General features: G+C 53.0%; 57 protein-coding genes (1 of these 57 running past the window's edge). 30 read left to right on the top strand and 27 right to left on the bottom strand.

Annotated features, from left to right (window positions below; genetic code table 11):
* The 4 genes from FRIGORI9N_RS08640 to FRIGORI9N_RS08655 form a co-directional block, all read left to right on the top strand.
* The coding region (locus FRIGORI9N_RS08640; RefSeq protein WP_256366111.1) for a flagellin at nt 1-127 on the top strand (127 nt) is incomplete at its 5' end.
* Between the two features lie 181 nt (nt 128-308).
* On the top strand, nt 309-1,016 hold the full coding sequence (locus tag FRIGORI9N_RS08645; RefSeq protein ID WP_159569750.1) for an ABC transporter permease: 708 nt from the start codon (nt 309-311) through the stop codon (nt 1,014-1,016).
* Nucleotides 1,009-1,770 carry an ATP-binding cassette domain-containing protein gene (locus FRIGORI9N_RS08650; RefSeq protein ID WP_201301462.1) on the top strand — a complete coding sequence of 254 codons (762 nt, stop codon included), beginning with the start codon at nt 1,009-1,011 and terminating at the stop codon, nt 1,768-1,770. Before FRIGORI9N_RS08645 ends, FRIGORI9N_RS08650 begins: the two co-directional genes overlap by 8 nt.
* Nucleotides 1,771-1,784: 14 nt before the next feature.
* On the top strand, nt 1,785-2,603 hold the full coding sequence (locus FRIGORI9N_RS08655) for a substrate-binding domain-containing protein (RefSeq protein ID WP_159569752.1): 819 nt from the start codon (nt 1,785-1,787) through the stop codon (nt 2,601-2,603).
* A gap of 3 nt (nt 2,604-2,606) precedes the next feature.
* Here FRIGORI9N_RS08655 and FRIGORI9N_RS08660 read toward each other — a convergent pair whose 3' ends face one another.
* From FRIGORI9N_RS08660 to aroQ, 5 genes are all read right to left on the bottom strand, one after another.
* Nucleotides 2,607-3,497: a helix-turn-helix transcriptional regulator gene (locus FRIGORI9N_RS08660; protein WP_159569754.1), complete on the bottom strand. Its 891-nt coding sequence runs from the start codon at nt 3,495-3,497 to the stop codon at nt 2,607-2,609.
* Nucleotides 3,494-6,634 carry an efflux RND transporter permease subunit gene (locus tag FRIGORI9N_RS08665; RefSeq protein WP_159569756.1) on the bottom strand — a complete coding sequence of 1,047 codons (3,141 nt, stop codon included), beginning with the start codon at nt 6,632-6,634 and terminating at the stop codon, nt 3,494-3,496. The genes FRIGORI9N_RS08660 and FRIGORI9N_RS08665 overlap by 4 nt, the downstream gene beginning before the upstream one ends.
* Complete coding sequence (locus tag FRIGORI9N_RS08670; RefSeq protein WP_159569758.1) at nt 6,631-7,806, bottom strand: efflux RND transporter periplasmic adaptor subunit; 1,176 nt, start codon at nt 7,804-7,806, stop codon at nt 6,631-6,633. The genes FRIGORI9N_RS08665 and FRIGORI9N_RS08670 overlap by 4 nt, the downstream gene beginning before the upstream one ends.
* A gap of 2 nt (nt 7,807-7,808) precedes the next feature.
* Nucleotides 7,809-9,215: an efflux transporter outer membrane subunit gene (locus tag FRIGORI9N_RS08675; RefSeq protein ID WP_159569760.1), complete on the bottom strand. Its 1,407-nt coding sequence runs from the start codon at nt 9,213-9,215 to the stop codon at nt 7,809-7,811.
* A gap of 111 nt (nt 9,216-9,326) precedes the next feature.
* Nucleotides 9,327-9,758 carry a type II 3-dehydroquinate dehydratase gene (gene aroQ / locus FRIGORI9N_RS08680; protein WP_159569762.1) on the bottom strand — a complete coding sequence of 144 codons (432 nt, stop codon included), beginning with the start codon at nt 9,756-9,758 and terminating at the stop codon, nt 9,327-9,329.
* Nucleotides 9,759-9,896: 138 nt separating this feature from the next.
* Here aroQ and FRIGORI9N_RS08685 point away from each other — a divergent pair, with 138 nt between their 5' ends.
* Nucleotides 9,897-10,670, top strand: coding sequence for a glutathione S-transferase N-terminal domain-containing protein (locus FRIGORI9N_RS08685; protein ID WP_159569764.1), 774 nt, complete (start codon nt 9,897-9,899; stop codon nt 10,668-10,670).
* Nucleotides 10,671-11,164: 494 nt separating this feature from the next.
* Here FRIGORI9N_RS08685 and FRIGORI9N_RS08690 read toward each other — a convergent pair whose 3' ends face one another.
* From FRIGORI9N_RS08690 to FRIGORI9N_RS08720, 7 genes are all read right to left on the bottom strand, one after another.
* Nucleotides 11,165-12,289 (bottom strand): beta-ketoacyl-ACP synthase III, encoded by a 1,125-nt coding sequence (locus FRIGORI9N_RS08690; protein WP_159569766.1) that lies wholly within the window; start codon nt 12,287-12,289, stop codon nt 11,165-11,167.
* A 70-nt stretch (nt 12,290-12,359) separates the two neighbouring features.
* Nucleotides 12,360-13,778, bottom strand: a complete 1,419-nt coding sequence (locus tag FRIGORI9N_RS08695; RefSeq protein WP_159569768.1) for a UDP-glucose/GDP-mannose dehydrogenase family protein — start codon at nt 13,776-13,778, stop codon at nt 12,360-12,362.
* Between the two features lie 172 nt (nt 13,779-13,950).
* Nucleotides 13,951-14,175 (bottom strand): hypothetical protein, encoded by a 225-nt coding sequence (locus tag FRIGORI9N_RS08700; protein ID WP_159569770.1) that lies wholly within the window; start codon nt 14,173-14,175, stop codon nt 13,951-13,953.
* A gap of 167 nt (nt 14,176-14,342) precedes the next feature.
* Nucleotides 14,343-16,094: a CHASE domain-containing protein gene (locus FRIGORI9N_RS08705; RefSeq protein ID WP_159569772.1), complete on the bottom strand. Its 1,752-nt coding sequence runs from the start codon at nt 16,092-16,094 to the stop codon at nt 14,343-14,345.
* A 10-nt stretch (nt 16,095-16,104) separates the two neighbouring features.
* On the bottom strand, nt 16,105-18,537 hold the full coding sequence (locus FRIGORI9N_RS08710) for an ATP-binding protein (protein WP_159569774.1): 2,433 nt from the start codon (nt 18,535-18,537) through the stop codon (nt 16,105-16,107).
* A 113-nt stretch (nt 18,538-18,650) separates the two neighbouring features.
* The gene (locus FRIGORI9N_RS08715; protein ID WP_159569776.1) at nt 18,651-19,430 is read right to left on the bottom strand and encodes a hypothetical protein; all 780 of its coding nucleotides are present in this window, start codon (nt 19,428-19,430) and stop codon (nt 18,651-18,653) included.
* Nucleotides 19,431-19,433: 3 nt separating this feature from the next.
* The gene (locus FRIGORI9N_RS08720; RefSeq protein ID WP_159569778.1) at nt 19,434-19,646 is read right to left on the bottom strand and encodes a hypothetical protein; all 213 of its coding nucleotides are present in this window, start codon (nt 19,644-19,646) and stop codon (nt 19,434-19,436) included.
* Nucleotides 19,647-19,825: 179 nt separating this feature from the next.
* Here FRIGORI9N_RS08720 and FRIGORI9N_RS08725 point away from each other — a divergent pair, with 179 nt between their 5' ends.
* On the top strand, nt 19,826-20,746 hold the full coding sequence (locus tag FRIGORI9N_RS08725; RefSeq protein WP_201301463.1) for an alpha/beta fold hydrolase: 921 nt from the start codon (nt 19,826-19,828) through the stop codon (nt 20,744-20,746).
* 199 nt (nt 20,747-20,945) lie between these two features.
* The gene (locus FRIGORI9N_RS08730) at nt 20,946-21,320 is read left to right on the top strand and encodes a 5-carboxymethyl-2-hydroxymuconate Delta-isomerase (RefSeq protein WP_159569780.1); all 375 of its coding nucleotides are present in this window, start codon (nt 20,946-20,948) and stop codon (nt 21,318-21,320) included.
* Nucleotides 21,321-21,332: 12 nt separating this feature from the next.
* Here FRIGORI9N_RS08730 and FRIGORI9N_RS08735 read toward each other — a convergent pair whose 3' ends face one another.
* The 3 genes from FRIGORI9N_RS08735 to FRIGORI9N_RS08745 form a co-directional block, all read right to left on the bottom strand.
* Nucleotides 21,333-22,103, bottom strand: coding sequence for a serine aminopeptidase domain-containing protein (locus FRIGORI9N_RS08735; RefSeq protein ID WP_159569782.1), 771 nt, complete (start codon nt 22,101-22,103; stop codon nt 21,333-21,335).
* A 212-nt stretch (nt 22,104-22,315) separates the two neighbouring features.
* A complete protein-coding gene (locus FRIGORI9N_RS08740) occupies nt 22,316-23,590 on the bottom strand; it encodes an NAD(P)/FAD-dependent oxidoreductase (RefSeq protein WP_201301464.1) in 1,275 nt (424 codons plus the stop codon).
* A gap of 10 nt (nt 23,591-23,600) precedes the next feature.
* Nucleotides 23,601-23,948 (bottom strand): c-type cytochrome, encoded by a 348-nt coding sequence (locus tag FRIGORI9N_RS08745; RefSeq protein ID WP_236550851.1) that lies wholly within the window; start codon nt 23,946-23,948, stop codon nt 23,601-23,603.
* 182 nt (nt 23,949-24,130) lie between these two features.
* On the opposite strand from FRIGORI9N_RS08745, the gene FRIGORI9N_RS08750 reads away from it, so the two are divergent.
* The 16 genes from FRIGORI9N_RS08750 to FRIGORI9N_RS08825 all read left to right on the top strand — a co-directional run bounded on the left by FRIGORI9N_RS08750 (nt 24,131) and on the right by FRIGORI9N_RS08825 (nt 41,221).
* The gene (locus tag FRIGORI9N_RS08750) at nt 24,131-27,181 is read left to right on the top strand and encodes a parallel beta-helix domain-containing protein (RefSeq protein WP_201301465.1); all 3,051 of its coding nucleotides are present in this window, start codon (nt 24,131-24,133) and stop codon (nt 27,179-27,181) included.
* Nucleotides 27,182-27,186: 5 nt separating this feature from the next.
* Nucleotides 27,187-28,002 carry a mechanosensitive ion channel family protein gene (locus tag FRIGORI9N_RS08755; RefSeq protein ID WP_159569784.1) on the top strand — a complete coding sequence of 272 codons (816 nt, stop codon included), beginning with the start codon at nt 27,187-27,189 and terminating at the stop codon, nt 28,000-28,002.
* Nucleotides 28,003-28,079: 77 nt separating this feature from the next.
* Nucleotides 28,080-28,673: a DUF2796 domain-containing protein gene (locus tag FRIGORI9N_RS08760; RefSeq protein ID WP_159569786.1), complete on the top strand. Its 594-nt coding sequence runs from the start codon at nt 28,080-28,082 to the stop codon at nt 28,671-28,673.
* A complete protein-coding gene (locus tag FRIGORI9N_RS08765) occupies nt 28,670-29,353 on the top strand; it encodes an ABC transporter ATP-binding protein (RefSeq protein ID WP_159569788.1) in 684 nt (227 codons plus the stop codon). Before FRIGORI9N_RS08760 ends, FRIGORI9N_RS08765 begins: the two co-directional genes overlap by 4 nt.
* The gene (locus FRIGORI9N_RS08770; RefSeq protein ID WP_159569790.1) at nt 29,350-30,648 is read left to right on the top strand and encodes an ABC transporter permease; all 1,299 of its coding nucleotides are present in this window, start codon (nt 29,350-29,352) and stop codon (nt 30,646-30,648) included. The genes FRIGORI9N_RS08765 and FRIGORI9N_RS08770 overlap by 4 nt, the downstream gene beginning before the upstream one ends.
* A 34-nt stretch (nt 30,649-30,682) precedes the next feature.
* Nucleotides 30,683-31,369: a DUF3299 domain-containing protein gene (locus FRIGORI9N_RS08775; RefSeq protein WP_159569792.1), complete on the top strand. Its 687-nt coding sequence runs from the start codon at nt 30,683-30,685 to the stop codon at nt 31,367-31,369.
* A 135-nt stretch (nt 31,370-31,504) separates the two neighbouring features.
* Entirely contained in the window at nt 31,505-32,491 is a 987-nt protein-coding gene (locus FRIGORI9N_RS08780) for an alpha/beta fold hydrolase (RefSeq protein WP_159569794.1), read from the top strand.
* A 21-nt stretch (nt 32,492-32,512) separates the two neighbouring features.
* Nucleotides 32,513-32,806 (top strand): hypothetical protein, encoded by a 294-nt coding sequence (locus FRIGORI9N_RS08785; protein ID WP_159569796.1) that lies wholly within the window; start codon nt 32,513-32,515, stop codon nt 32,804-32,806.
* A 225-nt stretch (nt 32,807-33,031) separates the two neighbouring features.
* On the top strand, nt 33,032-33,220 hold the full coding sequence (locus tag FRIGORI9N_RS08790; RefSeq protein WP_159569798.1) for a hypothetical protein: 189 nt from the start codon (nt 33,032-33,034) through the stop codon (nt 33,218-33,220).
* Nucleotides 33,204-34,400, top strand: coding sequence for a methyl-accepting chemotaxis protein (locus FRIGORI9N_RS08795; protein ID WP_159569799.1), 1,197 nt, complete (start codon nt 33,204-33,206; stop codon nt 34,398-34,400). Before FRIGORI9N_RS08790 ends, FRIGORI9N_RS08795 begins: the two co-directional genes overlap by 17 nt.
* A gap of 21 nt (nt 34,401-34,421) precedes the next feature.
* On the top strand, nt 34,422-34,787 hold the full coding sequence (locus FRIGORI9N_RS08800) for a response regulator (protein WP_008252462.1): 366 nt from the start codon (nt 34,422-34,424) through the stop codon (nt 34,785-34,787).
* 19 nt (nt 34,788-34,806) lie between these two features.
* Nucleotides 34,807-35,151, top strand: a complete 345-nt coding sequence (locus FRIGORI9N_RS08805) for an STAS domain-containing protein (RefSeq protein ID WP_159569801.1) — start codon at nt 34,807-34,809, stop codon at nt 35,149-35,151.
* A gap of 3 nt (nt 35,152-35,154) precedes the next feature.
* Nucleotides 35,155-37,323, top strand: coding sequence for a chemotaxis protein CheA (locus tag FRIGORI9N_RS08810; RefSeq protein ID WP_159569804.1), 2,169 nt, complete (start codon nt 35,155-35,157; stop codon nt 37,321-37,323).
* Between the two features lie 20 nt (nt 37,324-37,343).
* Nucleotides 37,344-39,542 (top strand): methyl-accepting chemotaxis protein, encoded by a 2,199-nt coding sequence (locus tag FRIGORI9N_RS08815; protein WP_236550852.1) that lies wholly within the window; start codon nt 37,344-37,346, stop codon nt 39,540-39,542.
* A 14-nt stretch (nt 39,543-39,556) separates the two neighbouring features.
* Nucleotides 39,557-40,081, top strand: a complete 525-nt coding sequence (locus FRIGORI9N_RS08820; protein ID WP_159569806.1) for a chemotaxis protein CheW — start codon at nt 39,557-39,559, stop codon at nt 40,079-40,081.
* Nucleotides 40,082-40,171: 90 nt separating this feature from the next.
* Nucleotides 40,172-41,221 carry a diguanylate cyclase gene (locus tag FRIGORI9N_RS08825; RefSeq protein WP_159569808.1) on the top strand — a complete coding sequence of 350 codons (1,050 nt, stop codon included), beginning with the start codon at nt 40,172-40,174 and terminating at the stop codon, nt 41,219-41,221.
* Nucleotides 41,222-41,231: 10 nt separating this feature from the next.
* Here the strand turns inward: FRIGORI9N_RS08825 and FRIGORI9N_RS08830 are convergent, their stop codons facing one another.
* A complete protein-coding gene (locus tag FRIGORI9N_RS08830) occupies nt 41,232-41,393 on the bottom strand; it encodes a hypothetical protein (RefSeq protein ID WP_159569810.1) in 162 nt (53 codons plus the stop codon).
* A gap of 168 nt (nt 41,394-41,561) precedes the next feature.
* The gene (locus FRIGORI9N_RS08835) at nt 41,562-42,044 is read right to left on the bottom strand and encodes a MarR family winged helix-turn-helix transcriptional regulator (RefSeq protein WP_159569813.1); all 483 of its coding nucleotides are present in this window, start codon (nt 42,042-42,044) and stop codon (nt 41,562-41,564) included.
* A 294-nt stretch (nt 42,045-42,338) separates the two neighbouring features.
* Between FRIGORI9N_RS08835 and ectA the strand changes: the two genes are divergently transcribed.
* The 7 genes from ectA to FRIGORI9N_RS08870 all read left to right on the top strand — a co-directional run bounded on the left by ectA (nt 42,339) and on the right by FRIGORI9N_RS08870 (nt 49,559).
* Nucleotides 42,339-42,866 carry a diaminobutyrate acetyltransferase gene (gene ectA, locus FRIGORI9N_RS08840; RefSeq protein WP_159569815.1) on the top strand — a complete coding sequence of 176 codons (528 nt, stop codon included), beginning with the start codon at nt 42,339-42,341 and terminating at the stop codon, nt 42,864-42,866.
* The gene (ectB, locus tag FRIGORI9N_RS08845) at nt 42,863-44,197 is read left to right on the top strand and encodes a diaminobutyrate--2-oxoglutarate transaminase (RefSeq protein ID WP_159569817.1); all 1,335 of its coding nucleotides are present in this window, start codon (nt 42,863-42,865) and stop codon (nt 44,195-44,197) included. Before ectA ends, ectB begins: the two co-directional genes overlap by 4 nt.
* Nucleotides 44,194-44,583: an ectoine synthase gene (locus FRIGORI9N_RS08850; RefSeq protein ID WP_159569819.1), complete on the top strand. Its 390-nt coding sequence runs from the start codon at nt 44,194-44,196 to the stop codon at nt 44,581-44,583. Before ectB ends, FRIGORI9N_RS08850 begins: the two co-directional genes overlap by 4 nt.
* A gap of 22 nt (nt 44,584-44,605) precedes the next feature.
* A complete protein-coding gene (locus tag FRIGORI9N_RS08855) occupies nt 44,606-45,520 on the top strand; it encodes a phytanoyl-CoA dioxygenase family protein (RefSeq protein ID WP_159569821.1) in 915 nt (304 codons plus the stop codon).
* Between the two features lies 1 nt (nt 45,521).
* Nucleotides 45,522-46,931 carry a sodium/proline symporter gene (locus tag FRIGORI9N_RS08860; RefSeq protein WP_159569823.1) on the top strand — a complete coding sequence of 470 codons (1,410 nt, stop codon included), beginning with the start codon at nt 45,522-45,524 and terminating at the stop codon, nt 46,929-46,931.
* A 139-nt stretch (nt 46,932-47,070) separates the two neighbouring features.
* Nucleotides 47,071-49,122 carry a histidine kinase dimerization/phospho-acceptor domain-containing protein gene (locus FRIGORI9N_RS08865; RefSeq protein ID WP_159569825.1) on the top strand — a complete coding sequence of 684 codons (2,052 nt, stop codon included), beginning with the start codon at nt 47,071-47,073 and terminating at the stop codon, nt 49,120-49,122.
* The gene (locus FRIGORI9N_RS08870; RefSeq protein ID WP_159569827.1) at nt 49,107-49,559 is read left to right on the top strand and encodes a response regulator; all 453 of its coding nucleotides are present in this window, start codon (nt 49,107-49,109) and stop codon (nt 49,557-49,559) included. Before FRIGORI9N_RS08865 ends, FRIGORI9N_RS08870 begins: the two co-directional genes overlap by 16 nt.
* Here the strand turns inward: FRIGORI9N_RS08870 and fliR are convergent, their stop codons facing one another.
* The 10 genes from fliR to fliI form a co-directional block, all read right to left on the bottom strand.
* Entirely contained in the window at nt 49,560-50,324 is a 765-nt protein-coding gene (gene fliR / locus FRIGORI9N_RS08875) for a flagellar biosynthetic protein FliR (protein WP_159569829.1), read from the bottom strand.
* Nucleotides 50,325-50,326: 2 nt separating this feature from the next.
* Nucleotides 50,327-50,596, bottom strand: coding sequence for a flagellar biosynthesis protein FliQ (fliQ, locus tag FRIGORI9N_RS08880; protein ID WP_159569831.1), 270 nt, complete (start codon nt 50,594-50,596; stop codon nt 50,327-50,329).
* Nucleotides 50,597-50,616: 20 nt separating this feature from the next.
* Nucleotides 50,617-51,381, bottom strand: coding sequence for a flagellar type III secretion system pore protein FliP (fliP, locus tag FRIGORI9N_RS08885; RefSeq protein WP_305773822.1), 765 nt, complete (start codon nt 51,379-51,381; stop codon nt 50,617-50,619).
* Nucleotides 51,378-51,887: a flagellar biosynthetic protein FliO gene (gene fliO, locus FRIGORI9N_RS08890; protein WP_159569833.1), complete on the bottom strand. Its 510-nt coding sequence runs from the start codon at nt 51,885-51,887 to the stop codon at nt 51,378-51,380. Before fliO ends, fliP begins: the two co-directional genes overlap by 4 nt.
* Nucleotides 51,888-51,909: 22 nt before the next feature.
* Nucleotides 51,910-52,344, bottom strand: a complete 435-nt coding sequence (gene fliN, locus FRIGORI9N_RS08895) for a flagellar motor switch protein FliN (RefSeq protein ID WP_371717162.1) — start codon at nt 52,342-52,344, stop codon at nt 51,910-51,912.
* Nucleotides 52,345-52,390: 46 nt separating this feature from the next.
* Nucleotides 52,391-53,437, bottom strand: a complete 1,047-nt coding sequence (fliM, locus tag FRIGORI9N_RS08900) for a flagellar motor switch protein FliM (RefSeq protein WP_159569837.1) — start codon at nt 53,435-53,437, stop codon at nt 52,391-52,393.
* Nucleotides 53,438-53,453: 16 nt separating this feature from the next.
* Complete coding sequence (locus tag FRIGORI9N_RS08905) at nt 53,454-53,972, bottom strand: flagellar basal body-associated FliL family protein (protein ID WP_159569839.1); 519 nt, start codon at nt 53,970-53,972, stop codon at nt 53,454-53,456.
* A gap of 129 nt (nt 53,973-54,101) precedes the next feature.
* On the bottom strand, nt 54,102-55,646 hold the full coding sequence (locus tag FRIGORI9N_RS08910) for a flagellar hook-length control protein FliK (RefSeq protein ID WP_159569841.1): 1,545 nt from the start codon (nt 55,644-55,646) through the stop codon (nt 54,102-54,104).
* Nucleotides 55,643-56,092, bottom strand: coding sequence for a flagellar export protein FliJ (gene fliJ / locus FRIGORI9N_RS08915; protein WP_159569843.1), 450 nt, complete (start codon nt 56,090-56,092; stop codon nt 55,643-55,645). The genes FRIGORI9N_RS08910 and fliJ overlap by 4 nt, the downstream gene beginning before the upstream one ends.
* Nucleotides 56,093-56,107: 15 nt before the next feature.
* On the bottom strand, nt 56,108-56,162 hold the final stretch of the coding sequence (gene fliI, locus FRIGORI9N_RS08920) for a flagellar protein export ATPase FliI (protein ID WP_159569845.1). The gene runs 1,352 nt beyond the window's last position; the window shows 55 of its 1,407 coding nt (coding positions 1,353-1,407); its start codon lies off the right edge, out of view; its stop codon occupies nt 56,108-56,110.

Below are 56,162 nucleotides of genomic sequence, written 5' to 3' on the forward strand. Positions count from 1 at the left end.
CATGGATGCAGACTTTGCCAAGGAAACGGCAGCACTGACCCGCTCACAGATCTTGCAGCAGGCTGGCACCGCCATGCTCGCCCAGGCCAACCAGTTGCCCAACAACGTGCTGAGCCTGTTGCAGTAACCCTGAATTGACCAAGCACTGGCTGATCTGACTAGCATCGGATCAGCTGGTTTCGGCAGGGGACATTCCCGGATTCGGACCATTCGTCCTCTGCCTTTTTTCTCCCCGCTGGTGTTTGTACCAATGACATCACGCACCATTTGGCATTAAACTGCATTTATTCCGTAAAAAATGCATATAAATGCAAGATTTCTCTCAAGCCTTTGTACAAGCCTTTACCCTGATCGGGCAAGCTGACCCCACGTTGATCGACATTATTGCTTTGTCGCTTCAAGTCACGTTCACAGCCGTCTCCATTGCATGTTTGCTTGGTTTTCCAATCGGGGCTGCTTTGGCCATTGGCCGGTTTCCAGGGCGAATGGTGCTGGTGGTGTTTCTGAATTCCCTCATGGGTTTGCCACCGGTGGTGGTGGGTTTGGTCATTTACCTGTTTTTATCAGCGGCAGGGCCCTTGGGGTTTCTCCAATTGCTTTACACCCCCACAGCCATGGTGATTGCGCAGGTTGTGCTGGTAACCCCCATTGTGGCGGCGTTGGCCCGGCAAGTGATCGAAGACCTGTACGGCGAATACGACGAAATGTTGCGCGCCATGAATGCCAGTCGCATTCAGACCATTTGGACCCTGATTGTGGATGCACGCTATTCCTTGCTGACCAGTGCGTTGGCTGGCCTGGGCCGTGCGCTGGCCGAGGTGGGGGCCGTGATTATTGTGGGGGGCAACATTGCCAATGTAACCCGTGTCATGACCACCACCATTGCGCTTGAGACCTCGAAGGGTGAATTGGCCCTGGCGCTTGGTCTGGGCATTATTCTGATTGTGCTGTCCATTCTCATCAATGCAGGCCTGTTTCTTTTAAAGCAGGGCGCACAGAAGAGGGCCTATGCTTAAGATGAACAGCGACCTGGTGTTACTTGCCCCGCAGAAACCTTTCTCGGGTTTTTTACCGATCCAGTTCGAGGGGGTGCACCTTTCGTTTGGCAAACACCGCATTTTCAGTGATCTGAACCTGAAAATCGACGGGCCGGGCATCACAACCATCATGGGTCCCAACGGCGCAGGAAAAAGCCTGATTTTGCGACTGCTGGCAGGCCTGATTGAGCCCGGCAAAGGATGTGTTCACTTCAGCGGCTTGAATCAAACACCCCGTGATCAAATCGGTTTTGTATTTCAGCGCCCTGTGCTGTTGCGTCGTAGCGTGGAAGCCAACTTGTGGCATGCATTGGCCATTGCTGGTGGTGATCGAAGCCAGCGCCACCTGCGTGCAAATGCTTTGCTTGAGTTGGGGGGCATGCAGCACCTTGCAAAATCGCCAGCGCGAAAATTGTCTGGTGGTGAACAACAGCGGCTTACTTTGCTGCGTGCTCTGGCTGCCAAGCCCGGGTTGTTGATCCTGGACGAGCCCAGCGCCAGCCTGGATCCCCAAGCCACAGCCTTGATCGAAAACATTGTGCTGCGTGCCAGCCAGTGTGGTGTGAAGGTGATCGTGGTGACGCATGACCAAGGGCAGGCAGCTCGCCTGGCCGACGAAATTGTGTTTGTTCACAAAGGCGAAGTGCACGCCACTCAACAAGCGGATGAATTTTTGAAGAACCCCGCCAGCCGGGAGGCCAAGGCTTACCTTGCTGGCGAGTTACTGATTTAAACGAGGAGACCCACGTGCCAAAAAAACTCAGGCTGACCATTGCAGTGCTGATCAGTGGCCTGTTGGTTCAGGCACACGCCGCCGACAAGTTCATCCTTGTGCAGTCTACAACTTCGACCCAGAACTCGGGTTTGTTTGATCACCTGTTGCCAGTTTTCAAGGCAGAGACAGGCATTGCGGTGCGTGTGGTTGCCGTGGGCACAGGACAGGCTTTGAAAAATGCCCAGAACTGTGACGGTGATGTGGTGCTGGTTCATGCCAAGGCGGCTGAAGAAAAGTTTGTGGCCGACGGTTATGGTGTGAAGCGCACGGATGTGATGTACAACGACTTTGTCGTGGTGGGCCCTGGCAATGACCCGGCTGGTGTGGTGGGCTCCAAGGAGGCCGTGAAATCGTTCAAGGCAATAGCCGAAAAGAAGGCCTTGTTTGCTTCGCGGGGCGATGACAGCGGCACGTACAAAAAAGAAATTGAATTGTGGAAGGCGGCCAATGTGGATGTGAAAGCAGCCAGTGGCAGGTGGTACCGCGAGACCGGCTCGGGCATGGGCGCCACCTTGAATACAGGGGTCGGCATGGGAGCCTATGTATTGGCGGATCGTGCCAGCTGGATCGCGTTTGGCAACAAAAGCAATTTCAGAATCGCAGTAGAAGGAGACCCCACGCTGTTCAATCAATATGGCGTGATCGCGGTGAACCCTGCGAAATGCCCCAATGTGAAAAGCGATTTGGCCAATACCTTTGTGAACTGGATTGTGTCACCGAAAGGGCAGGCTGCAATTGCAGCTTACAAACAGAATGGGCAATCCCTGTTTTTTCCCAATGCACCCAAATAAAGCTTAGGCGTTCCACACCACGGTGCCCAGCGCCGCGGTGTTGTAGCCAGCAAATTCTTGCGCCTTTTTCTGGAACACATCGCTTGCCGTGAATTGCATCAGTGTTTGAAAGGGTGGTTCAAACCAGGCTTTCCGGCACACAATCAAATCAAAATTTTCTTGCTGCGTTGGAACAAAACCAAGGCCGAATTGCAGCGCCAAGGCTTGCAAGCCGGGTGCAGCATCGGCTTTGCCGCTGGCGACAGCTGCAATGGTGTCATTTTCGGTTCGGCAGGTTTCGGTGATATTCAGTTGCGCCATGCTCAAATTCTTGTCGCGCAGCAGGTGTTCAAACAGAATCATTCCGCCTGCGCCAGCCTGTCGTGTTGCTACATTCAGCGAAGGCAGACTGGCAACATTTGTAATTCGTTTCGGATTGCCTTTGGCCACGATCAAACCCTGTTGCCGTGTTGCCCAACGCAGTAACACCACATTGTTTTTCGCGAACCGGGCTTGAACGGCATGGGTGTTCCATGTCTCGTCATCTGGACTCAAAACATGCAGGCCGGTGGCCACGGCGCCATTGTTTTCGAATACATCGAGCCCGCCCAAGCTGCCATCAAACTGCGTGGCCAAACCGCATCCCGATTCGCGTATGGCCCATTCCAGAAGTGGGTCATGGCTGCCGGTCACCACGTTGGGGCGCAATGGTGTTGTTGCGTCGGCAGCCTGTAATTCTCCGGTGCGTATCCAGTGCATCAACGCCGCTTTTGGAAACAGCAATTTGCCAGTGGCTTTGACGCAGGGAATTTCTTGTGCGCTGACCAGGTCGTACAACTTGCGTTCCTTGATGCGCAACAGTTCAGCCACTTCCTTGGTGGTCAAAAACTCGGTGTTGTCCAGACCTGAATTCATGTGGTGCGGGTTTCTTCCAGTTTGGTCAAATCGATTTCATTGGGCTCAAGGCCCGGGCTGGTGCCCAGCAAACGGCGTATATCGTCGACCATCAAATACAGGCAGGGCACTAGCAACAGTGTAATGGCAGTGGCAAACAAAATTCCGTAGCCCAGTGAAATGGCCATTGGGATCATGAACTTTGCCTGGCGCGAGGTCTCAAAAATCATGGGGGCCAGGCCACCAAAGGTTGAAATGGTGGTCAGCATAATCGGTCTGAAGCGCCGCACGCCCGAGGTGCAAATGGCATCGTACGGTGTCATGCCCCCACGCACTTTTTCATTGGCGTGGTCTACCATGACCAGCGAGTCGTTCACGACCACGCCCGCCAAAGCAAGAATACCCATCATCGACACAATGCTGATGCTATAGCCCATCATCAAGTGACCCACAATGGCACCAAATATTCCGAATGGAATCGCGAGCATCACCACGAATGGTTGCAGGTAACTTTTAAATGGAATGGCCAGCAATACATAAATGATCAGAAGCGCCACCAAAAAGCCTTTACCCAAACCAGCCAAGGCCTCCGAGAAGTCTTGCTGGCGACCCGCGAAGCTGTAGCTCAAGCCCGGGTAATCGGCCATCAACTTGGGCATCAATTCTTGCACAGTGGCGTTTTGTACTTGCTGCGCCTGGTTGCGTGGATTCACGTTGGCGGTCACCGAGATGGTTCTGCGGCCATCTCGGCGGGTGATGTTGGCCACCGCGCGGGTGTCATCAAACACTACCAGCGAGTGAAGGGGAACCAGCGTGCCTTGTGGTGTGCGAACCAACAGGTCGCGGACATCGGTTTGTGCCGATCGCTCGGTTTCCGGGCGCATCACCAGCACCTTGACCTCGTTGCGGCCACGTTGCTGGCGCAATGCTTCTGAACCAAAAAACGCAGCGCGCACCTGTCGGCCAATTTCGTTGGAGCTTAGGCCCAAACGGCGCGCTTCTTCCTTCAAGGCGAAGCTGAATTGCTCTTTGCCATTCTGAAAACCATCGTCAATTTCAGACACAATGGGGTAGTTGGCCAGTTCACGCGCAAAAGCCTCGCTGGCTTGGCGCAAGGTGTCGACATTGCGGTGGCTTAACTGCACGGTAAAGGCTGGTCCGCTGCCGGGTCCTCCCGAGTCGGCGGCAAAGCGAATGGTTTCCACGCCGGGAATGTTGCCAACATCAAGCCGCCACTGTTCGGTGAATTCCGCTGTGGGCACGGGGCGTACACCTGGCGGTGTCAGGTAGGTTTTAATCGTAATACTGTTTTCATTAACACTGGCGTAAATGCCTGTGCTTTGTCGCTCACCGCCAGTGGCCTCGACGGTTTTCAGGGCGCTGGCCACAATTCGGTCCCGGACCAGATTGACCTGTTCATTGGTGCTGCCCAAGGGCAGTTGTACGCGCACTTCGGATTGATCGGACTCTACCTGGGGAAACAGCTCAAAGCCCATGCGACCGCTGACTGGCCAACTGATGACCAATACCATCAGTGCAATGCCCACGCCCATGGACAGGTATCGATATTCCACACATTTGTGAACAATCGGGGAGTAGCGCAGTTCAATGAACCGGCTGAACCCTTTGGAAAACTTTTGCTGCCAGTTGTGGAATTTGCCCGTACCTTCTTTGCTGTTGGCCAGGTGGGCCGGCAAAATGAAAATGGCTTCAATCAACGACACCACAAACACCGTGCACACCACCAGCGGAATAACACCCCATATTTTTCCCAAAAAACCAGGTACAAACAGCAAAGGTGCAAACGCAGCAACATTGGTCAAAATGCTGAAGGTGACCGGCACGGCCACATCACGTGCCCCTTGAATGGAGGCATCCAGCAGGGTCATGCCTTGTTGCCGGTACTCGTAGATGTTTTCGCCTGCAACAATGGCATCGTCCACCACAATGCCCAAGGCAACAATGAAGGCGAACATGGAAATCATGTTGAAGGTGACGCCGAACAGGGGCAGCAGCAACATGGCGCCCAGGAACGCGATCGGAATACCCATGGTGATCCAGAAGGCCAGTTTCCAGTCCAGGAAAATGGTGAGCAAGACCATGACCAATATCAATCCCATGATGGCATTTTTAGCCAACAGGTTTTGCCGTTGTTTGTAGGTGTCTGAACGATCGCTGACCACTGAAATTTCCACACCCTCGGGCATCAAGGGGCGAATTCGCTCCAGTGCCTCTTGCGTGGCTTCGGAAATTCCAATGGGGGTTTGTTCACCAATGCGTGACACTGAAATTTCAATGGATGGCTTGCCATTGAAGGTGGCGTATTTGTCCACATCCTGAAAGCCGTCGCGCACATTGGCAATGTCGCCAAGCTTCAAAGGCGTACCACTGACGGGCGACACAATTGGGAGCGCCGCAAACTCTTTGGCAAAATCGCGTCTTTCCGACACACGCAACAAAATCTCGCCGCTTTGAGTTGAAATACTGCCGCCAGAAACCTCAACCACATTGGCCCGAATGTTGTCGGCGATACCTTGCAGCGTCAAGCCATAGGCGTTGAGTCGGGCTTCGGGTACTTCAACATGAATTTCCTGTTCACGAATTTCGCTGAGGTCAACCTGAGTGATTCCCGGATTTTGCAACAATCCATCGCGCACCTCCTCGGCCAGGTTGCGCAGTGACAATTCATCGGTGTCGCCATGTACCACCAAGGTGACCACGCCACGCTTGCGCGCGGTCAGCGACACATTGGGTACTTCAGCATCGCCGGGGAAAGTGGTGATGCGATCCACCTCTTGCTTGATTCGATCGTACACAGCCTGTGCGTCTTCCGATTCGTCAATCTCGATGAGCACGTTTGCGGCGCCTTCATTGGCGGTGGAGTTGACTTCAACAATGCCCTCAATGGCCGATATGGCTTCTTCAACAGCGAGCACAATGCCTTGTTCTACATCTTCAGGGCTGGCGCCTGGGTAGGCCACTGAAACGGTGACCAGGTCGAGTTCAAATTCTGGAAATACTTCCTTGGTCATGTTCATGAAACCAAAGACACCGCCGATCAGGCACACCCACATCAAGATATTGGCGGCCACTGTGTTTTTGGTCATCCAGGCCAGTGGGCCTGAACGGTCTACCCGACGACGACTGGCGGCATTCATTTGGCGGCCTCATTGGTGCGTTCATTCGTTCGAATGGCCATGCGATTCACGGGTGCACCGAGGTTCGATGTGACGATCTCGTCGTCGTTTTTCAAACCTTGATCGATCAAGACATACTCGGCTGAACGGAAGGCAATGTTGACCGGTCGAATGTCGAGTTCGCCGCCGTCGTTTACCCACACCTTGTTGTCATGCACCGAGGACGGCTCAATTTTGAACACATTGTTCAGCTCAATGCCATCGAAGCGCACTTTGACATACTGGGACAGTAGCAAGGGCTGCAAGTTTTTTTCGCGCGTGCGTGGTACTTCCACCAGCACCTGCGCTTGTCGCCCGCTGTCTTGAACACTGGTTTGCAAGCTAAGCACCTTGCCTTTGTGGCAACCTTGCTCGCTGCTGCTTGCATCGCTGGCACACACGGTGGAGCCGGGCTGTTTGCCTTCAGGAAACTTGATCCATTTCAAATCCGACTGGGGTACTGCCACATTGATCCAGTAGGCCTCACTGCTGGCCAGCACACCAAGTGCGGTGGTGGCGCTGACTTGCGCGCCCACGCTTGCTTCACGACTTACCACAACACCGTCAAACGGGGCACGCAACACAGTGCGTTCCAGGTTGACTTTGGCGCGATCAACGCCAGCTTGAGCCGATTGAACTGTGGCCTTGGCGGCTTCCAGCTGCGGCTTGCGCAATATCAGTGCACGTTCACGTTCATCGACATTCATGCCAAGCAATTCGAAATCGGATTGCGCCACCACCTGGTTACCCTGTTCGGTTGTGAGAGTCGACTGTGCCTGGGCCAGTGCAGCCTGGGCTGTTTGTAATTCAATGCGGTAATCGGTGTCGTCCAGCTGCACCAGCACATCGCCTTTTTTAAATGAAGCGCCTGGAACAAACTTTGGGCCAATGCTTTGCACTGCGCCACTAACCCTGGCTTGCAAAGTAATTTGTTGCTCGGGTTCGACGATGCCGTATCCAAGCAAAGTCACGTTGTAGTCCCCGGCTTTGACAGGTGCGGTGGTCACCAGCCGTGCAGTTTTTTCCGGCGGCTTGCGACTGGCCGTGGGGGCTGTAGCCACCAACATTTCTGATCCAATAACACCCAGTGTCACCACACCGACTGCCAGGCCAATTTGCACCCATTTGCGTTTGAAAAAAGTTTGTTGGCTCATGACTACCCTGCTGCTTTAGTTTGTGGAATGCTGCCCGACAAAGCCCTGTACAAGGCAATGCGAAAGCCCACCAATTGTTGTTGTGCATTCACCAGATTCCGCCTTAGCTGACTGGTGCTTTGCTGCGCATCCAGAATGGCCAGGTAATCGACTGTGCCGTTGCGGTAGCCTGCAAACAAGCGGTTCAAGCTGAGTTCAGCCAACTCAAGCTGGCGTTGAAAACTTTCCATTGCGTCGCGTTGTCGGGTTTCCTGAATCAGTGCATTGTCCACGTCGGCCAGCGCATTGATGGCCGCTTCCTGATATTGGGCAACAGCTTGATCCAGCAAGGCCTTTTGGCGCGCTACCTCGGCCGAGCGTGCGCCCCCGTCGAACAGGGGGGCAACCAGGTTGACACTCAAGTTGCGCACCCAGTTGTCGAACAACAAATCGGAATCCCGGGTTTGGTCGCTAAAGCTGGCACGCAGGCTGAGTTGTGGAAACCGGTTTGCAATGGCGGCTGCCACGTTTCGATCGGTGGATAAAACGGCAGACCATGCCTGTTGAACATCCGGACGGCGGTTAAGCAATTCAGCTGGAAAGCCGGTTGCTGGCAATGGGGGCAGGGTGGGCAGATTCTCGCGGTTCAGGCTGATTTTGTTGGGCGGCTGCCCAAGCAACAGTGACAGGCTGTTAAGCAACACGTCGCGATTGGACTGGGCCTGAGCCAGGTTGCCTTGTGCTGACTCGACCAGTTGCCTTTGTTGCAACACATCGGAGGCAAGCGCGCTACCCTGGCGAAAACGCAATTCCACCAGTTTCAGGTTGGTCTTGAAACTGGTCAGTTCTTGCTCAAACAGGCGCACGGTTTGGTCTGCAGCAACCCATTGAGACCAGGTGGTGGCCAGTTGGCCTGCGATGGTTATTCTGGCGGCGTCGAGTTCGTATTGTGTGGCTTGCAGTTGCAATTGAGCAGCCTGGGCGGTGTTACGCACACGCGACCACAGATCAATTTCATAACTGGCTACAAAAGAGGCCGATGTAAACAGCCCGCGGTTGTTGGTGGCTTGCCCCTGAATGCTGGTGCCTTTCACTGTGTTTTCTTGCCGACCAGCATTCAGGGTGAGAGAAGGAAAGAAGCTGGCCTGTGCGGCATCCAGGCTGGCTTGCGCTGCGCGCAGCCTTGCGGCGGTGGCTTCAAGGCTCAGGTTGTCGGCTTGCGCCTGTTTCATCAGTGTGTTGAGTTGTTCGCTGGAAAAACCTGCCCACCAATCTGCCGGGGCTTGCACCGCATTTGGGTTGACCAAGGGTTTGAAAGTGGCGTTCTCAAATCGAGAGTCAATTTCTGGCTTCTTGGACTCAACGGTGGCACAAGCGCCTAGCAGCAGTGCCAATGCAAGGGGCAGCAGGGGTTTGAGGTGGTGCTTCATGGTGTCGTTTTTCTTGTTGAGTGCCCATCAGACCACAGTCTGGGGCTGTTTGTTCAGCTGTTAACTGATCTTTACAAAATTGAACCGGAAATCACCATGCCCCCGCTTTACTTACTTGGACGCGAGGTGCCGCAAGGCGTACACATACCCTTGCCAGCCCAGCCCGCAGATCACGCCTTCAGCCAAGTCTGAGAAATAACTGTTGTGGCGGAAACTCTCACGTTTGTAAATGTTCGACAGGTGCACTTCAATGAACGGAATGGCAACGCCTGCCAGGGCGTCGCGCAGGGCCACGCTGGTGTGTGTGTAACCGGCTGGGTTGATGACGATGCCTGAGATGTCTTCTGTTTTGGCTTTGTGAACGCGCTCAATCAGGGCGCCCTCGTGATTGCTTTGAAAGGTCATCAATTCGAAGCCATCGGTGAAAGCGATATTCTTCAGGGCCTTTTCAATGTCAGCCAAAGTCATGTGTCCATAAATACCGGGCTCGCGCGTGCCCAACAGGTTCAGGTTGGGACCGTTGATCAGCAGCAGTTTTTTCAAGTTTCTTCTCCGGTGCAGGTGTGTTTGAAAAAATAGTAACAAGCAATGCGGCGGGCTAGGGGGTTTCGTCTACACTGCGGACACGTTCGCGCACAAAATAACGACAAATTTCGAACAATTCCAAGACAGAGGCACTCTATGAACACCAATATCGACGCAATTTTTAACTTGTTGGCTGGCACAGCGCGTGGCTGGCGCGGCACGGGGATCACGGCCCGTGCCCGCAAAGCACCAGAAAAAACATTGAAACTGTATGACATCGAGATCAGCCCTTACTGCCGACTGGTGCGTGAGGCTTTGAGCGAGATGGATCTGGATGTGATGATTTTGCCATGCCCTGCAGGTGGCAAGCGGTTTCGCGGCGAGGCGCGCGAGACGCTGCCTGGTACCAAGTTTCCAATGCTGGTGGATGAGAACACGGGCGTGGTAATGAACGAGTCCGCCAATATCATTGATTACCTGGCCAAAACTTACCAGAGCAAGCTGAAAAGCCAGCAAGGCTTTGGGCGCAAAGTGGCAGTGGGTTCATCGATGCTGGCCAGTTCATTTCAGTACCGAATTGGTGGTTTTCAGGGCATGAAAGCCCGTCCTTCCAAAGCGCCAGTTGAGCCTTTGGTGCTTTACAGTTTTGAGTCCAGTCCCTATTCCAAGCCTGTTCGTGCCCGTTTGTGCGAACTGGAAATTCCGTATCTGTTGAAGAATGCGCCCAAGGGTGCAATGACCGATATGGGGCCTCCCGTATTCCGCGACAAGCTGTTCAAAGGCCCCAAAGGCACCACGCGCAACCGGACTTGGTTGGCAGAAAACACTGGCAAGGTGCAGGTGCCTTATTTGATCGATCCGAATACGGGTGTGGCGATGTACGAGTCCAACGACATTTTGCGGTACCTGGATAAGACATACGGCGCGTGAACAGTTTGTTACGCTGGCGAGGGTCTACTTGCAGTCGCTAAGCTAGCCCAAGCGCATGCCCTCTCTCGCCAGAAAACCTGTATTTCCCTTTTTGAGATTCACCCTGACTCACCTCGCTCGGCAAAAGGGCGAGCCGAGTCTCGGTGCCGGCCTTTGGCCGACCGTGGCGGTTGAATTCAAACGGGCAGGTTTTCTTGATCGGCGCTGCGAGGGCATTGCAACCTGAGCTAGCTTAGCAAATAGGCAGGTGACTTGCGGCGCGTACAAGGCTGGCGTAAAGCAAGGTTTGGGTGCTTCACCGCCTTGCCGGCTTTGCAAGGCTTCCCGGCGGCTTCGCAGCGAGGGGCGATCCGCAGGATCGATGCGAAGACGCTTAAGCGTTTCGCATGCCCCAAGCCAGAGGCATCAAGCCGGATCAGAAGCATTGCTGAGGCAGGGTGATGTGGCACCCACACCGAAGCTTGGTCACGCACGCGCATCACAGCATTCAGCGTTCAGGTCTTGCGAACCACCACGCTGCCAATTGAATAACCTGCCCCGAACGAGCAGATCACGCCGACGTCACCACCGGTCAAGTCATTTTTGTGGCGGTGGAATGCGATCACCGAACCTGCAGACGCGGTGTTGGCAAATTCGTCGAGAATCACTGGTGCCTTGTCGGCCGTGAATTCGCTGCTGCCCAACAGTTTCTTGGCGATCAACTGGTTCATGGCCAGGTTGGCCTGATGCAGCCAATAGCGGCGTACATCGGTGGCCGAGCTCAAGCCCAGGCTTTGCAAATGTGTGCCCATGTGTTCAGCGGCCATGGGGCACACTTCCTTGAACACCTTTCGGCCTTCTTGCATAAACAGCTTGTCGCGTGCGTTTGGATCCGCATCTTCCGAGCGGTTCAGGAAACCAAAGTTGTTGCGAATGTTGTTGGAATACTTGGTGGCCAGTTTGGTGCCCAGTACTTCCCAGCTGCCTGGCTTGGCGTCTTCAAGGCGTTGCACAATGACCGCTGTGCACACGTCACCAAAAATAAAGTGGCAATCGCGGTCCAGCCAAGCCTGGTGGCCCGATGTAATTTCAGGGTTCACCATCAACACAGCGCGCGCGGTGCCGCTGCGCACGGCGTTTACAGCCTGTTCAATACCAAAGGTGGCCGATGAACAGGCCACATTCATGTCGTATCCAAACCCTTCAATGCCCAAGGCTTCCTGAATTTCAATCGCCATGGCCGGGTAGGCGCGCTGCATATTGGATGCGGAACAAATCACCGCGTCAATGTCGGCAGCCGTAAGCCCTGCGTCATCCATCGCTTTGCGGCCAGCGTCCACTGCAATTTCAGCCATCATGGACAATTCAGAATTCGGGCGCTCCTTGAAATAGGGGTGAAGGCGGTCCGGGTTCAAAACCCCTTCCTTTTCCATCACATAGCGTTGTTTGATACCCGATGCGCTTTCAATGAAGGCCGAGTTGGAGGGCTGCAGGGGTTGAAGCTCGCCGCTGGCAATCTCAGAGGCGTGTTCTTCATTGAATTTCGCCACGTAGGCGTTGAACGACTCCACCAATTCATCGTTGGTGATGGTTTGGCTGGGTACGAAAAGCCCTGTGCCGCTGATGGCTACCTTGATCATTGCGCTCGTCCTGGGTGGATGATTGTTTGTTTTGTCTCTTGCGCAATGATAAAGGCAAAGGCGTTAAATTTTAAGACGCCAAGCGCATTTGCTCCACGGGCATACCCTGATCGGCAGGTTCGGCCCTGCGCCCAACACCCTCGTAAATCAGGCCGTAGTCGGCCAGCAGCGCGGGGTCGTACAGGTTTCGGCCATCGAATACGGCTTTCTGGCGCAGGGTGCGGCTCAACATCAAAAAGTCGGGGCTTTTGAACATGCGCCATTCGGTACACACAATCAAGGCGTCGGCATTGAACAGGGTTTCTTCCTGGGTTTTGGCGATTTCAAATTCGCCCAACAAGGGGCCGTCTTGCCTGAATATGGCCAGGTCTTCTTCCATGGCGCGGCGGGCGGTTTCATTGGCCACGGGGTCAAAGGCTTGCACTTTCGCACCGCGAAGCACCAGTTCGGCAGCAATGGTGCGGCTGCTGGCCTCGCGCATGTCGTCGGTTTCGGGTTTGAAAGCCAGCCCCCACATGGCAAAGGTCATGTTGCTAAGGTCTTCACCAAAGCGCTGGATGATTTTCTCGACCAGCACACGCTTTTGGCGCTGATTGCTGTGGTTCACCGCCCGCAAAATCGACAGGTTTTCGCCCGCTTCTTCGCCGGTCTGAATCAGGGCGCGAACGTCTTTGGGAAAGCAGGAGCCACCAAAGCCACAACCTGCGTACAAAAAAGAAAAGCCGATGCGGGGGTCTGAGCCAATGCCCGCACGCACCTGTTCAATGTCGGCGCCAATTTTTTCAGCCAGGTTGGCCAGTTCATTCATGAAGCTGATTCGGGTGGCCAGCATGGCGTTGGCGGCGTATTTGGTCAACTCGGCTGAACGCACATCCATGCACATCAAACGTTCATGGTGGCGCTGGAATGGCGCGTACAGCGACTTCATCATGCGCAGGGCGCGCTGGCCGGTGGGTGTGTTGTCGGTGCCCAGCACAATTCGGTCGGGGCGCAGAAAGTCGTCAATCGCTGCCCCTTCTTTCAGAAACTCGGGGTTGGACACCACTGTGAAAGCATGCAGGGCATTGCGCTGCACCAGCACGCGGCGCACTTCGTCGGTTACACGTTCACCCGTACCCACGGGCACTGTCGACTTGTTGATGACAACCTTGAAGCCATTCATGTGCATGGCAATTTGCTGTGCCACTTTGACCACGTGGCGCAGGTCGGCACTGCCGTCTTCGCGGGGTGGGGTGCCCACGCAGATGAAAATCAGTTCAGCGTGGTTAACGGCATCTGCAATCTGGGTGGTGAACTCCAGGCGTTGCTCACGAATATTGCGCTCGAGCAGTTCATCCAGGCCAGGTTCGTAAATCGGGCTTTGACCGTTTGTAAGTTGGGCAATCTTGGCTTCGTCAATGTCGCAACACAAAACTTTGTTGCCGACTTCGGCCAAACAGGCGGCCGTAACAAGGCCTACATATCCACTGCCAATAATAGAAACGCGCATGTGCTTTGCTTTGATGAGTGATCAATGCGAGCAGTGTGTTGTGGCAGTGTTGCCTGCGTTTGACAGATTTAAGACTGGATTGTGACAGCGGAAGGGGGAACTGCAGAGGATGTAAGGTTGCGGTACAGGTTCGGCGAAGGCGGCAGTGCTTGCCGCCTGTTCACCGCCCGCATTATTGCAAAGTCAGTTTGTTGTTTTGGCTGAAACGGCGCATTTGATGAACCACTGCCAAGGCGACTTGACCTACAACCAAGCAACCAGCAGCCAACAGGTTAGGGCCTTCAAAGCCGGTGCCATTGATGTAATGTACGCCTGCGTTGATGGTGAAGCCTGTGGTCAACATGGCCATGAACAACATGCCTGGTGTGCGAACGACTGAGTCGATAAAGTTTTTCATTTTGGTATCCCTTTTCATTTGATGCGAAATTGGGGCTTTCGCTTTAACCCGGCAGACCCTTTGTTTGTTCTGCTTGGAATTAATTGTGCACACTTGTGCACTGAAAATCAAATTATTTTGTTAGAGATACCTTTCTAAAATTGTAAGTAATTGATTAATAATGTATTTTAATCATAACTTGGTGTGTACGGTTTGTTTGTTTTTTCAAAACGAAGTGCCCAGATCGATTCCCCAAGTTCTGGGTAAGTCAGTGCAAAACCCCTGAAAAACAAGGGCATGTGTTCAACATGGCCAGGAGCGGGCCAGTTGAACACGACCTGAACACGACTGTTTTTATAGAGTGGATTCAATACCTCGTTTTCAAACTCAAGCAGCACGTCGGGTGCAAGCAACTCGGTGAGCTGTTGACCAATCAGTGTGGATTTGACGTTGGCCCCCTGAAGCAACAGCAGTGCCGCTGGATTGGCCAGTTTTATTTTGCGCGATCGATCCAGGGTAATCACACCGTCTGGCGCATGGGCGATCAATTCCTCCAGCGAGTGAATGTCTTTCCAGACCATCCGTGCTTCGGTTTCATCCCTGAATGATTTGGTGTAGCCCACCAGTTTGCGATTGTGACTGTAGATGGGCGCAAGATTCATGCGAAGGTGAATGCGCTTGGCAGAATCGCTGATCCGCAGCGTTTGAATGTTTTTAAGTGTTTCGCCCTGTGCAGCCCGTTCGTGAAGTCTTTTCTCAGAGGTCAGCAACTCGTCCGGTATGGTGAGGTTTTGTTCTTGGTCGTACAAAACGCTGGCGGAGTCCAGGCCAAATAATTCCTCTGCTGCATGGTTCCACACCAGAATGCGGCCCCGGGTGTCCTCAGCAATCAAGGCCTCGGAGGAATTGTTGACCAACTGTTTGTGCAGTCTCAATTCGTCACGACGATCCAGCGTCCGTTTGACCTGGTAAGCCGCCAATCCACTCAAGGCAATACCCAGCAGGGTCAATGCCAAATAAACGGGGTTCATTGGCGTGTTGTTGTCAGGTTGGCTTGGCCAGAATTCCAAACGCCAGCGCCGGTTGCCCAACTGCAAATCCCGGCTCGCCGCGGCGTGAGGGTACAGGGTGACATTTTGGGGTTCGACATTGTCAAAAAAAAGAGCGGGTGTTTGTTTTTCCTCAAGCACTGAAATTCGAAGTTGCAGTGTTTGATCTTGCGCCAGCCAGGCTTTCAGGAACCGGTCGATCGAGATGGGAAAGGACACCCAGCCCACCAATTCTTCGTAACGAGCCCCCAGGTCACTGGACGGCACCGCTTTGTTGAACACTGGCATCAGCATGGTAAAACCCAGTCGTCCAACATGCGCATTCTGAATCATGGTGATCGGCTTTGATACAGATAAATCAGCCCGCGAGAATGCGCTGAGGCAGTTTTCACGTCGAACGTTTTCAGAGCCCAGATCCAGACCCTGCGCGGAGTGGTTTTCCTCAATGGGTTCAATGTACTGCATCACAAAACGGTCTTGAGAGGAAGGGCTGATAAAGCGGATCTGAAAGTCGCGCAGACCCTTCATTCTCATCTCCTGAATAAATTCAGCCTCTTTGTCCAGCGGAACCTTTCTGGCAAATGCAAGCCCCAAAGCACCAGGAAACTCCTTTCGCAAATTCAGGCTGTTCACGTAATTGCGGAATCGTTCAGGTGTCAGTTCGTCTTGCCCAAACGCAGTGATCAGGCTGGCGGTGTTTTGAAGGTTCTGCTTGTATTCATTGACCGTGTGTTGCAGGTCCGCAGTTCGTCGGTCCAGCAAGTGTTCAAATGCCAGGGCTTCAGTGGCCTCGGCATTTCGTTGCAGGTGAAAACCCATTGCGATGCACAGGCTTGCGCCGAGTACACCCACCAGTGTGGCATAAGCCCAATTTGTAAATGATTGATCCATTTCTCGCATGTCAGTGTGTATGACTCTGTTCTTTTAGGCGAGCCTGAATGTCTTCAATCAACAGGTCCGGATCAAAAGGTTTGGTAATGAAATTGGTGAAACCAATGTTGATGCATTCGTTTCTCATGCTGTTGCTGACATGTCCCGAGACGGCGTAAACCATCAAGTCCTGAAGTTCTTCGCGCTTGCGTATCAACCGTGTGGCCTCCAGCCCGTCCATCACGGGCATTTGCAGGTCCATGAGCACCGCATCGAAATGCGCATTGCCGCTGGTCAGCAATGCAAGTGCATCTGCCCCGTTGCTCACGCAACTCACTGAAACGCCCCGGTTCTCCAGGAGCTTTTTAAACACCTTGGCGTTCAAGGCATTGTCCTCGGCCAGCAACAAGCGAAGTGGGGCATCTTGAGACTGCTCTGGTGCAACCGGCGATTCTTGCTTGCTGTGTTTGTAAGCACGGCTCAAGCGGTCCCGAGTCAGCGGTTTCATCAACAGGCGAAGCTTGTGTTTTTCGGCGATTGCAGGCAGATCAGTGCCAAGCCAGACAATGTCTTGTCCCAAACTGGCTTGCTTGTCGAGAAACTGGCTGAGCCACTCGGCTTTGGACGCAGTGAATGGGCCGGGCAGGTCAAGCAGAACCCGCGCATTGTTGTGAACAGGCAATATTTTTTCGTGGGTGGTGCTGTGGTGTAGAAACTGAACTTGCCAATCGGGTTCCAGTGTTTGAACCAGGCGTGGCTCCAAAGCCGTTTCACCAATTTGCAGCAAAATCCGGCCGCTTTTATTGACGACTGGGTTGGTTCGAGCTTGGTTCAAGTTGCCATGCGACAGTGGCAGGCGAAACTCAAACTGGGTTCCCATATTGGGTTTGCTGCGCACATGGATGGTGCCGCCCATCACTTCAATGATCTGCCTGCAAATCGCAAGGCCCAGCCCCGCGCCGTTGTAGCGTTTCTGAAGCGATGAATCCACTTGATAGAACGCATCGAACACCCGTTCGATCTCTTGTTCTGGTATGCCAACGCCAGTGTCGGATACTTCAACAATCAGTTGATCCCGCTCTCTGCTCTCGGTCACAACCTGAATGCGCACAGTGACGCGGCCAAACAGGGTGAACTTGAATGCATTGGAAATCAGATTTTGAATGACCTGTTCAATTCGCCCCTTGTCGCCGAAGTAACTCGTCTGGCTTGACTGGGGTTCCAGCAAAAAAGGCTCAATGCCTGGTTTTTGAAGCCATTGCTGTTGAAGCATGTTTGCCGTGTTGTCGATCAAGTCATCGATATTAAAATCATTGTTGTTGAGGCGAAAGAAACCCTGGCGTATTTTCGACAGGTCCAGCAGATCATTCACAATGGCGTGCACTGATTCGCTGGATTGTTTGATGGCTTTGCCCAGTTCCTGAACTTCGGCAGAGTAGCCCGGCGCATCCAGCAAGATGGCGATGCTGTTGATTGAAGTCAGTGGTGTTCGAATTTCATGCGACACATTGGCAATCAGTTTGTCTTTTAACTCATTGGCCGATCGTGCTGATTCGAAAGCGGCCTGCATGGCTCTGCGTGACCGGTATTCGTACAACGACATCCAGACCACAATGGTCATTGTGATCAAGGCCAACAGCACCAGGTAGGGATGCAGCCCCATGGGTTTGCTCCACCCCTGTTTGGGAGCCACTTCAATTGCCCATTCACCGTAAGGAAAAAATACAGTGGATGAGATCGGGTCGATCAGCGTGGAAGCCGGGTTTCCATGCACGATTTGCCAGTTGGCATCCATCGGGCTTTTTTGTTGTACGTGCACCAGCAGCCCTTGTTGCTCCAAGGGTTCAATTACTTTTTGCTTGAGGTGTTCAAAGTCGATCAGCACCGCTGCAAAACCCATCAGGTCCTGATTGTTGTTCGGGTTGCGTTGCCGAAAAACCGGATAGCGAAGAATCAATGCATGGCCACCTTGCATCAGTTCGCGCGGGCCTTCCATGATGGTCTTTCCGGTCAGTGCCGCTTCTTCAAGAAAAGGGGCGGTGAGCTGCGCTTTGTAGAGGTTTAGTCCGATCGCACTTTGATTCAGGGCTGGGTTGGTTAAAAACCGCAGGATGCCGTCGGGTGCATATTGCAAGCTGCGAATGGCGGGGTTATCGACAGCAAGCAGGGTAGAGAACTGTTCAAAACTGGATTGGTCCAGTTGGGGCGTTTGCCGCACGAACACTTCAATGGCATGAAGGCTGGCGCTGGCTTTGCCAATAATTTTTTCAAGCGTGTTGGCGTAGTGGTCCAGGGTGTAGCGAACTTCTGCCTTGACACGCTGGGTTTCGCTTTCAACCTGTATGGAGTTGAACAGGGCCAGGCTGAGAAGGCACGCAGACAAGGCAATACCGATCAGCCAAGGCAATAAACCCAGGGAAGACTGGTGGTCGTTGTTATTCGCAGGCGTTTTCGACAAAGGCATGGCTGGAAAGACTCATTGGTTTGGGCCAAGAGTAGTCTTCCAGCGTCCGCTTGTATCGAATGATTAAGATAGTTAAATCATCCCGTTTACAATTGTTGTCAGTTTGTCGGGCTTCAGGCCTGAAAAAAGGCGGTCAAACGATTGGCATAACCCATTTCTTCTGCTTTGGCCTTGGCCTTGGCCCGGTAAGTCTTGTTGACCTTGTCCGTTAGTTTGGCCATTCGAACCTGCGCTTTCTCGTCCATTTCGGCGGTGATTAAACCCACCTCAACCAATAAGTTGTCCTCGGTGAAGGCGGCGGCAATCAGTTCAATCAGTTTTTCATCACTCAGCAAATTGGCCAGTTTCGCAATACGGTCTTTGCGCTGCGCATAAAACGAAATGTGCAGGTTGGCTGCCGGGTCCTTGATTACTTCCATGATCTCAATGGCTTTTTTCTCGGGGATGTAGTCAGTAAAGCCACCCAGCACATGAAAGTCGCCATGTTCAACCAGCTTGGCCGTTACTTTTTTCAACTGCTCAACAGGCAATTCAGCCAGCATGTTCACGGCACGCTCAGGAATCTGCTCGCGGGCAACTTCAGCCATGAAGTCTGCGTCGAACAGTTTGCACAGGCTTACAGCTTTGCTCATGGGGGTGAAGTACGACATATTGGCCGTAATCGCCGGGCCAAAAACCTTGGTGCACAAGGTTGCGCTAATTGAGTCGGGGGCCAGTTTGCCGGCGCCTGCAATTTTTTCAAACACGGGGCCAAATTTGTTCAGCAGGCTGTTTTGAAAATTGGTGCGCAGCTTTTGCAGCGCCAGGGCGTCGAGTTTGTCCAGGTAAGCCAAATCGTCGGCAGACTTGTGCAAGGCTTGCGCCAGGCGGCGCAGTTCAGTGTTTCGGTCCATGATTCAAAGTCCCAGAATTTTTTTAACAGTGCCGCGCAACAGGCGTGGAATGTGTTCAAGCGCGTTGTCCATGCTTTCTTTTAAAAAAGCATCGTGAGCCTGGTGGGCAGTGGCCAGGTCTGCGGCCAGTTTCTTTTGGTTGGCGGCGCTAAGCTGTTCGAGCTCAGGCATCGGTTCTCCCAATGCATCGATCAATGCGGCATCCAGTTTGGGCATGCTTGTCTCCTGTTTTGTTAGGTTTTGCTGAATGATAAGTTGATTTTTTAATTTCGACAGTTTTTCTTTCCCGTTTAGAGGACAGGGTCAAATTCAGCAGGGGGGCAGATCGCATACACTTTCACTCAGCATAAACAAACCGTGGTCAACCAAGCATTGGCCAGCAAAGTGAGCAAGCAGTGAATATTTATCAGCCTTTGAAGCAGCATGAATCGTGTTTTGTCGACTTGCGTGGTTTGCGCACTCATTTGCATTGCTGGGGCCCTGAAAATGCGCCACTGTTGGTGATGGTGCATGGCTGGATGGACGTGGGTGCCAGCTACCAGTTCGTAGTGGATGCCCTGAAAAATGATTACCGGGTTGTGGCGCCCGACTGGCGAGGGTTTGGCTTGAGCGAATGGCCCGTTGCAGACGGCGCGCCCGGCATACGTTCCTATTGGTTTCCGGATTACCTGGCCGACCTGGACGCCTTGCTGGACCATTTCTCGCCCACACAGCCTGTGAACCTGGTGGGCCACAGCATGGGTGGCAATATTGCCATGATGTATGCCGGTGTTCGGCCACAGCGCATTCGCAGCGTGGTCAATCTTGAGGGATTTGGCATGCTCGACTCCTCGGCGGAAAAGGCGCCCAAACGTTACGGCAACTGGCTTGATGAGATCAAGGCCCCGAAGCAATTGCGAACCTACGGCAGCCTGGAAGCGGTGGCCAGGCGCTTGCAAAAAACCAACCACAGGCTAAGCGATGAAAAGGCGATGTACCTGGCGCAATTCTGGAGCAAGGTGGACAACGACGGTTACAGTTTGCTGGGCGATGCCGCACACAAAATCATGAACCCGATTGGCTACCGGCTGGCTGAAGCCCAAGCGTGTTGGCGCAATATTGCTGCACCTGTATTGCATGTTGAGGCCAAACAAACCGAAGCTGGGCTGTGGTTGAGCCGAGCGGGCGAGCCGGTGGATTTTGATGCGTTCCGTACGCGGTTTGATTGTGTCCCGAAGTGGGAATCAGTGATTGTGGACAACGCCGGGCACATGGTTCACCACGATCAGCCCGAGGTTTTGGCGCAGCTGATTGAAAGCCACATTGAAAAAGGATAAAAAAAAGCCGACTTCCTGGGAAGCCGGCTTAACCTTTCTCACTTGCGGAGAAGAGGAGACATGAGGTTGAGCACTGTTACAGCACTCAATGTAAACATTCTCGCGCTAAGCTTTCGGATCAGCAAGCAGATTTGTAGGTAATTTATACTAGACAAAACCATGAACTTTCACCGCTTTGTCACATACACAGGCTTTCTTCATGCCCCACATTACGATTGAATACAGTGACAACCTGCGCGATCTGGACGAGTCCTGGGTGCTGCTTCAGGTCAATAAAGCCTTGATGGGTTTGGGTATTTTTATGGATGCCGACATCAAAACCCGAATCCATTGTTTGCGCGCTTATCGCATGGGGGTGGCTGCCGCTGAAACTGGAGCGCATGCCTTTGTGGCGGCCACAGTGGAGTTGCTCAGCGGGCGGGAATTTTCCATTCAAGAGCATTTGGGCCAAGTGTTGCTCAGGGTACTGGAACGCACTTGCCTTCAATCCGATGGCTTGCAGACTCAAATCAGTGTGCATGTGCGTGAAATGCAGTCCGAGCTGTATTTCAAATCGGTCAGCAAGCGCAACTGAAAGCCTGGTGAATCAGGCACCCAACAATTGATGCGGGTTTTGTCCCTGCATTTTTCGTTTCAACAGTTCAATTAGCCGGGGTTCATCCAGCAAGGCCATGTGGCCGGTGCGGTCGATCACGTGGTTGGCTGCACCTTCCAAATGTGCATATCGATGATGCAATATCAAGGCATCGGGAATGGCAATCACACTGCTCATTTTTTGCCGGTGCGAGTCGTCTTCCACATTCAGTTGATTCAAAAAGTCACTGTTGGGCAGCATGTCTGCGGCACACTCGCCAACGCCAAGGTGGGCCATGCGCGTGCCATTGTTGGGCGAAGCCAGGGTGAACAGGTGTTGCACCTGTGAATGACTATGCCAGCGCTGGCTCATGGCTTTGCGCACGATCAACCCACCCATGGAATGTCCAACCAGGTAGGTGTTGGCACCTTCGCATTCAGGCTGGCCAAGCACCGTGTCCATGTAATGCCCGAAATCGTGCGCCATGTCGTGTACCGAGGCCAATAGATAGCGCGGTTGATACAGGGCCACGCGTACGCCGCTCCACAGCAGTTCTTCATACAGGGCGGCAAAACAACCGGGTTTTTCCATGTAGCCGGGCACCATGAACACAATGGGCAACTGGCGGTTGTGAAAGTTGGGGCTGAATTCAGGAACAAACTGCGCCACACGTTGGCGAAACAGAAAGCTTAAGCCAAACAGATAACCCTCGCGGGCTGCAAGTTTGGCCACTTCGGCCATGCCCAATTTTGGGTGACCATTGACAGGTGTTTGACTGGCCATTTTATTGTCCCTTTCAAAAACACTTTCAGGATTGCTGGCTCGTTTTGTTTAAATTACGCTTGTATGCGCATTGACTACAATTCAATTAACGGTCAAAAAAGTGTCCTGTTGAGTAAATAGAACACTACACAGGGTAAACACGGGGATTCAGTCGATGAAAAAAGGCCAGCAATTGCTGGCCTTTCCAATTTGAACTGACGCCTGAACGCGTGCTACACCAAGGTGTCAGCCCAAATATTCTGGGCCCAGTTCCAGGCGTAAGTGCCTTCAAGTTCGTTGGGGGCTGCCGATACGCCGCCCGAGCCCTCAACGGTCAAGAAGGTTTTCTTCTCGGCGTTGAACACATGCACACTGGCCACGTGAATCACGTTGTTGGTGGTTACATAGCTGTAGCAGGTGTTGTTGGTCAATGGTGTGGCATTGGGTTCCCAGCCGCTAAGCTGCGCAACAATGGCTGCTGCCACCACTTTGGCCTGGCTGTTGGCCATGTGACCGCTTTTCGGCATTTGCGGTGCACCTTGAACAGAATCGCCAATCACGTGCACATTGGGTGCCACAGTGGACTCAAAGGTCATGTAGTTCACCTCGGCCCACCGATTGTTCAGGTTGGCAATGCCGGAATCGACTGCCAGTTTGCCGGCGCGCTGCTCCGGCAAAATATTCAGCACATCGCCCTTGATTGGCTCTTCAAATTCAAAGCGAACCGTTTTCGTGGCGCCGTCGACCCCCGTTACTTTCATATTGGGCCGGTATTCCAGAATGCCTTTGTACTCGCTTTCCCAAACGCCTTTGAACAGCTTGCCTTTCGATGTTACGTCGGCATTGGCGTCCAGCAGCAGTACTTTTGATTTCGGTTTGTACTGCTTGAAGTAGTTGGCCACCATGCTGGCGCGCTCGTAAGGGCCGGGGGGGCAGCGGTAGGGGGCCAGTGGCACGTTTAGCACATAGGTGCCGCCATTGGGCATGGCTTCCAGTTGCTTGCGCAAACCCACGGTTTCAGGGCCGGCTTTCCAGGCGTGAAAAATTTGCCCGTTGGCATTGGCTGCAACCAGGCCTTCGATTTTGTCCAGTTGCAAGTCAATGCCAGGTGACAGCACCAGTTTGTCGTAGGGCAGGGTTTTGCCGCTTTTCAATTTCACGGTGCGTTTTTCAACGTCAATGGCAGTCACGTAGTCTTTCACCATTTTCACGCCGTGGTTGCGGCTCAAGCCCGTGTAGGGTGTGCTGATTTCACTGATTTGGCGAATACCGCCCACCACCAGGTTGCTCATGGGGCAAGAAATAAATGTGGAATTGGGTTCAACCAAAGTGACATCGAGCTGGTTACCGGAAAGCATGCGCAGGTATTTGGCTGCCGTGGCGCCACCGTAACCGCCACCAATCACGACCACTTTGCCTTTGGCACTTTTTGCGGTTGCAGACAGGGGCATGCCGCCCAACAGGGCAGAGGCCAGCGCGCTGGTTTGTAAAAATTGTCGTCTTTGCATGGTGCGCTCCTTAGTCTTTTTTACCGAGGTAGTTGGCGATGATGTCGATTTGCTCGTCGGTGTAGCCCTTGGCAAGTTGATGCATCACAGTGGCGGGGCGCTGCCCGGTTTTAAACCAGATCATGTTGGTTTTGATGTATTCCACACTCAGGTTGGCAAGCCCGGTGACTGCGCTGCCTTGCACACCCACGCCGTTGGTGCCGTGGCAATTCGCGCAGGTGGCAGCCAGGCTGGCCGCTTGCAGTTTCTTTTCGGGTGTCAGTTCATTGGCTAGGGCGCCAGTGCCCAGCAGCAGGCCGCTGCCAGCCAAGGCCATGCTCATCAGCAGGCGCGTGGCGTGTTGTTTCAAATCAGTCATTGCTGTCCCTCCAGTTCTTGTATGTATGAATGCTTGTCTCCAGCATTGTGAATCGAATATGAATCATCACGCATGCAGTGTCAATTAGCCGACACAATTCGAAATCCAATCTGATTCTAGCGTGGTAACAGGTACAGGCAAGCAGTTTTTTCTCATACGCATATAACAAGATCGAGGTTGGCGTGGCTCACTCCAAACATGCACTGCAAGCAGTACTCCTTTCCCTGTCCACACTGGTACTTGGCGCGTGTTTGTCGTCAGGCGGAGATGACCCCACAAGCACTTCGGGTGGCGGGTCGGCGGTCAATCCTGCCGAATCCAACGGCCGGGTGTTTTTGATCCAGCCCGGGCCCAATGCGACTGAGGAAATGGTCAAGGCCATGGTTCAACTCAAGCCCAAGGACATTTTGCGGTTTGATTGCGGTTTCTTCGATTTGAAAACGGGTATTCAGATTACGACCACTGAGGACGTGATTATTGAAGGCTGTGGCATGGATGAAACGTTCCTGTCCTTTCGGGACAGTACTTCGCAAGAGGGTTTCCTGGCCTCGAACGTGCGCGGTGTCACCATACGCAACCTGACCATTGGCGACTCACCCGGCGATGCCTTCAAAATGAAAGGCGTGAACCATGGCACCTTGAAAAAGGTGCGCGCCATTTGGAGTAGTGGCCGCAAGCTGCCCGAGGAGCGCCCGATTACTGCAGCCAATTTCCGCGATGAAATCAAGGTGGCCTGTACCGACCCCGCACGCCACAACCCGGCCAACCCCAATCCGCTGGAAACCGACAACACCTCGCCCGACTACACGGTGAGTACCGCTTCAGGGCGTTACGGCATTTACCCGGTTGAAAGCCGCAATATTCTGGTGGAAGAAACTGAAAGTATTGGTGCCTCGGATGCCGGTATTTATGTGGGCCAAACCAATATTGCAAAAATCCGCAAAAGCCGCGCGGCATTCAATGTGTTCGGCTTCGAGATTGAGAACGTTCAGGATGGGGAATACTCCGAAAATCTGGCTGAATGTAACTCGGGTGGTTTTCTGGTTTACGACCTGGACAACCTGACCCAATATGGTTCGCGCTCGCGAGTGTTCAACAACATTTCCCGCAACAACAACACCTACAACTTTGCGGTACCCGGTTCAATCGTGGCCAACGTGCCGCGTGGTTCGGGCTTGATCACGCTGGCCTACGACAAAATCGATATTTACGACAACGTGTTCGAGAACAACGGTACTGCCGGCATTATTTTGACCAGTTACGATTTGCTGGGTGAAAACGGCGACCGCCGCATGGACGTGTATTCCGAAGCGGTGAATATTTTCGACAACACCTTCGTTAACAATGGCAATGATTTGCCCCAACCTGATTTTGCGACCATTTTGGCGACTCAGGGTGGGCAAGTAACCAGTGCTTTCCCAGCAGTGGTGGGTTTGAAAAACGCAGCCGGTGGCGGTGGTTATCGCGGCGCGCACATTGTTTGGGATGGTTATACCGACAACTTGAACAGCAGTTGTGAACTGCCCAAAGACCGCAATGGCAACCCCGTGGCGGTGGATGCCGATGGCAAGCCCATTCAGGGCAACCAAAACCCCAACCCAAGCTGCCGCTACAACAAATACAAATTCGAGTCCAATGGTCAGCGCAAGGTGCCAGCCTGGTGGTTCAGTTGTATCAATCCAAATAACAATTTCGGAACCGACAGCCTGGCGTTTGCCAATTTCCACGGCACCCGTGGTCTGGATGCGGTGATTAACTTGAACACCAATGACCCGGCCGCCAATTTGTCGCTGGATTATTTGACTGCGGTGGGCAGCGGTATCCCCTTGTTCCCCTCTGAATTTGACTTGAGCAAGCACGATTGTGTGGCGCGCTTCGGTTCGGACCTGCCACGCCTGCCCGATTTCGAGTTCGAGCCGTTTGAGCCCAGTGGCCAGTTTGCACCCGAGCCCACTGCGGAAGCTGTGAAAGCCTTGTGTGAAGTGCCCTTGAAGGCCGGGGTGGTCAATCAACCTGCTGCTGTGGTGAACTGCCCGGACCTGGCTCAGTACAACCTGTTTGCGGATGATCAAAACCCGGCAAGCCGACCCAACGGGCAAGGCATGCCCTATGTGTTGAACAGCAAGTTATTCAGTGACTATTCGATCAAGCACAGGGTGATGTTTATTCCTGAAAGCAAGCAGGCGCGTTTCCTGGAAGATGAATCAAGCCGGGTCAATTCCACCATTGAGTTCCCGGTGGGTACCATTATTGCCAAAACATTCTCGTTTGTTGATCAACCTGCAGCGCGTGAAACACCCTATGAAACCCGCTTGTTGATCAAGCGCCAACGCACCGATGGTCAAAATTATTGGGAAGCGCTGGAGTACATTTGGCAAGACGCAGGCAATGGCAAACGCAAGGCCGTACTGACCCAGTTTGGCGGCAGTGCAGCAGCGTCTTGGGATTATGTGGACGTGGATTCCGGCAAGCGTCAAACCGGAAGCACCAATGCCTACATGTTCCCCAATGCCAGCCAATGTGCAATTTGCCACAGCAACAACGATGTGGACCCTGGTTCGGCACCGATTGGCCCCAAGCCACGCAATTTGAACCGGGCCTATGTGAATGAATCGCCCATGTTCACCGGGCAGGCACAGCACCCGGTCAACGGCAAAAACCAGTTGAAATTCATGTGCGAAACCGGTTTGATGAATGGCTGCCCGAGCAGCTTTAATCTGGATCAGCGCCAGGTGGCCACCAATGTGAACCACATTCCGAAGTTCAATAACCCGGGCGACTCGGGCATGGCTGCCAATTCAAAAGGCGATATCGAGGCCCGCGCACGCGCTTACCTGGAAGTCAATTGTGCCCATTGCCACAACGTGAATGGACAGGCCTCGAATACAGGTTTTTATGTGGACGTATTCCGGGCCGTGGACAGCACTTACGGCATTTGTAAAAAGCCAACTGCCAGTGGTTCAGAAGGGCGGGGTACGCGGACCTACGACATTCACCCTGCGGTGTCGGGCGATTCGATTGTGCCGTATCGCATGGGGCCGGAAGCCGTGGAACTGGCAGCGAAAATGCCGCCGCTGGCCCGCAGTGTGGTTCACACCGAAGGCGTGGCGTTGATCAATCAGTGGATTGATCAGGTGATTGATTCAAGCTATGAAAATGCCGATGCCTGCCAAGATGGCAGCAATTCGGGCGGTGGATTGCCATTGATCGGAGGTCTTCCCCTGTTACCATAGCAGGCATGGAATTACTCAAAGATCCCACCACCTTGTTTTTGATCAAACTGGCCATCACCTTCGGGTTGATGGCCAGTGGGTTTTTCGTGAACAGGGCCTTGTCCTGGTCGCTTCGCAAACTTCATCCCTACCACCCTGAAAAGGCTCGCTCGCAACTGGTTTTTCTGAAAAACCTGGTGCGCATGTCAGTGTTTTTCCTGTTGATTTCGGTGTGGGCTTCGCAAATTACCGGCGCTTTTCTCAGTGTGGTGGCCATTGCGGGTGCCATGATCATCACCGGCAAGGAAGTGGTGTTGAGTCTGTTGGGTTATGTCAATATTTCGCTGTCCAAGCCCTTCCGGATTGGCGACTACATTGAAATTGGTACACAAAATGGCCGGGTGATCGATATTGATCTGCTCAGTACCAAGCTGTTTGAAATCGGCATGTCAGGCAAATACACCGGGCGGCGCCTGGCGGTGCCCAACGCCATGGTGTTGACGCAAACCATCAAACACATGTCCATGTTGGGCAAATTCAGCCTGTACACCATTGACATCATCTTGCCCTTCAAGGCCGACACCGTGAGGGCTGAAGAAGTGGCCTTGCAAGTGGCCAATGCGGTCTCTGCCAGTTGGCTTGAGGAGGCGGACCAGTATTTCGATCGCATCGAAGTGTCGGAGTTTGTGGATTTACCCGGCGCAAAGCCAGAGGTGTTCTGGCAGGCCTACAATGAGCTGGCGCATAAAATGATTGTTCGCCTGGCTTGCCCGCTGGAAAAGCGGGGCGATGCAGAACAGGCAATTTACAAAGGTTTCTGGCGAGAATTTGGACCGGTTTAACTGACCCTTACCCCAGGGAACCTCTTGGTACGGGTTGGTGTCTATCAAGCCATGCAAAAAACAACAAAGGGACATCAATGACACAGTTTGCGCATCAATCCTGGCTTAACAAGCTGATCCTGTTGACCTGCTCCGGTTTGTTTGGTGGCGCAGTGTTGGCAGCCGGCGGTCACAGCCACTCCCGCCACAACGATGCGGCCCATGTTCATGGAGTTGGCGAGCTTGAGGTGGTGCAAGATGGCAACGGCCTTTTCATCAGTTTGTACTCGCCTTTGGAAAACGTGCTTGGGTTTGAGCGCAGTCCGAAAACCGACGCAGAAAAAGTCAAGGCACGCAGGGTGAAATCACTGTTGCAGGCCAATGGCATGTTTGCATTCTCGCCCGATGCGCAGTGCAAACGGACTTCTTACAAACTGTATTCCGAGGTGTTGAATCCGCACAGTCATGGTCCCAGTGATGATCATCAACACCATGAATCTGAAAGCGGGCATTCCGATTTTCGTGTTGCCTATGAGTTTGAATGTGCAGAGCCTGCAAAACTCAAGGTAATCGATGTGCGCGTGTTTCGCCAGTTTCCGGGTTTCGAGAAAATTGAAGTGCAGGCCTTGTTTCCAAAGGGCCAGGTTGGTGCAAGCCTTACGCCCAAACAGAGCACCTTGGTGGTTCAATGACCGCAGCAGTACTTCACTGCAACAACATTGCATTCAAATACGCCAGCAGCGGATTTGAGTTGAAAATCCCCGAGTTCTCGATGCAAGCCGGGGACACGGTATTTCTTGAAGGCGACAGCGGCAGCGGCAAAAGTACTTTGCTTAATTTGATGGCGGGTGTTTTGTTGCCACAAAGCGGCCATGTCAGTTTGATGGGGAAAAACCTGAGCGCTTTGTCGGCCAGCCAATGCGACGCACTTCGGGTCGATCACATTGGCTTTTTGTTTCAGCAATTCAATTTGCTCAGTTATTTAAGTGTGCTTGATAACGTGAACTTGCCCTGCAAGTTTTCAAAGCGCCGCAAACAAAACGCATTGACGCATTCTGGTTCGGTGAATCAGGCCGCAAAGCAACTGTTGGGTGCTTTGGGTATGGACAAATTCCTGAATCAATCGGTGTCGACCTTGTCTGTTGGTCAGCAACAGCGCGTGGCCGCCGCCCGGGCTTTGATTGGTCAGCCCGATTTGATCATTGCTGACGAACCCACCTCTGCACTCGATGCGGGTCACCAAGCCCAGTTTGTTCAATTGTTGCTTGCACAGGCCGCTCAGCAAAACACGGCTGTGCTGCTGGTCAGCCATGACCCAGCCTTGGCACAACACTGTGACAGGCGACAGCGCGTGGAGCAGTGGCAGGCATGATCCAAACCCTGTTTTTGTTGGCCAGTCGAAGTGCCTGGAGCCGCAAAGGCAGCCTGTTGCTGTTGTTGCTCAGTGTGATCACTTCCACATGCCTGTTGTTGGGCATTGATTTGGCGCGGCAAAGTGCCAAGGCCAGTTTTTCCAATGCAGTGGCGGGTACTGATTTAATTGTTGGTGCACAAACAAGCCCGGTTTCCCTGTTGCTCTACAGCGTTTTCCGAATTGGCCAGGCCACGCGAAATGTGCCCTATGCCGACTTTGAGAGGCTGGAACAAGACCCCCGCGTGAAGTCGGCCTTGCCCATTGCACTTGGCGATTCCTACCAAGGCTTTGCCGTGGTGGGTACCAAGGCAATTTATTTCGAGCAGTTTTTGTACGGGGCACGGCAAAACCTGCAATTTAAACATGGCCGCGCTTTCGAAGATTACAGTGTTGGCAAACCTGCAACCGTGTTGTTTGAAGCTGTGTTGGGCGCGGAAGTGGCCAAGCGCCTGAAGCACAAGGTGGGCGACAAAATCGCACTGAGCCATGGCATGCAAATTCAGCAGACCGAACCCAGCCATGCGGACAAACCTTTTGTTGTGGTGGGTGTTCTGGAGCCGACAGGAACCCCTGTTGACCAAAGCGTACACATTAGCCTTGCGGGCATGGAGGCCATTCATGTGGACTGGGCCGCCGGTGTGCCGGTGCCTGGTGCGGAAATTCCTGCTGAATATGTCACCAAGTTCAATTTACAGCCCAAGTCAGTGACTGCCGTGTTGCTGGGTTTGAACAACCGGGCCGGTGTTTTTCGCATGCAGCGTGAACTTGAAAACCGACCCAATGCAGCACTCAGTGCAATTTTGCCCGGTGTGGCTTTAAGCACTTTGTGGCAAACCGTGGGTGTGGTTGAGCGGGTGTTGTTGTTTGTGGCTGCGCTGGTGGCTGTGGTCAGTGCGCTGGGGTTGACCAGCGTCATGCTGGTTACGCTGGGGCAGCGCAGGCGAGAACTGGCGGTGTTGCGTTCAACCGGCGCCGGGCCGCGCACCGTGTTTGGCTTGTTATTCCTTGAAAGCGCGCTGGTGATGTGGATCGGTGTTGCACTGGGTGTGATAGTGCTTGTGTTGGCCAGTGCTGCACTTGCGCCCTGGGTTCAGGCACAATTTGGTTTACAACTGGTGGGGCTGCGCGAACTTGGCGCGGGCTTGCTGGCGGTGGTCGCTTTTGCCGCATTTGGCAGCTTGCTGGGTCTGGTGCCCGCATTTCAGGCCTACCGAAACCAGTTGCAGGATGGTTTAAACCCCAAAACAAATTGATTCAACAGTGAAGTAACGTGCAGGTGTATTGTTCATGAAAATTGGCAAAGTAATCGTGATGGTTGTGGCCGTGGTGGTGCTTACTGTACTGGGCTATGGCCTTGCCTCCTGGTTTCTCGGCAAGCCTGCCCAAAACGCAGAAGGCGCGACCCAACTGGAACAAACACTGGCCCAACTTTCAAGCGAAACGGCAACTACCGATGGCGAGTATGCAGTAGGTGATCGCTTGGCTGGTCAGCCCGCCAAAAAAGCAACCGAGTTCGATCCTGCATTTCCAGAGTTGCAGTGGGACAACTTGATGCCTGCCGATTGGGACCCGATGGCTGCGTTTCGTGGCATGAATATCGCAGAACTGCAGGACAACGATCCGAAAGCCCAAGAGGCGTTGGAGAAAATGCGCAAAGCCTGGAACGATGCGCCTGTCAATATGTCTTACACGGGGAAAAAAGTACGCATTCCCGGATTTGCAATTCCAATTGAACAAAGCGAGAAGGGCGTGGATGAGCTGTTGTTGGTGCCGTATTTCGGGGCCTGTATTCACACACCGCCACCGCCCGCCAATCAAATCATTCATGTCAAACTCAGCGAACCCCAACCCGCCGTGGGCGCCATGCAGGCGTACTGGGTGTGGGGAGAACTCACTGCCAGCAAGTTCAGCAGTGAATTGGGCGACGCAGCCTATTTGCTGACCGCCACAGGCATACAGCCTTACGACGAGTGAGCTAGCGACTGAATTAGTAAAAACCCCTCTATTTTTATCGTTGACAGCAAGTCATCATGCCCATACCGTTACATCAAGCGATGTTACAGTCTATAAAAAAAACAAACGTTTGATTTCCACTGGAGGTAATGATTCATGGGCAATGTAAGCACTGGCACAGAATTAGCCAGCATGCATCATCTTGAGCTTGCATTTCTTGACGATGTTGCACCGAACTACCTCAACCTGGCCCGCCCGCCGCATGGCTTGAAGATTCGCCAATGGAAAAACCGCAGCGCGGTGCCCCTGATCAATAAATTGCATGCAGGCCTTTCAGGCCTGAAGCGCAATCAGGCCACTGTGCTTGACCACCAGTTGGTGTGGCTTGAAGGTGGCAATCCCGAAGGCACGCCTGTGGTGCTGCTGCATGGTTTTGCGTCCAACAAGGAAAACTGGTTGTCGCTGGTGCCTTTTTTGTTGAAGCAGCATCGTTTGTTTGTGCTGGATTTGCCCGGTTGGGGTGAAAGCCAGTTCAATGCCAATGTGCCTTATGGGCTGGATGACCAGGTGGCCCGTGTTGCAGCCTGGATTGAAAGCCATGTGCCGGGCAAAGCCCATTTGGTGGGCAATTCCGTGGGTGGCTTGGTGTCGGCTTTGTTGGCCGGTCGGCATGGGCATTTGATACAAACACTGTGCCTGATGAACCCGGCTGGTGGAAAGGGCAGTGACCACACCCGTTTTGAAGCGGGTCTGAAAGAAGGCCGTAACCCAATGATCGTGGAAAGCCTTGCGGGCGCGCACACCCTTATGAGCCTGGCCGTACACAACCGTGCAATTGCTTTGGCACTTGCCCCGGTGATGGCACAAGACCTGATCAGCCGCCGGCATGTCAATCGGCACCTGTTTCATCAAATGTTTGTCAATGCGCCCAATCCGAATGGTCCGGGCATGTCCGCCACACAGGCTCCAACCCTGATCATGTGGGGCAAAGAAGACCGACTGGTACATTACACCGGCGCTTACACCTACCAAGCCATCATTCCTCATGCGGATGTGTTACTTTTTGACGGCGTGGGCCACTTGCCCATGGTTGAAATTCCGATCCGCACGGCCAAGGCCCTGCAGGAGTTTTGGACGGCCTGATCTTGATAGGGGATTCGAAGCATGAATATTCGTAAAGCATGCATCATGCTGGGTTTGCTCGGTTTGTTGACAGCATGCGGTAACAAGCTGGATGGTGTTTACAAAGACGACCTGGGTTTGCAAAAGTATGAGTTTCAGGGTGATGGCACGGTGTATGTGTCAACCATGGGTGTAACCCGTGAAGCGGCCTATGTGGTGGAAGACAAAAAAGTGAAAATCACCAGCGATGGTGAAACCACCATTTATGACCTCAACGAGGACGGGACAATTAAAGGGCCTCTCGGCATGACTTTAAAGCCCGAAAAACCCCAATAAATTTTAGTCTGCATTACCCCGAAACCCGCTCCAGTAGTGGGTTTTTTTACATTTGTTCACACAGTTAACCTTCTCTTGCATTCCCCCAAACGCATTAACCTAATATTGGCCCCCTTTTCCATTTCTTTTCTCCCTATTGAGCACATGGGTACCAGCGCAAACTTGCATCAAGCGTGAAATATTCAAGTTCACTGCGTTTAACAAAGTGGACTATTGGAGGACTTGATGCGTAGCAACCCAATCGATTTCCTGCAACTTCTCCATCGTTGGGTAGCAACGGGCTACCTCACTGTTCATGGCGCTTTTTCCAATGGATGGTACGAGGCCTTTGAGCATGCCCCCGCTCCTCTTGAAACTGCAGTGTGCCCAGTCAAACAATTGATAGGAATATCGGTTCATGAAAAAACACAATAAAAATACACAACAAACCAGGAACTGGTTGCCGCTGGTCATGATTGCTGCGTCTGTGGGCATTCTGGTGTTTGTTGCTGTGGCACAGCGCAGCGTTTGGCCATTTGCCGCAGGCGTTGTTGCCGTGGTTTTGTGTGGCCTTGCAATTTTTGAAATCGGCAAACAACGCCAACAGACCTTGCAGGCAGAAATTGATTCCTTGCTGAGCACTGTGAATGACCTGAGTCAGTCCGACACAGAGAAAGTGGAGCTGGTTCAGTTGGCAGACCTGTGGGTGCCCACACTGAATAGCCAGTTGAGTACGGCCAACTCGCAAATGGAATTGGGAATCGTGAATTTGGCTGAAGCGTTTTCAGAAATTCACAGCAAATTGAACGACACAGTGAGTGCGGCCACTGGCGCAGCCCAAGTGCTGGGCAACACCTCTGGTGGCAGTAACGGATTGGCCGATCATGTTGCGCAAAGTCTCAACGGCATGTTGAGCAGCATTCGCAATTCCTTCGATGAAAAAGCCATGATCATGCAAGAGGTGAAGGGCTTTATCTCCTCGACAGAGGAGTTGGCCAAGATGGCCGTGTCGGTTGAAAACCTTGCTGCACGCACCAATCTGCTGGCGCTGAATGCCGCCATCGAAGCAGCCCGCGCTGGCGAAGAAGGACGCGGTTTTTCGATTGTGGCCGATGAGGTGCGCAAGCTCTCGATGCTCTCTGCAGAAACCGGCGTCAAGATTCGCGAACGGGTTCAGTTGATTGCCGCAGCCGCCAAAAAAGCTGGTGACGGTGCCGCACGCATGGAGACCAGCGACGAGAAAGTATTGAGCCAGGCCAGTGAAACCTTAAGTGGTGTGGTCGATCAATTTGAGCAGGTTACCGGGCCACTTCACCAGGCCAGCGAGCAGATTATTGCCAACACCAATCAAGTGTCTTCCAGCTTGAACAATGCGGTAGTTCACTTTCAGTTTCAGGACCGGGTGTCGCAGATTCTTGGGCATGTACAAGACAGCCTGACCCAGATGAAAAGTCAATTGCACACAGGCCTTGAGGCCTTGGACGTGGCCACTTTGATGCACGAACTTGAACGCAAGTACACCATGGCTGAGGAGCGCGTAAACCACACCGGTAAAAGTGGTGGCAATGCTGTAGCCAAGCCCAGTGCAAGCAGCGATGAACTGACCTTTTTCTAAACACCAAGAACGAGAACCTGTATGAGCAAAACCGTATTGATCGTGGACGACTCCACCTCCTTGCGCCAAGTGGTGTCGATGACCCTGAAAAGCCAGGGCTTTGATGTGGTGGAAGGTTGCGATGGCAAGGACGCACTAACCAAACTGGATGGCCGAAAAATCAACCTGATCGTGAGTGACTTGAACATGCCGAACATGGACGGACTCACCTTTGTGCGTGAAGTCAAAAAAATGGCAGCGTACAAGTTTGTTCCCATCATCATGCTGACCACGGAATCGGACGACAAACTGAAAAGCGAAGGGCAGGCTGCGGGCCTGAAAGCGTGGATGGTCAAGCCATTCAAGCCTGAACAAATGATTGCAGCAGTGAACAAATTGGTGGCTTAACGCCACAGGGAGGATGCACATGCACAGCGAACTGATTATGCAAGAAGACCTTGAAAACGAAATGGAAAACAGTATTGCATCCACCAGGCACACCCAAGTGGCATTGGACACCCTGACGATTGCGGATTGCGCAGGACTGGTTGAAGTGATTCGTCAGTCTTTGAGTCAGGGGATTTCAGTGGTGCTTGATTTGACTCACTGTCATGAAGTGGACACGGCGGGCATGCAACTGCTGGTGACCATTCAAAACGACCCTGCTGTGAACCTTCGCGTGCACTGGACCAAGCCCTCGGAAGTGGTGGCCATGAAAGCCGCACGCCTGGGTGTGCAGTCCTGGATCAACGCTGGTTTTCTGGAGAACTAAGGCATGGCCTTTGAACTGGATCTTGATGCTTCGCGCGGCATATTTTTCACCGAGGCCAGGCAACTGCTGGCTGAAGTGGAAAGCTATGTGCTGCAGCTGGAGCAAAACCCCAATGACACCGAAGTACTGAATGCCGCCTTTCGCGCGGCGCACACCATCAAAGGCAGTGCAGGTGTTTTTGGTTTGATGGTGATTACACACTTTGTGCACAACCTTGAAACTGTGCTGGATCGTGTGCGCAATTCTGAAATCGGCTTTGACGCGAATATGAGCACCTTGGTGCTTGAATGCCGTGACCACATTTCAGATTTGGTGGATTGCATTGAGGCTGGTGGCGATGCGGAAAGTGTTAGCCCCGAAATGGCAGGTGGGCAGGCTGGCCTGACTGCCCGGCTAAAAGCTTACTTGCTGCAGGAAGACCAACCTGCACCCAGCAGGCCAGGCAAGGGTGTTGAGGCCGATCAAGGGCAGCAAACCTGGCATGTGTCGGTGCGCTTGGGTCGCAGTACATTGTGCGATGGCTTTGACCCGGCTCCCATTTTTTCGTACATGGAAAGTTTCGGCGAATTGCAGGCTGTGATGCCAGTGCTGGATGCACTGCCCAGTTTTGCAGACCTGGATTCCGAGACCTGTTACCTGGGGTTCGAGCTGCGTTTTGTCACTGACAAAGGCCAGGCTGGTATAGAGGATGCCTTTGAGTTTTTGACCGAGGAAAGCAAGGTTCGAATACTCGCCCACAACTGCACACCCGAGCAGTGGGACGACTTGGTCAATGCGCTGCCGGAAGGTGCGGTGCGCGCCACCGAGTTGTTGCACGAAGCGGGCTTTCGCAGACCAGTCGAGGAAGAGTTGCCCGAGGAGCTAGAAGTTCAGGGCAGCGTTGTGAGTGCGGCACCGGGCAAAGTCAAAGCCGCAGGCAAAGCCACACCGACCAGTTCATTTATTCGCGTGCCTTCCGACAAACTGGATGCACTGATCAACCTGGTGGGCGAACTGGTCATTGCCAATGCAGGCACGGTGGAGCAGGCCAAACATTTGAACCACACCGCCATGCTGGAATCGACCAGTGCAGTGGCAGGTCTGATCGAGGAAATTCGAGACGGCGCACTGGGTTTGCGCATGGTGCAAATTGGCGAAACATTTCAACGCTTTCAGCGCGTGGTGCGTGACACCGCCATGGGCCTGGGCAAGCAGATTCAGCTTGAAATTTCAGGCGAAGACACCGAGCTTGACAAGTCGGTGGTTGAAAAAATTGGTGATCCTTTGATGCACCTGGTGCGCAATGCCTTGGACCATGGTCTGGAAACTCCGGAAGAACGCGTGGCCGCCGGAAAGCCTGCTACGGGTCGCTTGCAATTGAATGCCTACCATGACAGCGGGCACATTGTGATTGAGGTCAATGACGATGGTCGTGGGCTGGCACGCGAAAAAATCCTGAAGAAAGCGATTGAGAAGGGCATCGTAACGCCCGACCAAATGCTGACCGACGCCGAAGTGAACATGCTGATTTTTGCGCCAGGTTTTTCTACGGCTGACAAGGTGACCGACATTTCCGGTCGCGGTGTGGGCATGGACGTGGTGAAGCGCAACATTGAAGCATTGCGTGGTTCTGTTCAGGTGCGTTCACGCCCGGGCAATGGTTGCACATTCGAGATTCGCCTGCCGCTGACCCTGGCCATCATCGATGGATTCATGATTGGTGTCGGTGGTTCGGTGTATGTGATCCCGCTTTCCTATGTGCGTGAGTGCCTTGAACTGCCTGTCGATGCTTTGGGCACCGACGATCGCATGGACATTCATTACGACCTGCGTGGCGAGTTTCTGCCGGCAGTGCGATTGCGCAAAGTGTTTCATCCCGATGCTAAGCGCCCCAAGCGCGAAAATATCATTGTGGTCAGCTTTGGTGGCATGAAGGCCGGCATTGTGGCCGATCAACTCCACGGCGAATCACAAACAGTGATTAAACCGCTGGGCAATCTGTTTGAGCAAAACCGGGCAATCAGCGGGGCCACCATTATGGGCAACGGTGATGTGGCCTTGATCATTGATGTACCGAAATTGATTACAGAAGTCAGCAGTATTACAGCAAAAACGGCGGAGCTGGAATTCAGCCGGCATGCCATTGAACAACCGGCAGTTCCAAGCAAAAGCCTTGAGCAGGCCAACGCGTAATTTTACAAAGGAAAACGAACATGGGTGCATTTGATTTTTTGAAAAGCGGTCAGTTGGCAGCAGTGGCTGATAACCTTGAAGTGGAAATTTCCGGCTTGAAAACCAACCTGGAAAAGCCTTTGCAGGCATTGCCCACCAAAGACCTGAGCGGTGATGTTCTGTCCGTTGTGACCAAGATCAACGAGATGATTGCCAACGTGAATGAGCGTTCACGCAGAATTGAAGAAACTGCCGTGCGCAGCGTTCACCAGTTGTGGAAAAAAGAAACATTGAAAGGCGCTGCCGATGAGTTGCCCACGGTGATTCGCGACGCAATGAAAAAACTGGAAGCGGAAACCATGTTTGCGCAACGCCAGGTACAAGCGCTGGAAAGCGTGGCCACCAACGTGATGATTGCCGATGCTGATTACAACATTGTGTACGTGAACAACTCACTGTCGAAAATGTTGGTGGAAGCGGAAACTGACATCAAGAAAGACCTGCCCCAATTTGATGCCCGCAAAATTCTGGGCGCGAACATTGACAGCTTTCACAAGGTGCCCAGCCACCAGCGTGGCATGTTGGCCCGCCTGCGCGATTCATACAGCACCAACCTGACCATTGGTGAGCGCCATTTCAACTTGTTGGTGACTCCCGTGTTTGATGCCTCGGGCACCCGCGTGGGTACTGTGGTGGAATGGAAAGACCGCACCGGCGAAGTGGCCATGGCCAAGCGCGAAGAAGAGCGTGCCGAGAAAGAGCGCAAAACTGCGCTGGAGAACCTGGCCATTCGCATTGCCTTGGACTCTGTGACTACCAACGTGATGATTGCGGACAACCAGAATCACATCACTTACTTGAATAACTCCTTGAACACCATGATGACGCGCAACGAGGATATGATTCGCAAGAGTCTGCCCAACTTCAACGTGCGCAAACTGATCGGTGCAAACATTGATGTGTTCCACAAAAATCCGGCACACCAGCGCGGCATGCTGTCTGCCCTGAATTCACCTTTGAAGACGGGAATTAAAGTGGGTGACCTCAGCTTCCGTTTGATCGCTTCACCAGTGATCAACGAGGCGGGTGAGCGTTTGGGTACGGTGGTGGAGTGGAGCGATCGCACTGGTGAAGTGGCAATTGAAAACGAGATTTCCGGCATTGTGGGCCGTGCCTCCGATGGTGATTTCAGCAGTCGCATTCGTGAAGATGACAAGGAAGGTTTCCTGAAAACATTGGCACAGAACGTGAACGGCTTGTTGACCACCACATCGGTGGGTCTGGAAGACGTGGGCCGTGTATTGAAACTACTGGCCAGCGGCAACATGACCCAGAAAATTACAGCCACCTACAACGGGCTGTTTGGTGAAGTGAAAGACGATGTGAACACCACCATTGACCGCCTGAGCGATGTGATTCGGGAAGTGCGTGGCAATGCAGATTCATTGACCAACGCGGCACGTGAAATTTCCAAAACATCACAAAGCCTGTCGCAGGGTGCAAGCAGCCAGGCCGCAGGTGTTGAAGAAGTGTCAGCCAGCATTGAAGAAATGGCGGGTTCGATCAAGCAGAACAGTGAGAACAGCCGTGTGACCGATCAGATCGCAACCAAAGCCGCTGAAGAAGCGAAAGAGGGTGGTCGCGCTGTGACTGAAACTGTGAACGCGATGAAGGCGATTGCCGACAAAATCGGCATTGTGGACGACATTGCTTATCAGACCAATTTGTTGGCCTTGAACGCTGCAATTGAAGCAGCCCGCGCCGGTGAACACGGCAAGGGTTTCGCTGTGGTGGCAGCAGAGGTACGCAAACTGGCCGAACGCAGCCAGGTGGCTGCTCAGGAAATTGGTGACCTGGCCAGCAGCAGCGTGAAGCAGGCTGAGCGCGCTGGTAGCTTGTTGCAGGAAATGGTGCCGGCGATTAACCGCACATCCGACCTGGTTCAGGAAATTACAGCCGCCTCGAATGAGCAAACCAACGGCGTGGCGCAAATTAACCAGGCCATGATGAGCTTGAACCAGCAAACCCAGCAGAATGCTGCAGCTTCTGAAGAGTTGGCTGCAACTGCCGAAGAAATGAGTGGTCAGGCCAGCATGCTGAACACGGCCATGAGCTTCTTCGATACTGGCACTGGTCGCTCAAGCGCTCGGAACTCAAGCCACGCTGAACGCAAGCCGACATCACCCAAAGCTGGCAGCCAAGGCAGTGCAGACAGTTTTGATAATTTTGACGACTTCTAACAGGGGCACTCACCATGAGCAATATCAATGAGCAATTGGCCAAGGCCATGGAGAGTGACAGCGCCAGCCACCAGTACCTGACGTTTCAGGTACATGGGCAAAAGCTGGCGGTGGAAATTCTCCGGATCAAAGAGATCATCGAGTTTGGGCGTATTACGGTGGTGCCAATGATGCAGCAATGTATTAGTGGTGTGATCAACCTGCGGGGCTCCGTGGTGCCGGTGGTGGATTTGAGTGCCAGGTTTGGACAGGGCAAAACTGAAATCAACCGACGCACCTGCATTGTGATTCTTGAATGTCAAATGGCCGAAGAAACACAGGTGGTTGGCTTCATGGTCGATGCGGTAAACGCCGTGGTTGATATCGGGGCCGAGTTTATTGCACCGCCTCCGCAGTTTGGCGCGGGCGTGCGAACAGACTTCCTGCGTGGTATCGGCAAAGTGGATGAAGAGTTTGTGTTGGTGTTGAACGTTGAGCGCCTGCTTGACTTCGACATTCCAACCAACCTTGAGGAAGTTGCCTCGGCCGCACTTGCTTAAAGCAATTACTTGGAACCGGCAGGCGGTAATGCGTCACTGAGATCATGAGCTGACACACCCACTGGGGGGATATTCTCCCGGTGGGGCACCATGAGATATCTCAACCGCATGTTAAAACTAAAATACGTTCTCGATATTTCAGACAGTGCCTCGCGCGCGCGGCAACGAATGGCCTTTGCCGGGCTTTCCTTTCTGATCGTTTTCTTTCTCGCGCCGGGAGGCGCAATCACTGGTAACGGCGCCCGCATGGCCTTCATGGTCGTGGTGGGGCTTTATTTTATCTTTGCCTTGGTGCAGGCCTGGCTCATCTCCAATCGCGAACGCCATTGGGAAAAAATCGAACTACCCAGTTATTGTATTGATCTGCCATTGATTGGTTGGGGCTTGGTGGTTTCTGCAGACTACCTGGCACCCCTGTCGCCCTTGATCGCTGTGGTCGCGCTGATTCGGGGTATTCGTTATGGCCCCTGCATGCTGGCGTGTCACATTGGCTTGGGCATCCTGATCGTATTGGGTTTGGGCGCGTTCGTACCTTATTGGCAGGCGAACACCGAACTGGTGTATGCCAATCTGTTTTTGTTGTTGGTGTTGCCCATTCAGTTTTATGGGGTCAGTGTAAAAATTCAGGCCAGTTCAAAATCCTTGCGTCAGGAAAACCTGACCGACCCCCTGACCCGCAGCTTGAATCGCAAGGCACTTGAGGCCGCAGTGTGGCGCACCCTGAATGCCAAAGAACCTTTCGTTTTGTCCTTTCTCGATCTGGACAATTTCAAGTTGGTCAACGACAGCCTGGGTCATGCCATGGGCGATAAGTTGCTCAAGCGTATCAGCAGCAAGTTGTCTGTTCGCCTGCGATCCGAAGACAAGGTGTACCGTTTGGCGGGCGATGAATTTGTGGTGTTGAGTTTGGGAACCATTCGGCCAGACATGGCAGAAAATTTGGGGCAACGCATTAAGGCGGCCATTGCCGAGGCCATTGACTACACCTGCCCGAATCTGCCGGTTTCCGCCAGTGTGGGGGTATTGCAGGTTACAACGTTTGAAGAGACAAGCCTTGAAAAGCTGTTGGCCCGGGCGGACGAGCTCATGTACGAAGCCAAAAAAACCGGAAAGGACCAGGTTCTGGTTGCGACACTTTAAGCGCTTGAGTTCAACCCTTTTTGGCGCAGTACTTGCTGATCGGTTCTTGCTGGTTAAGTGGGGTTTGCAGTTCGGGGGCTTGGTGCACATAAGTGCATTCGGCAATTTCACCGTAGTTGGAATCGCGAGTGGCCAAGGCTTTGCTGACCTGTATTGATACGAAGGTCACCATGAATGCTGCAATTGCGAACCACAGAACTTTTCTGTTGCGTCTAAAAAATGCGCTTAAATCAAGCATGGAGAACAGTCAAACCCTGAAAATGTGAATTGTTGTAAATTCGTGACAATTATTAAAAATAATAAACAATAAGTCAATTCTTATTTGACAGCTTTGTTCAGATTATTTCGTTGGTTTGTCAATTTCGCCAATATCAAGAATTGGCGAAGCGTCAATGGTCTCTGCGCCCAGCAATGTAGTAACACGGCCCAGTACCGACGCAATCAAATGCTGTTCCCAGCTTTGCAGTTGACCGAAGCGCTCGGCAAAGCGGGTTTGAAGGCTGGACGGGGCGTCATTGACCTCGTGTTTGCCCTTCTCGGTCAGCACCACTTCAAGCCTGCGCTTGTCCACCTTGCTTCGAATTTTTTCGATCAAACCCCGGCTTTCCAGTTTTTGAAGAATGACCGTGGAAGTGACTGGAGAAAGGCTCATTGATCTGGCCAGTTCACCTGGTGATATACCCGGGTTGTCTGCCACGGATTGCAAAGTCAGCAATTCAGAGGTTGCCATGTCGGCTTTTTTGGCCAATTCGCGGGCGCCCGATTCGGTGGCACGAATGATTCGACGGAGCGAAATGAGTGAATTTTGTAAGGTGCTGTCCATGTGCGCTAACCCGGTGATTTAATTCAGTTTGATGAATTGTAGTGATTAACAGGCGCTGTGAGTTGAAAATTCCAGCGCTTAGAGCGATCCCACCAAATTTAACAATCCGGGGTTTGTTCGGGGTTTGTACAAGACGATTTGCAATCGTTCATAAAATAAACTATTATTGATTTGTTCTTTCATAAAAACTCTTTAAATTGTTGATTTGATTTAAGGAGCTTTTACGAAAGGATGAGAAGTAGTTAATTTGTTAATAACAAATGGGTCTGCCAATAACAGAGCCATCTCATCCAAATGTCAAACACTGATGTCGTTTTGCGACATCCCGTGCTCGAAGACGGTACTGCCGTTTTTGATCTTGTGGACGCTTGCAAACCTCTCGACCTGAATTCCCATTATTTGTACCTGTTGCAGTGCAGCCATTTTGCGCCCACCTGCGTAGTGGCCACCTTGCATGGCGAGGTGGTTGCCTGGGTATCGGGCTACATTCCACCCAAGCAAACTGACACATTTTTTGTTTGGCAGGTGGCAGTGGGCGAAAAAGCCCGCGGCCTTGGTTTGGGCAAGCACTTGATCAACTGGGTGCTTGCACAGCAAAACGGAATCAAGAAAATTCACACATCCATTACGCCTGACAACGCGGCGTCTTGGGGGCTTTTCAAATCACTGGCTCGCGACTGGGGCAGCGATTTGTCTTCACAAGACTGGTTCGAAGAACAGTCTCATTTTGGCGGGCGGCACAACACCGAAGTATTGGTGGAAATCGCTTTGCCAACTACGCCACTGGCGACATTCCTACAAACTCAAGGAGTACAACAATGAGTGACTCAAGCAAGTCAATCGACTTTCAAACCCTGAGCAAAATTCGCACATTCCAGAAAAACGAGTCGGAAGCGCGCAGCTACTGCCGCAGCTTTCCAACCCTGTTTGTTCGCGCCAAGGGCAGCTACATGACCGACATGAATGGTCAGGATTATCTCGATTTCCTGTCTGGGGCAGGCTCGTTGAACTACGGGCACAACGATCCAGAGATGAAATCGGCATTGCTTGACTACATTACGGATGACGGCATTGGCCACAGCCTGGACATGCACAGCGCTGCAAAAGCCAAGTTCATTGATGCGTTCAATCGTCATATCTTGAAGCCGCGCGGCATGCAGTACCGCATCCAGTTCACCGGCCCAACCGGCACGAACTCGGTGGAAGCGGCCATCAAGCTGGCGCGCAAAATTACCGGGCGCAAGCAGATTATTGCCTTCACCAATGGTTTTCATGGTGTTACCCAGGGCGCACTGGCGTGTACAGCCAATACCCACCACCGCAGCCCCTCGGCATCGACTTTGTGCGGCGTGGACCGTTACCCCTACGACGGTTACATGGGCGAGGGCGTGGACACCACCGAGTACCTTGAAAAAATGCTGACCGACAAATCAAGCGGTCAAGACGCACCCGCCGCTGTAATTGTGGAAGGCGTGCAAGGCGAGGGTGGTTTGAACCCTGCGTCGATGAAGTGGTTGAAAAATTTGGCCAAAATCACCCGCAAAGCCGGTGCCATGCTGATTCTTGATGAAATTCAGGCTGGTGTAGGCCGTGCAGGTTCTTTCTTCAGTTTCGAAGAAGCCGGTATTGAGCCCGACTTGATATGCCTGTCCAAGTCGCTTTCAGGCATGGGCTTGCCCATGGCCGTTACGCTGATTCGCCCAGACCTTGATTTCTGGAAGCCGGGCGAGCACAACGGCACCTTCCGGGGCAACAACCATGCGTTCATTACCGCGGCAGCTTCGCTGGAAAAGTATTGGGCCAACCCAGCATTCGAGCGCGGCATTGCGCAGCGTGCAGACGTGGTGAATCAAAGCTTGAACCGCATTTTGAAAGCCAATGACAACATCACGGTGCAGGTGAAAGGCCGCGGCATGATGCAGGGCATTGAAATGCAAAACGGTGCGCTGGCCGATGAAGTGGTGGCCGAATGTTTCAAGCACCACATGATTATCGAGACCTGTGGAAATGAAGGCCAGGTGGTGAAGGTGTTCGCTGCCCTGAATATTGAAATGGAAGACCTGAAGAAAGGTTTGACCATTCTGGAAAAGGCTGTGGCCGTAGTAAGCGCCAAGGCTGAGAAGGAAACCAACAGCAAAAAGGTGAAAGCATGATTGTCCGAAAACTCAGCGAAGTACAAGGCACGGAAAAGCACATTCATTCCAAAGGTTGGGACAGCGTTCGCATGCTGCTGCGCGACGACGACATGGGCTTTTCCTTTCACATCACGACCATTCATGCCAAGGCTGAATTGCACATGCACTACAAGAACCACCTGGAGAGCGTGTATTGCGTCAGTGGCAAGGGCGAAATTGAAAGCAAGATCGATGGCAAGGTGTATCCAATTGAGGCGGGCACCATGTACGCCTTGAACTTGCACGACCCGCATATTTTGCGTGCCTTTGACGAGCCCATGATCATGGCTTGCGTGTTTAATCCGCCTGTAACCGGTGCGGAAGTGCACGACGAAACCGGCGCCTATCCCGCGTTGGCCGAATAAATAAAAAAGGAGGCAAAACACAATGATTGTTTCAGCCGTAAGAGACCCATACCCCACACGTGACAAATCTGAAGGCGCTTTGATTCGGCGCGCCGAGCCTGTGGTGCACGGTGAGTGGACCGAAGACTCGCCGTTGACCCAGGAGCAAGTAGCCCAATTTGAGCGCGACGGTTATCTGGTATTGACCGATGTATTTTCAGCGCACGAGCTGGACGAGTTGCGTGCTGCCGCCGAGCGTGTGAGCAAGAATTGCGCACAAACCCATGCCGGGCAGCTGATCAAGGAAGCCGATGGCGATCAGCTCCGTACCCTGTTTGGTGTGCATGGCATGGAAGGTTTGTTGAAAGAGACTGCCAGCAACCCACGCATGCTTGAAGTGGTTCAATTTCTGCTGAATGACCCGGTGTATATCCACCAGTCACGCCTGAATTTTAAAAGCCCGCAGTATGGCAGCGGGTTCGAGTGGCACAGCGACTTTGAAACCTGGCACGCCGAGGACGGCATGCCCGGCATGCGTGCGATTAGCGCCACGGTGCTGCTGACCGATGAAATTTCAGCCGATGGTTCCTTGAAGTTCATGCCGCGCAGCCACAAAACATTCGTGGCCTGTCCTGGCGAAACACCAGACACCGATGGCTATCGTGAAGCATTCAAAAAGCAGGCCGTGGGCAAACCGCCTGCACTGTTTCTCGATTTGCTGGAGGAAAACGGGGGAGTTCAGGAAGTGGTGGCGCCGGCCGGTTCAGTGTTGCTGTTTGATTGCAACGTGATGCACGGCGCAGGCAAAAACACCAGTGACCACCTGCGTGCCAACCTGTTTTATGTGTACAACGCAATCAGCAACGCCCTGCATTCGCCTTACGCTGCGGATGCGCCAAGGCCTGAGTTTCTTGCCGCACGCACTGTTGAGGCCTTGACCCTGCAGGTGCCTGCTTAATTTGGGCGCAAGTTTTTTCATTTGCTTGGGCCTGGTGCTGCTGGTTGGCTTAAGTTCAGCCAGGCAGGCCAAGGCCAGTGCGGCTGATTACTTCGTAGCCAGCCGCAGCGTGCCTCCGTGGCTGGTGGGCTTGTCGGCAGTGGCCACCAACAATTCAGGTTACATGTTCATCGGCCTGATCGGCTACACCTATGCCGTGGGCATTCAATCGGTTTGGCTCATGGTCGGCTGGATTGCGGGCGACCTGATGGCCTCAAAAATTGCACATGAACGCATGCGCGACGAGGCCGAGCGTGTGCATGCCAACGGCATCATCAGTTTGTTGGCGCGCTGGGGCGGCACCCGAAACAGATCATGGCAAGTATTGGCTGCGCTGGTCAGTGTGGCTTTTTTGAGCACCTATGCCGCCGCGCAAATTTCGGCTGGCGGCAAGGCACTGGAAGGCATGCTGGATATCCCCATGGCCATTGGCATGGGCATGGTGGCGGTGGTGGTGATTGCCTACAGCATTGCAGGCGGCATGCGCGCATCCATCTGGACCGATGCCATGCAATCGCTGCTCATGGTTGTTTCCATGGTGGTGCTGTTGTTCGCTGCAGTGACTCACCTGGGTGGTTTGCAGGCTGTATTTCAGCAAGCCGGTACCATTGAAGGTTTTCTGGATCCAAGCCCCACCGATCTGGACATTCCCGGTTTTGTTGGCCCAATTGCGTTTGTGGTGGGCTGGATGTTTGCTGGCGCGGCAGCGCTGGGGCAACCACACATTGTCAGCCGTTTTCTGGCTTTGCAAAATACCCGCCAAATGAACCAGGTGCGCTGGTGGTATTACAGCTACTACCTGCTGTTCTATTGTTTTGCCACGGCGGTGGGTTTGCTGAGTCGCTTGTACTTTGGCGAAAGTGCTGGTTTCGATCCAGAAATGGCTCTGCCCACTATGGCACGTGACCTGCTGCCGCCCTGGTTGGCCGGGCTCATGCTGGCTGGTATTTTTGCCGCGACCATGTCCACAGCCGATTCGCTGGTGCTGTCGTGCTCGTCAGCCCTGACCCAGGATTTACCCTCCCGACCTTCTGAAAACAGGTGGGTTCTGAAAGCCGCCACGGGCTTGACCACCTTGTTCGCCTTGGGCATTGGCCTGTGGAGTGAGCAAAGCGTGTTCTCGCTGGTGGTGTGGGCGTGGGGTACCCTGGGCGCCGCGTTTGTACCTATTCTGATTTGGCAGGTCATGGGGGCCCAATTAAACTCGCTGGCCATGCTTTGCATGTCGAGTACGGGTGTGTTGATTACTGTGATCTGGAAGTTTTATGGTTTTCCCAATACCGTGTATGAAGGTGCTGTGGGCATGTTCAGTGCTTTTGTTTTGGGCGCCTTTTTCGCAATAAGTACTATCCGCAGCCGGTTTCACCCCTAGCTACCCCGATTGGGGGGATAGGTGTATCACCCCAAGTTGTTAAATTGTGTAAACGACCTGCAAGTTCTTGTCAGGTATCAATACTCAATAATTAAATCAGCATCAAGCTGCATAAATCGAATCAGGGGCGGTGCAATTCATGAATTGGCTAGTGGAGGATTTTGCATTCGCAGCAGCTGCAATTTCAGAGGCCAACCTTTCCGGCTTGGCATTTGGTTTTTTCGCCTCTCTTTTGGCCATGACAGTGGGCGTCGAAGTCCGAATCAAAAACCCCCCCTTGATTGCCAACAGTCACTACCTGATTCGTCGGGGGGTGCTCATTACCCTCTACGTCATTTCCATGTTTTTTGCCTCGGCCTTTGTGGGGCTAACCTTGCCCTCAGCCGAAGGGGCATTGTTCAGTATTTCAGGCACGGTGCTCACGTTTTTCATGTGCATTGCAGTGTTTATTTATGTGGATTATCTGGTTCAGTCGGCCAAAGCGGCTGCCAAGCTGTTCATGTTGTTGTTCACTTCCTTGGGTATTCTGATTCAATACCTGATTCACATGGCTTTTATTTTCATACCCAACAATCACCAGATTGTGCAGGTGCGTTGGCCCGGCCTGATCGCCATGTATGTGTTCCTGTTTGTGTGCATGGGTTTGCTGAGCCGCTTTGCGCATGAAACCTCGGTGGGTAAATCAAAGCCATTGCAAAGCCGGATGATCTACATATTCGGCATTGTGGGTTTGAACCAAATGATCGCGCTGAGCCTGATTGGTTTTGTGCATGTGACCGATGGCCCCGAACACACCACCTGGTATGGACTGTGGACTGGCTGGGCAGGGTTCGAGATATTCGTCAGCTTTTTTGCCTTGCTGATGATTTCTGTGCTGATGTGTTACGTCTATGTTCTGCTCGACAAGTCTGTTCAAATCTTGCGCGCAGACAATCAGAAACTTCAGGTGATGAAGCAAGATGCCTTGGCGCAAGTGGCCAATGCATCAGAAGAACTTGAACTGGAACGAACCCGCATTGAGCAATTGGAGCGTTCCATTGAACTGGTGCAGCACGACCATGAAATGTCGGTCGATAGTTTGGTGGCCGCTGTAGCAACACTCGAAGACGGTGTTTTTGAATGGGATATTGAGCAGGAAACAGTCGCCTTCAGTTCAACCTGGCGTCGATTGTTTGGCTTTGATGAGCAGGCACAATCCACCATATCAGCCAATGCATGGCGTGCCGGTATTTTGAGTGAAGACATCAAGGGGCTTGATGCAGCCCTGCAATCCTGCCTGACAGCCATCTTGCCCAGCACTGCTGTGCAGGTGCGTTATGCAACAGCCTATGGCTCGTTGTTGAAGCTTGAAATTCACTTGGTCGCGGTTAAAAATGCCTATGGCTTGCCCAGCAAGGCGGTGGGAATTATTCATGACCGAACCGAGGAAATGGACCTTGAGCTTTCCATTCGGGAGGAATTGAACGAAGAGTCGCTGTTGTCTTCCAGAAAGTCCCAGTTTGTGTCGTACCTGTCGCATGAAATCCGAACACCGATGACAGTGATAGGTTCAGCCAAAGCGTTGCTGGAAAGTTCGCTGCAAAAGGAGCCGGTGAACATGGAGTCGGCCTTGCATTACATCGATCAAATTGGCGGTGCCTTGCGTTCATTGCGGGCACTGGTCGATGAAACATTGATGTTTATGGGGGCAAGTTTCACGCGGAATCATTTGAACATTGCCCAGCTGGATATCCGGAAAGTGTTTTGCCAGTTTTCCTCGTTTGAGCAAAGGCGCAGGCATGGTCAACACTGGCTGGAATATGAGTTGCACCCCAGTGTTGATCAATTCTGTTTTTATTCGGATGAGTACGTGTTCACCCAGGCGATGAGGCAGATGTTGTCGTTTGCTGAGGGCAAAGACTCACATGCTGGTAAATTGACCATCACAATGCCCAATGAGAATACCCTGAACCTGTGCATAGAATTGCTGGAGTGGCCTGTCTGGATGGTCAAGGGTGGACAGCTTGAACCCATGCACGATGAAGAAACTGTGGTGCCTTTCAAAGGTGAGCATTTGCCATTCACCTTGTTGCTCACCAAGCGGGTGATACGGTTAATCAATGGCCGCATCATGATCAAAAACCGGCGTAATCGTCATTACTTGTGTGTCGATTTGCCGTCCCTGAAGGAGGAAGCATGCCGCGTGTCATGATCGTAGAGGATGACTTGACCATTCTCAGTAATCTCTCTCAGTTGCTGCAACTCAGCGGGCTCGATGTCATGGAAGCACACGATGGGCAAGAGGCACTTCGCTTGCTGCTGGAATGCCGTGTGCACGATACCGCTTTGCCCAGAATGATTGTCAGTGACTTGATGATGCCCAATATGGACGGCTTTGATTTGCTGCGGGCCGTGCGAGGCGATTCGCATTTCAATAAGCTTCCCTTTGTGTTGTTGAGTGCCCGAAGTGATGCGAGCGATCTGCAGCAGGCGTTTGCTTTGGGGGCCAACGATTACTTGATCAAACCCTTTGAGGTGGATCAGTTGATGGAGGTGATTCGGTATCACCTGTCGAACGCTGTGGATCGCAAGAAAGGAACTTTGGCAGGAAAAGACTGCACGGTAGACAGCGACTTTTTTCTGGAATAATCAGCCCGTTTTGAGTACAGAAATACTCAACAGGCGACCAATGGCGCTGTCGATTCCGGCAATGAAATAGGGCAGGCTGACCCACAGTATCCAAAGGCCGACACCAATCGTGATTGAGAAACCGATCGACATCACATTCAACTGAGGCGCAGCACGCGCCAAAATGCCCATGACAATGTTGCTGATCAACACCGCCGCCAACACAGGCAGGGCAATTTGCAGCGCGAGCATGAACATGATGCTGCCTGCCATGGCAATGTTCTGGGTGTTGACCACCGAAAGGTTTGCACTGATCGGGATCAACTCGAAGCTTTGAACCACCGCTGCGATCACCAACAGGTGACCATCAATGACCAGAAATACAAGACTGGCCAGCACGCCCAGAAAACTGCCGATCAGTGGCGTTTGCGTGCCGCGGGCAGGGTCAATGAATTGGGCAAAGGCCAAACCCATTTGCAGGCCCAGCAAATCGCCTGCCATTTCGAACGCTGCAAACACCAGGCGCATGGAAAAGCCCATGGCCACACCGATCAGTATTTGTTGTATCAAAACGGGAATGGCCTGCGTTGAACTCAACACCGGTGGTGCGGGCAACAGGGGCATCATCACAATGGCAATCAGTGCGGCCAACCCCACGCGGGTGCGGCGCTGTACAGTGCGGTTGTCGAACACGGGGGCTGTGGCCAGCATGGCCAGAATGCGAATAAATGGCCACAAAAAACTGGCGATCCAGATTTCAAGTTGTTCGCCGTTGATGGGGACCATGTTTAGCCGATCACGGTGGGTATGCTCATGATCAAACGCTGTGTGTAGTCCACCAGGGTGGCCAGCATCCAGGGGCCGAGCAGCAACAGCGTGGCAAAAATACCCAGAATTTTCGGAATGAATGACAGGGTCATTTCATTGATTTGTGTGGCAGCCTGCAAAATACTGACCAGCAAACCCACCACCAGGGCCACGAGCAACAAGGGGCCCGACACCATCAGCATGGTTTCCAGTGCGGCCTGCCCCAAATTCAATACGGTTTGACTGTTCATGTGCGTGCACTCAATTCAGTTCAGGTTTCAAAGCTGGCCACCAGTGAGCCAACCAGCAGAGTCCATCCATCGACCAGCACAAACAGCATGATTTTGAAAGGCAGTGAAATCAACATGGGTGACAGCATCATCATACCCATGGACATCAGCACACTGGCGACAATCAGGTCGATGACCAGAAAGGGCAGAAAGATCATGAAGCCAATTTGGAAGGCTGTTTTCAATTCGCTGGTGACAAAGGCGGGGATCAATACGCGCAAGGGCACGTCTTGGGGATTCTCTACATTTTCCACTTTGCCCAGGCGCATGAAAAGCGCCAGGTCGGGTTCGCGGGTTTGTTTGAGCATGAAGTCTTTCATGGGCACGCTGGCCCGCTCGGTCATTTCCTGAAACTCGATTTCATTGTTGGAAAACGGCAGGTAGGCGTTTTCATACACGCGGTCAAACACCGGGGCCATGATGAAAAAGGTCAGGAACATGCTCAAGCCGATGATGACTTGGTTGGGTGGCGAGTTTTGTGTGCCCAAAGCCATGCGCAACAGCGACATGACGATCACAATGCGGGTGAAGCCCGTCATCATCAATAGCAATGCGGGCAGAAAGCTGAGGAAGGTGAAGAACAGCAGCGTTTGAATGGGCACACTGTAATTGGTGGTGCCGTTGGCACCTGGGCTTGCGGTAACGCCGGGCAGTACCTGTTGGGCTTGTGCCGCCTCGGGCATTGCCATGACTAGCAGCAATAGCAGCAGACCGAGGACCGTGAATTTACCTGCGAAGGTGTTCATTGTGATTTCACCTTGCCTGATTTCACACGTTCGAGCATTTTTGCAAAGTTGGCTGCAGGGTTCTGGATTTCATCCAGTTCAATGCTGCCCGCAGGCATGCTGTGCAAGGTGTTGATGCTGCTGCTGGTCATGCCCAGTACCAGCCAGGTGTCGCCGATTTCGACCAGTACAATTTTTTCGCGTGGCCCCAAGGCTGAGCTGGCCAGTACCTTGTAAAAGCCCCCTCGACGTTGCTGGTTGCCAATGCCCATGCGTTTCAACAACCAAACCAGCGCAAGCAGCAAGACCACCACAAACAGCAAGCCCAGTGTGGTTTGCAGCAGGTGGCCTGTCATTGGGTTGTCGGCTGCGCTTGTTGCTGCAGGAGGAGCTGCTTCTTGTGCGCGGACTGCGCCATGAACCAGCCATGCCCCTGACAAGAACAAAAGGCGCATGCCTTTTGAAAAAGGGTTGCGCCTTGTGATCAATGTTCCCACCGTATTTGTGTTTTTTTGTTGTAGTTGCATGCCTTTGTACTGCAAAGGGATATCAACGGTTGAGCTTTCTCAGACGCTCAGATGGCGTAATGATGTCGGTCAATCGGATACCAAATTTGTCATTCACGACGACCACTTCGCCCTGTGCGATCAGGTAGCCGTTCACCAGCACATCCATGGGTTCGCCAGCCAGGCCGTCCAGTTCAATCACGGAGCCCTGAGCCAGTTGCAGAATGTGCTTAATCGGTATCTTCGTCCGACCCAGCTCAACAGTCAACTGAACCGGGATGTCGAGAATCATGTCAATGTCGTTCTGCGTGCCTGAAGCCACACTTCCGGCAAATGGCTGGAACAGGCCAGAGGCAGGCTTTGCGTCGCTGGCCTGCGCAAACAGGTTGTCGGTGTCGCTGGTGCTGGTGGCGGTGGTACTGGCTTGTTCAGCCAGTGCTGCGGCCCAGTCGTCGGCTGCGTCGGTGGAGTCGGTCATGGTATCTACTTGCTGTTCAGACATGGTGTATTCCTTATCTTGATCGCTATTCGTGTGTTTTTTCAGGCTGCTTGGCTTCCTTGCTCAGCAAGGCCTCCAGGTTCAGCGCGTCGGCATGGGATTCATTACTGACCGCCAATACTTCTTCAACTTTGAGTGCGTACTGGCCACCACTGGTGCCGTAGCTGCAATTGAACACGGGCACATTGTCCACACGTGCTTCAATGACTTTGTCAATTTCGATCGGAATCACATCGCCAATGCGCAGTTCCATGATGTCAGCCACAGTCAGCTGTGTGCTGGCCAGACCTGCGACCAAATCCACTTCAGCCATTTGTACCTGCTTTTTCAGCATGGTGACCCAACGCTTGTCGGGCTCAGCCTGATCGCCTTGCATGCTGGAATACAGCAGATCGCGAATCGGCTCCATGGTGGAGTAGGGAATACAAATGTGAAGCGAGCCGCCGCCGGCACCCAGTTCAATTGAAAACGAGGTGGTCACTACAATTTCAGATGGCGTTGCAATATTGGCAAACTGCGTGTGCATTTCCGAGCGCAGGTATTCAGGCTTTAACGGAAAAACCGGTGCCCATGCTTTGACAAATTCTTCCCGAATCACCTCGAGCATGCGGGCAATGATCCGCTGTTCGGTTTGAGTGAAATCGCGACCTTCCACACGGGTGTGAAAACGGCCGTCGCCACCAAACAGGTTGTCGATCACTGCAAACACCAGGCTGGGGTCAAAAATGAACAAGGCATTGCCGCGCAAAGGCTTCATGGCCATGATGTTCAGGTTGGTGGGTACCACCAGGTTGCGAATGAATTCGTTGTACTTCAATACCTTCACGGGGCCGACGGAAATTTCCGGGCTGCGACGCATGAAGTTGAACAAGCCGATTCGAATTAAACGCGCAAAACGCTCGTTGATAATTTCAAGCGTGGGCATGCGGCCGCGAACGATTCGTTCTTGCGTGGCCAGGTTGTAAGGGCGAACGCCTTCTGCGGTCTCAGATGCGTCTTTCGTTTCTTCTTCGCCGTTGACACCCCTGAGCAGGGCATCGACTTCGTCTTGTGAAAGAAATTCTCCGGGCATGGCGCTGGGCTTCCTGTTACTGAATCACAAAGCTGGAAAAATGCACGTCGCGAATGCCGCGGGTGGGGTCTTTCGGATCGCCTTTGATCGTGACGCGGGCCAGATCCACCAACTCATCCATCAACCGTTGTTTGCCTTCGATCGAGGTCAGGCTGCCGACATTCTTGCCAGACAACACCAACAGGATTCGGCTGCGAATAACCGGGGTGTAGTTTTTGATTTCCTCGGCTTGCGCCGGGCCGTTCACTTCGTAAGTGATGCCAATTTGAAGATAGCGTGTGGTGTCTGGTTCGGCCAGGTTGACGACAAACTGATCCATTACGACAAAAGTGGGGGGGCCAAGGGGTTCTTGCACTTTTTCTTCAGCGGCACCGTCAGCACTTTGGCCACTTAGCAGAAAGAATGCTGCTGCACCGCCTGCGGCCAGCAGGGTCAATACGATTGCGAGAATCAGGATCAGTTTTTTCTTGGATCCTTTTTCGGGCGCTGCAGCCTCAGGGGCTGCTGCAGCGGGTGCCGGGGCGACTCTGGCCATGTGCTTAACTCCGTAAGTTCAAATGCTGTTGTGTGTCACTTTCAAACTCTATTGTGTCTGAAAGGTTTCCGAGCAAACCCCCGAAAAGCCGTGTTGTTTGGACTCAATTCATTAATCAGGCTTTGTTGGTCAGGCAAACAGGTCGAGCTTGCCTTCAGGTTTTCTGCTTGCAGCAGCAGGTGTCCCTGAATCCTGTTGCTCATTGTCGCCACTACCGCTGCGCTGGCCGTTGTTTTGGCCTTGCTGGCGGTTTTGCTCAAATTGCGCTTGACCTTGGTTACCTTGGCCTTGCGGGGTTGGCGTGTTGCCATGTTGGATCTGGACCTGGTTCAGTTGCAAACCGTTTTGGGCCAAAACTTCTTTCAGTCCGCCCAGGGCTTGCGTTAACAGGTTGGCCGATGCTTCATCTTGCGTGCGAATGACCAGTTGAACCTGCTGGCCTTTTTGCACCAGGCGCATGTTCATGGGGCCAAAACTTTCGGGATTCACGCGAATGTCCACGGTTGACAAGTTTTTGCCAATGGCCCATTGCACGGTTTGTCCAAGTTCTTTGGCAAAGCCTGGCTGATTCACGGGTGTTTTGATCAAGGTCTGCTGCGCAATACCCGTGGCGCTAGTGAGCCCATTGGTACCTGCTGCAATGCCAGTGCCTGTGTTCGAAGATTGCAAGCTGCCAGCCGCCAGAATTTTCTGGCCCACTTTCAAGCCTTCATCCCCGAAGCCTTCACCCATGGCTTGTGCCTGTTGGGCAATTTGGGGTGCAATTTGTGGTGCAAGTTGCGCAGCCACCGCATTGGAGTTGCCTGTAGCGGCGGCGACGTTGGCCGTGGCTGCAGAATCATTGCGTACTTGTACCGTGCTGTTGGACAGCGCTGCCTCTGCTTTCAGCTGGGCTGTGGTTTTGATGTCTGGGCGTGTTTTGTCGGCGCCGGCTTGCTCAGTCAAGGTGTTTTGCTCGGTGCCAGGCGTTGTGGCTGGCAAATCGGCTGGCTTGCTGCCTGTCGATGTGCTTAAGGGCAGTTCAGCGGCAAGGCCGGTTTTTCCGTCCAGTGGCTTTTCCTGGGCAGCAGACGGGATGGTGTTGCTGACCAATGAGATTTGCGTGTCTTGCTTGCTGCCGGAAGCTGCTTTGTTGGCCGCTTCATTCGCTGCTTCATTTGCTGTTTCCGGGGCCGCGCTGTTCTGCGCTGTTGTGGGTGCGTCAGCTGTCTTGGTTGTGTCGCTGGTGCTTGCCTTGCTTTCGGTTTTGTTTTCGGTAACTTTTTCTGTGATTTTGTCTGCTGTTTTTTCTGTCGCGCGCGGAGCGCTTTCAGGTGCGGCAGCCTGTTTCACGGGTTCAGTGTTCATAACAGCAGCGGGCGGTGCGGCTTGTTGCACCGGGGTGGTTTGCATCCAGTTGCGCTGTGCCCACACAGCTGTCTGAGCGGCCTGTGCTGCTTCTGCGTTGGCCGTGCTGTCACTGCTTTTTTTCGGTTTGTCCTGTTTGTACAAACTTTCCCGCAATTGGTTTTCAATGCTGTTTAGCTGGGCGTTGGGCGCAGATTGGCCCATTGCTGAACTGAACAGGTCGTTGAAATTCAATTCGGATTCTTGTTTGCCCTGCTTGGGCTTGTTACCCGCTGTGGGGGTTTGAACCTTGTTGACATTGTTCATGGCTTGAGTGCTCGTGGTCATGAGGGTTCCCCTGCGGTGTGAACCCGGTAAATTCGCGCAGCAAATTCGTCATTCATTTTTTGATCACGTTTGTTTTCAAGTTTTGCCTGTTTCACTTTTTCACGTTCCACCAAGGCTTCAAATTTGCGCTGTTCGGCCAGGGCTTCTTGCCATTGGGTGCGCTGGTGGGCCAGGGTGGTGTTCAGGAATTCGATTTCACGGGTTTGCTGGGCCACGGCCTCACCAATTTTTCCGACAAAGGCCAATTGGTTGCGCAATTGTTGCCCTGTCATGCCAGTACTGGCTTTGTTGTGCATGCCACCCTCGCATTCGTCGCGGTAGGTTTGCAGCATGTTCAGTTTGTCTTGGCCCTGCACCAGCTTTTGCTGGGTGTTGGCCATGTTTCTGGCCAGGTTGTCGGCCTTTTCGCTGGCCTGTTCAATCAGGATTTGCAGCACATTGCTCATGGGCATCCAAGCGGTTTAGTGTTTGTCGTTTTTAAATTCGTTCGGAAATAACGATTGAAGGCCTGCCAGC

This window comes from Limnobacter sp. 130 (assembly GCF_902506325.1).
In the GTDB taxonomy this organism is placed as follows: Bacteria; Pseudomonadota; Gammaproteobacteria; order Burkholderiales; family Burkholderiaceae_B; genus Limnobacter.

Bases quoted from the DNA above. Each gene is read 5' to 3' on its own strand.
- FRIGORI9N_RS08705 (WP_159569772.1), bottom strand. From the start codon at position 16,094: ATGGATCAATCATTTACAAATTGGGCTTATGCCACACTGGTGGGTGTA.
- FRIGORI9N_RS08800 (WP_008252462.1), top strand. From the start codon at position 34,422: ATGAGCAAAACCGTATTGATCGTGGACGACTCCACCTCCTTGCGCCAA.
- fliM (WP_159569837.1), bottom strand. From the start codon at position 53,437: ATGCCCGGAGAATTTCTTTCACAAGACGAAGTCGATGCCCTGCTCAGG.
- FRIGORI9N_RS08780 (WP_159569794.1), top strand. From the start codon at position 31,505: ATGGGCAATGTAAGCACTGGCACAGAATTAGCCAGCATGCATCATCTT.
- FRIGORI9N_RS08810 (WP_159569804.1), top strand. From the start codon at position 35,155: ATGGCCTTTGAACTGGATCTTGATGCTTCGCGCGGCATATTTTTCACC.
- FRIGORI9N_RS08770 (WP_159569790.1), top strand. From the start codon at position 29,350: ATGATCCAAACCCTGTTTTTGTTGGCCAGTCGAAGTGCCTGGAGCCGC.
- FRIGORI9N_RS08740 (WP_201301464.1), bottom strand. From the start codon at position 23,590: ATGCAAAGACGACAATTTTTACAAACCAGCGCGCTGGCCTCTGCCCTG.
- FRIGORI9N_RS08790 (WP_159569798.1), top strand. From the start codon at position 33,032: ATGCGTAGCAACCCAATCGATTTCCTGCAACTTCTCCATCGTTGGGTA.
- FRIGORI9N_RS08710 (WP_159569774.1), bottom strand. From the start codon at position 18,537: ATGCCTTTGTCGAAAACGCCTGCGAATAACAACGACCACCAGTCTTCC.
- FRIGORI9N_RS08755 (WP_159569784.1), top strand. From the start codon at position 27,187: ATGGAATTACTCAAAGATCCCACCACCTTGTTTTTGATCAAACTGGCC.
- FRIGORI9N_RS08870 (WP_159569827.1), top strand. From the start codon at position 49,107: ATGCCGCGTGTCATGATCGTAGAGGATGACTTGACCATTCTCAGTAAT.
- FRIGORI9N_RS08735 (WP_159569782.1), bottom strand. From the start codon at position 22,103: ATGGCCAGTCAAACACCTGTCAATGGTCACCCAAAATTGGGCATGGCC.
- ectB (WP_159569817.1), top strand. From the start codon at position 42,863: ATGAGTGACTCAAGCAAGTCAATCGACTTTCAAACCCTGAGCAAAATT.
- FRIGORI9N_RS08650 (WP_201301462.1), top strand. From the start codon at position 1,009: ATGCTTAAGATGAACAGCGACCTGGTGTTACTTGCCCCGCAGAAACCT.
- FRIGORI9N_RS08645 (WP_159569750.1), top strand. From the start codon at position 309: ATGCAAGATTTCTCTCAAGCCTTTGTACAAGCCTTTACCCTGATCGGG.
- FRIGORI9N_RS08720 (WP_159569778.1), bottom strand. From the start codon at position 19,646: ATGCCCAAACTGGATGCCGCATTGATCGATGCATTGGGAGAACCGATG.
- FRIGORI9N_RS08835 (WP_159569813.1), bottom strand. From the start codon at position 42,044: ATGGACAGCACCTTACAAAATTCACTCATTTCGCTCCGTCGAATCATT.
- ectA (WP_159569815.1), top strand. From the start codon at position 42,339: ATGTCAAACACTGATGTCGTTTTGCGACATCCCGTGCTCGAAGACGGT.
- FRIGORI9N_RS08830 (WP_159569810.1), bottom strand. From the start codon at position 41,393: ATGGTGACCTTCGTATCAATACAGGTCAGCAAAGCCTTGGCCACTCGC.
- FRIGORI9N_RS08745 (WP_236550851.1), bottom strand. From the start codon at position 23,948: ATGACTGATTTGAAACAACACGCCACGCGCCTGCTGATGAGCATGGCC.
- FRIGORI9N_RS08910 (WP_159569841.1), bottom strand. From the start codon at position 55,646: ATGACCACGAGCACTCAAGCCATGAACAATGTCAACAAGGTTCAAACC.
- FRIGORI9N_RS08665 (WP_159569756.1), bottom strand. From the start codon at position 6,634: ATGAATGCCGCCAGTCGTCGTCGGGTAGACCGTTCAGGCCCACTGGCC.
- FRIGORI9N_RS08715 (WP_159569776.1), bottom strand. From the start codon at position 19,430: ATGGACCGAAACACTGAACTGCGCCGCCTGGCGCAAGCCTTGCACAAG.
- FRIGORI9N_RS08865 (WP_159569825.1), top strand. From the start codon at position 47,071: ATGAATTGGCTAGTGGAGGATTTTGCATTCGCAGCAGCTGCAATTTCA.
- FRIGORI9N_RS08690 (WP_159569766.1), bottom strand. From the start codon at position 12,289: ATGATCAAGGTAGCCATCAGCGGCACAGGGCTTTTCGTACCCAGCCAA.
- FRIGORI9N_RS08805 (WP_159569801.1), top strand. From the start codon at position 34,807: ATGCACAGCGAACTGATTATGCAAGAAGACCTTGAAAACGAAATGGAA.
- FRIGORI9N_RS08700 (WP_159569770.1), bottom strand. From the start codon at position 14,175: ATGAAAAACTTTATCGACTCAGTCGTTCGCACACCAGGCATGTTGTTC.
- fliP (WP_305773822.1), bottom strand. From the start codon at position 51,381: ATGAACACCTTCGCAGGTAAATTCACGGTCCTCGGTCTGCTGCTATTG.
- FRIGORI9N_RS08675 (WP_159569760.1), bottom strand. From the start codon at position 9,215: ATGAAGCACCACCTCAAACCCCTGCTGCCCCTTGCATTGGCACTGCTG.
- FRIGORI9N_RS08825 (WP_159569808.1), top strand. From the start codon at position 40,172: ATGAGATATCTCAACCGCATGTTAAAACTAAAATACGTTCTCGATATT.
- FRIGORI9N_RS08820 (WP_159569806.1), top strand. From the start codon at position 39,557: ATGAGCAATATCAATGAGCAATTGGCCAAGGCCATGGAGAGTGACAGC.
- fliJ (WP_159569843.1), bottom strand. From the start codon at position 56,092: ATGAGCAATGTGCTGCAAATCCTGATTGAACAGGCCAGCGAAAAGGCC.
- FRIGORI9N_RS08905 (WP_159569839.1), bottom strand. From the start codon at position 53,972: ATGGCCAGAGTCGCCCCGGCACCCGCTGCAGCAGCCCCTGAGGCTGCA.
- FRIGORI9N_RS08785 (WP_159569796.1), top strand. From the start codon at position 32,513: ATGAATATTCGTAAAGCATGCATCATGCTGGGTTTGCTCGGTTTGTTG.
- FRIGORI9N_RS08795 (WP_159569799.1), top strand. From the start codon at position 33,204: ATGAAAAAACACAATAAAAATACACAACAAACCAGGAACTGGTTGCCG.
- FRIGORI9N_RS08730 (WP_159569780.1), top strand. From the start codon at position 20,946: ATGCCCCACATTACGATTGAATACAGTGACAACCTGCGCGATCTGGAC.
- FRIGORI9N_RS08660 (WP_159569754.1), bottom strand. From the start codon at position 3,497: ATGAATTCAGGTCTGGACAACACCGAGTTTTTGACCACCAAGGAAGTG.
- fliQ (WP_159569831.1), bottom strand. From the start codon at position 50,596: ATGAACAGTCAAACCGTATTGAATTTGGGGCAGGCCGCACTGGAAACC.
- FRIGORI9N_RS08855 (WP_159569821.1), top strand. From the start codon at position 44,606: ATGATTGTTTCAGCCGTAAGAGACCCATACCCCACACGTGACAAATCT.
- FRIGORI9N_RS08850 (WP_159569819.1), top strand. From the start codon at position 44,194: ATGATTGTCCGAAAACTCAGCGAAGTACAAGGCACGGAAAAGCACATT.
- fliN (WP_371717162.1), bottom strand. From the start codon at position 52,344: ATGACCGACTCCACCGACGCAGCCGACGACTGGGCCGCAGCACTGGCT.
- FRIGORI9N_RS08685 (WP_159569764.1), top strand. From the start codon at position 9,897: ATGAACACCAATATCGACGCAATTTTTAACTTGTTGGCTGGCACAGCG.
- FRIGORI9N_RS08775 (WP_159569792.1), top strand. From the start codon at position 30,683: ATGAAAATTGGCAAAGTAATCGTGATGGTTGTGGCCGTGGTGGTGCTT.
- fliR (WP_159569829.1), bottom strand. From the start codon at position 50,324: ATGGTCCCCATCAACGGCGAACAACTTGAAATCTGGATCGCCAGTTTT.
- FRIGORI9N_RS08760 (WP_159569786.1), top strand. From the start codon at position 28,080: ATGACACAGTTTGCGCATCAATCCTGGCTTAACAAGCTGATCCTGTTG.
- fliO (WP_159569833.1), bottom strand. From the start codon at position 51,887: ATGCAACTACAACAAAAAAACACAAATACGGTGGGAACATTGATCACA.
- FRIGORI9N_RS08765 (WP_159569788.1), top strand. From the start codon at position 28,670: ATGACCGCAGCAGTACTTCACTGCAACAACATTGCATTCAAATACGCC.
- FRIGORI9N_RS08695 (WP_159569768.1), bottom strand. From the start codon at position 13,778: ATGCGCGTTTCTATTATTGGCAGTGGATATGTAGGCCTTGTTACGGCC.
- FRIGORI9N_RS08670 (WP_159569758.1), bottom strand. From the start codon at position 7,806: ATGAGCCAACAAACTTTTTTCAAACGCAAATGGGTGCAAATTGGCCTG.
- FRIGORI9N_RS08815 (WP_236550852.1), top strand. From the start codon at position 37,344: ATGGGTGCATTTGATTTTTTGAAAAGCGGTCAGTTGGCAGCAGTGGCT.